The sequence below is a fragment of the Rhizobium sp. GW821-FHT14E12 genome (assembly GCF_058803745.1).
The window spans coordinates 1-55,019 of sequence record NZ_JBXAPH010000008.1; the positions used below are offsets into that span (position 1 = coordinate 1).

Annotated in this window: 57 protein-coding genes (1 of these 57 running past the window's edge); 30 read left to right on the forward strand and 27 right to left on the reverse strand. The window is 61.9% G+C overall.

Features of this window, described 5'->3' with window-relative positions; genetic code table 11:
* Window positions 1–170: 170 nt before the first annotated feature.
* Window positions 171–1,094, reverse strand: coding sequence for a DMT family transporter (locus tag AC1RO0_RS24040; protein ID WP_498595111.1), 924 nt, complete (start codon window positions 1,092–1,094; stop codon window positions 171–173).
* 154 nt (window positions 1,095–1,248) lie between these two features.
* Between AC1RO0_RS24040 and gcvA the strand changes: the two genes are divergently transcribed.
* Window positions 1,249–2,148, forward strand: coding sequence for a transcriptional regulator GcvA (gene gcvA, locus AC1RO0_RS24045; RefSeq protein ID WP_498595365.1), 900 nt, complete (start codon window positions 1,249–1,251; stop codon window positions 2,146–2,148).
* A 5-nt stretch (window positions 2,149–2,153) separates the two neighbouring features.
* Here the strand turns inward: gcvA and AC1RO0_RS24050 are convergent, their stop codons facing one another.
* From AC1RO0_RS24050 to mutM, 5 genes are all read right to left on the reverse strand, one after another.
* Window positions 2,154–3,236, reverse strand: a complete 1,083-nt coding sequence (locus AC1RO0_RS24050) for a saccharopine dehydrogenase family protein (RefSeq protein ID WP_498595112.1) — start codon at window positions 3,234–3,236, stop codon at window positions 2,154–2,156.
* A gap of 142 nt (window positions 3,237–3,378) precedes the next feature.
* On the reverse strand, window positions 3,379–4,932 hold the full coding sequence (gene dnaA / locus AC1RO0_RS24055) for a chromosomal replication initiator protein DnaA (protein WP_498595113.1): 1,554 nt from the start codon (window positions 4,930–4,932) through the stop codon (window positions 3,379–3,381).
* An 875-nt stretch (window positions 4,933–5,807) separates the two neighbouring features.
* Window positions 5,808–6,083, reverse strand: a complete 276-nt coding sequence (gene rpsT / locus AC1RO0_RS24060) for a 30S ribosomal protein S20 (RefSeq protein ID WP_007702696.1) — start codon at window positions 6,081–6,083, stop codon at window positions 5,808–5,810.
* A 192-nt stretch (window positions 6,084–6,275) separates the two neighbouring features.
* Window positions 6,276–7,049, reverse strand: coding sequence for an enoyl-CoA hydratase (locus AC1RO0_RS24065; RefSeq protein ID WP_498595114.1), 774 nt, complete (start codon window positions 7,047–7,049; stop codon window positions 6,276–6,278).
* Between the two features lie 33 nt (window positions 7,050–7,082).
* Window positions 7,083–7,973, reverse strand: coding sequence for a bifunctional DNA-formamidopyrimidine glycosylase/DNA-(apurinic or apyrimidinic site) lyase (gene mutM, locus AC1RO0_RS24070; RefSeq protein ID WP_498595115.1), 891 nt, complete (start codon window positions 7,971–7,973; stop codon window positions 7,083–7,085).
* Between the two features lie 247 nt (window positions 7,974–8,220).
* On the opposite strand from mutM, the gene ubiE reads away from it, so the two are divergent.
* From ubiE to AC1RO0_RS24085, 3 genes are all read left to right on the forward strand, one after another.
* Window positions 8,221–8,997: a bifunctional demethylmenaquinone methyltransferase/2-methoxy-6-polyprenyl-1,4-benzoquinol methylase UbiE gene (gene ubiE, locus AC1RO0_RS24075; protein ID WP_498595116.1), complete on the forward strand. Its 777-nt coding sequence runs from the start codon at window positions 8,221–8,223 to the stop codon at window positions 8,995–8,997.
* Window positions 8,998–9,059: 62 nt separating this feature from the next.
* Window positions 9,060–10,634: a 2-polyprenylphenol 6-hydroxylase gene (ubiB, locus tag AC1RO0_RS24080; protein WP_498595117.1), complete on the forward strand. Its 1,575-nt coding sequence runs from the start codon at window positions 9,060–9,062 to the stop codon at window positions 10,632–10,634.
* Window positions 10,635–10,768: 134 nt separating this feature from the next.
* Window positions 10,769–11,329 (forward strand): sugar O-acetyltransferase, encoded by a 561-nt coding sequence (locus AC1RO0_RS24085; protein ID WP_498595118.1) that lies wholly within the window; start codon window positions 10,769–10,771, stop codon window positions 11,327–11,329.
* Window positions 11,330–11,351: 22 nt separating this feature from the next.
* Here the strand turns inward: AC1RO0_RS24085 and AC1RO0_RS24090 are convergent, their stop codons facing one another.
* Window positions 11,352–11,684, reverse strand: coding sequence for a DHCW motif cupin fold protein (locus tag AC1RO0_RS24090; RefSeq protein WP_498595119.1), 333 nt, complete (start codon window positions 11,682–11,684; stop codon window positions 11,352–11,354).
* A gap of 223 nt (window positions 11,685–11,907) precedes the next feature.
* On the opposite strand from AC1RO0_RS24090, the gene AC1RO0_RS24095 reads away from it, so the two are divergent.
* From AC1RO0_RS24095 to AC1RO0_RS24125, 7 genes are all read left to right on the forward strand, one after another.
* Complete coding sequence (locus tag AC1RO0_RS24095; RefSeq protein ID WP_498595120.1) at window positions 11,908–13,491, forward strand: aromatic amino acid lyase; 1,584 nt, start codon at window positions 11,908–11,910, stop codon at window positions 13,489–13,491.
* A 15-nt stretch (window positions 13,492–13,506) separates the two neighbouring features.
* A complete protein-coding gene (gene ertD, locus AC1RO0_RS24100) occupies window positions 13,507–14,904 on the forward strand; it encodes a hydantoin-5-propionate amidohydrolase (RefSeq protein ID WP_498595121.1) in 1,398 nt (465 codons plus the stop codon).
* On the forward strand, window positions 14,904–16,178 hold the full coding sequence (locus AC1RO0_RS24105; RefSeq protein WP_498595122.1) for a Zn-dependent hydrolase: 1,275 nt from the start codon (window positions 14,904–14,906) through the stop codon (window positions 16,176–16,178). The genes ertD and AC1RO0_RS24105 overlap by 1 nt, the downstream gene beginning before the upstream one ends.
* 4 nt (window positions 16,179–16,182) lie before the next feature.
* Complete coding sequence (ertC, locus tag AC1RO0_RS24110; RefSeq protein ID WP_498595123.1) at window positions 16,183–17,283, forward strand: thiohydantoin desulfurase; 1,101 nt, start codon at window positions 16,183–16,185, stop codon at window positions 17,281–17,283.
* A 15-nt stretch (window positions 17,284–17,298) separates the two neighbouring features.
* A complete protein-coding gene (locus tag AC1RO0_RS24115) occupies window positions 17,299–17,628 on the forward strand; it encodes a TfoX/Sxy family protein (protein WP_498595124.1) in 330 nt (109 codons plus the stop codon).
* Window positions 17,629–17,834: 206 nt separating this feature from the next.
* Complete coding sequence (gene ertB / locus AC1RO0_RS24120; RefSeq protein ID WP_498595125.1) at window positions 17,835–19,496, forward strand: thiourocanate hydratase; 1,662 nt, start codon at window positions 17,835–17,837, stop codon at window positions 19,494–19,496.
* A gap of 70 nt (window positions 19,497–19,566) precedes the next feature.
* On the forward strand, window positions 19,567–20,244 hold the full coding sequence (locus AC1RO0_RS24125; RefSeq protein ID WP_498595126.1) for a spermidine synthase: 678 nt from the start codon (window positions 19,567–19,569) through the stop codon (window positions 20,242–20,244).
* On the opposite strand, the gene AC1RO0_RS24130 is transcribed toward AC1RO0_RS24125, so the two are convergent.
* Complete coding sequence (locus tag AC1RO0_RS24130) at window positions 20,213–20,638, reverse strand: VOC family protein (RefSeq protein ID WP_498595127.1); 426 nt, start codon at window positions 20,636–20,638, stop codon at window positions 20,213–20,215. The two genes, AC1RO0_RS24125 and AC1RO0_RS24130, sit on opposite strands and share 32 nt — an antisense overlap.
* A 22-nt stretch (window positions 20,639–20,660) precedes the next feature.
* Window positions 20,661–21,944 carry an MFS transporter gene (locus AC1RO0_RS24135; protein WP_498595128.1) on the reverse strand — a complete coding sequence of 428 codons (1,284 nt, stop codon included), beginning with the start codon at window positions 21,942–21,944 and terminating at the stop codon, window positions 20,661–20,663.
* 97 nt (window positions 21,945–22,041) lie between these two features.
* Between AC1RO0_RS24135 and AC1RO0_RS24140 the strand changes: the two genes are divergently transcribed.
* Window positions 22,042–22,917: a LysR family transcriptional regulator gene (locus AC1RO0_RS24140; protein ID WP_498595129.1), complete on the forward strand. Its 876-nt coding sequence runs from the start codon at window positions 22,042–22,044 to the stop codon at window positions 22,915–22,917.
* Here AC1RO0_RS24140 and AC1RO0_RS24145 read toward each other — a convergent pair whose 3' ends face one another.
* Window positions 22,918–23,823 (reverse strand): LysR family transcriptional regulator, encoded by a 906-nt coding sequence (locus tag AC1RO0_RS24145; protein ID WP_498595130.1) that lies wholly within the window; start codon window positions 23,821–23,823, stop codon window positions 22,918–22,920.
* A gap of 119 nt (window positions 23,824–23,942) precedes the next feature.
* On the opposite strand from AC1RO0_RS24145, the gene AC1RO0_RS24150 reads away from it, so the two are divergent.
* Complete coding sequence (locus AC1RO0_RS24150) at window positions 23,943–24,707, forward strand: SDR family oxidoreductase (RefSeq protein ID WP_498595131.1); 765 nt, start codon at window positions 23,943–23,945, stop codon at window positions 24,705–24,707.
* Window positions 24,708–24,771: 64 nt separating this feature from the next.
* Here the strand turns inward: AC1RO0_RS24150 and AC1RO0_RS24155 are convergent, their stop codons facing one another.
* Window positions 24,772–25,218, reverse strand: coding sequence for a nuclear transport factor 2 family protein (locus AC1RO0_RS24155; protein ID WP_498595366.1), 447 nt, complete (start codon window positions 25,216–25,218; stop codon window positions 24,772–24,774).
* 169 nt (window positions 25,219–25,387) lie between these two features.
* On the opposite strand from AC1RO0_RS24155, the gene coaBC reads away from it, so the two are divergent.
* Window positions 25,388–26,599: a bifunctional phosphopantothenoylcysteine decarboxylase/phosphopantothenate--cysteine ligase CoaBC gene (gene coaBC / locus AC1RO0_RS24160; RefSeq protein WP_498595132.1), complete on the forward strand. Its 1,212-nt coding sequence runs from the start codon at window positions 25,388–25,390 to the stop codon at window positions 26,597–26,599.
* On the opposite strand, the gene AC1RO0_RS24165 is transcribed toward coaBC, so the two are convergent.
* Entirely contained in the window at window positions 26,586–27,401 is an 816-nt protein-coding gene (locus AC1RO0_RS24165; RefSeq protein ID WP_498595133.1) for a class II glutamine amidotransferase, read from the reverse strand. The two genes, coaBC and AC1RO0_RS24165, sit on opposite strands and share 14 nt — an antisense overlap.
* A gap of 913 nt (window positions 27,402–28,314) precedes the next feature.
* On the opposite strand from AC1RO0_RS24165, the gene otsB reads away from it, so the two are divergent.
* Window positions 28,315–29,109, forward strand: a complete 795-nt coding sequence (gene otsB / locus AC1RO0_RS24170) for a trehalose-phosphatase (protein WP_498595134.1) — start codon at window positions 28,315–28,317, stop codon at window positions 29,107–29,109.
* A gap of 45 nt (window positions 29,110–29,154) precedes the next feature.
* Entirely contained in the window at window positions 29,155–30,570 is a 1,416-nt protein-coding gene (gene otsA / locus AC1RO0_RS24175) for an alpha,alpha-trehalose-phosphate synthase (UDP-forming) (protein ID WP_498595135.1), read from the forward strand.
* Here the strand turns inward: otsA and AC1RO0_RS24180 are convergent.
* Window positions 30,539–31,450: a choline sulfate utilization transcriptional regulator gene (locus AC1RO0_RS24180; protein WP_498595136.1), complete on the reverse strand. Its 912-nt coding sequence runs from the start codon at window positions 31,448–31,450 to the stop codon at window positions 30,539–30,541. The genes otsA and AC1RO0_RS24180 overlap by 32 nt on opposite strands.
* A 139-nt stretch (window positions 31,451–31,589) precedes the next feature.
* Here AC1RO0_RS24180 and betC point away from each other — a divergent pair, with 139 nt between their 5' ends.
* Both betC and AC1RO0_RS24190 read left to right on the forward strand, forming a co-directional pair.
* A complete protein-coding gene (betC, locus tag AC1RO0_RS24185) occupies window positions 31,590–33,104 on the forward strand; it encodes a choline-sulfatase (protein ID WP_498595137.1) in 1,515 nt (504 codons plus the stop codon).
* Window positions 33,105–33,168: 64 nt separating this feature from the next.
* Window positions 33,169–33,378 (forward strand): TOBE domain-containing protein, encoded by a 210-nt coding sequence (locus AC1RO0_RS24190; RefSeq protein ID WP_007702758.1) that lies wholly within the window; start codon window positions 33,169–33,171, stop codon window positions 33,376–33,378.
* Here the strand turns inward: AC1RO0_RS24190 and tsaA are convergent.
* Window positions 33,375–33,905, reverse strand: coding sequence for a tRNA (N6-threonylcarbamoyladenosine(37)-N6)-methyltransferase TrmO (tsaA, locus tag AC1RO0_RS24195; RefSeq protein WP_498595138.1), 531 nt, complete (start codon window positions 33,903–33,905; stop codon window positions 33,375–33,377). The two genes, AC1RO0_RS24190 and tsaA, sit on opposite strands and share 4 nt — an antisense overlap.
* Window positions 33,889–34,839, reverse strand: coding sequence for a LysR family transcriptional regulator (locus tag AC1RO0_RS24200; RefSeq protein WP_498595139.1), 951 nt, complete (start codon window positions 34,837–34,839; stop codon window positions 33,889–33,891). Before AC1RO0_RS24200 ends, tsaA begins: the two co-directional genes overlap by 17 nt.
* A 96-nt stretch (window positions 34,840–34,935) precedes the next feature.
* Between AC1RO0_RS24200 and AC1RO0_RS24205 the strand changes: the two genes are divergently transcribed.
* A complete protein-coding gene (locus AC1RO0_RS24205) occupies window positions 34,936–35,814 on the forward strand; it encodes an aldo/keto reductase family oxidoreductase (RefSeq protein WP_498595140.1) in 879 nt (292 codons plus the stop codon).
* 160 nt (window positions 35,815–35,974) lie between these two features.
* Here AC1RO0_RS24205 and AC1RO0_RS24210 read toward each other — a convergent pair whose 3' ends face one another.
* Window positions 35,975–36,433: an Rrf2 family transcriptional regulator gene (locus tag AC1RO0_RS24210; RefSeq protein WP_498595141.1), complete on the reverse strand. Its 459-nt coding sequence runs from the start codon at window positions 36,431–36,433 to the stop codon at window positions 35,975–35,977.
* A gap of 174 nt (window positions 36,434–36,607) precedes the next feature.
* Here AC1RO0_RS24210 and AC1RO0_RS24215 point away from each other — a divergent pair, with 174 nt between their 5' ends.
* Entirely contained in the window at window positions 36,608–37,501 is an 894-nt protein-coding gene (locus AC1RO0_RS24215; RefSeq protein ID WP_498595142.1) for an NAD(P)/FAD-dependent oxidoreductase, read from the forward strand.
* Between the two features lie 17 nt (window positions 37,502–37,518).
* Here AC1RO0_RS24215 and AC1RO0_RS24220 read toward each other — a convergent pair whose 3' ends face one another.
* Window positions 37,519–39,102: a peptide chain release factor 3 gene (locus AC1RO0_RS24220; RefSeq protein ID WP_498595143.1), complete on the reverse strand. Its 1,584-nt coding sequence runs from the start codon at window positions 39,100–39,102 to the stop codon at window positions 37,519–37,521.
* Window positions 39,103–39,193: 91 nt separating this feature from the next.
* Between AC1RO0_RS24220 and dut the strand changes: the two genes are divergently transcribed.
* Together dut and AC1RO0_RS24230 are read left to right on the forward strand one after the other, a co-directional pair.
* Window positions 39,194–39,664, forward strand: coding sequence for a dUTP diphosphatase (dut, locus tag AC1RO0_RS24225; protein ID WP_498595144.1), 471 nt, complete (start codon window positions 39,194–39,196; stop codon window positions 39,662–39,664).
* Complete coding sequence (locus tag AC1RO0_RS24230; protein WP_498595145.1) at window positions 39,664–40,557, forward strand: GNAT family N-acetyltransferase; 894 nt, start codon at window positions 39,664–39,666, stop codon at window positions 40,555–40,557. Before dut ends, AC1RO0_RS24230 begins: the two co-directional genes overlap by 1 nt.
* On the opposite strand, the gene AC1RO0_RS24235 is transcribed toward AC1RO0_RS24230, so the two are convergent.
* Window positions 40,554–41,018 carry an Lrp/AsnC family transcriptional regulator gene (locus tag AC1RO0_RS24235; protein WP_498595146.1) on the reverse strand — a complete coding sequence of 155 codons (465 nt, stop codon included), beginning with the start codon at window positions 41,016–41,018 and terminating at the stop codon, window positions 40,554–40,556. The genes AC1RO0_RS24230 and AC1RO0_RS24235 overlap by 4 nt on opposite strands.
* A gap of 108 nt (window positions 41,019–41,126) precedes the next feature.
* Here AC1RO0_RS24235 and AC1RO0_RS24240 point away from each other — a divergent pair, with 108 nt between their 5' ends.
* Together AC1RO0_RS24240 and AC1RO0_RS24245 are read left to right on the forward strand one after the other, a co-directional pair.
* Window positions 41,127–42,041 carry a DMT family transporter gene (locus AC1RO0_RS24240; RefSeq protein ID WP_498595147.1) on the forward strand — a complete coding sequence of 305 codons (915 nt, stop codon included), beginning with the start codon at window positions 41,127–41,129 and terminating at the stop codon, window positions 42,039–42,041.
* The gene (locus tag AC1RO0_RS24245; RefSeq protein ID WP_498595148.1) at window positions 42,038–42,340 is read left to right on the forward strand and encodes an NIPSNAP family protein; all 303 of its coding nucleotides are present in this window, start codon (window positions 42,038–42,040) and stop codon (window positions 42,338–42,340) included. Before AC1RO0_RS24240 ends, AC1RO0_RS24245 begins: the two co-directional genes overlap by 4 nt.
* Before the next feature lie 2 nt (window positions 42,341–42,342).
* On the opposite strand, the gene AC1RO0_RS24250 is transcribed toward AC1RO0_RS24245, so the two are convergent.
* From AC1RO0_RS24250 to AC1RO0_RS24260, 3 genes are read right to left on the reverse strand one after another with little or no spacing between them, the layout of a single operon-like run.
* Window positions 42,343–42,978, reverse strand: coding sequence for a hypothetical protein (locus AC1RO0_RS24250; protein ID WP_498595149.1), 636 nt, complete (start codon window positions 42,976–42,978; stop codon window positions 42,343–42,345).
* The gene (locus AC1RO0_RS24255; RefSeq protein ID WP_498595150.1) at window positions 42,978–43,610 is read right to left on the reverse strand and encodes a LysE family translocator; all 633 of its coding nucleotides are present in this window, start codon (window positions 43,608–43,610) and stop codon (window positions 42,978–42,980) included. Before AC1RO0_RS24255 ends, AC1RO0_RS24250 begins: the two co-directional genes overlap by 1 nt.
* 22 nt (window positions 43,611–43,632) lie before the next feature.
* On the reverse strand, window positions 43,633–44,190 hold the full coding sequence (locus AC1RO0_RS24260; RefSeq protein WP_498595151.1) for a cysteine hydrolase family protein: 558 nt from the start codon (window positions 44,188–44,190) through the stop codon (window positions 43,633–43,635).
* Between the two features lie 144 nt (window positions 44,191–44,334).
* Here AC1RO0_RS24260 and AC1RO0_RS24265 point away from each other — a divergent pair, with 144 nt between their 5' ends.
* Together AC1RO0_RS24265 and cysK are read left to right on the forward strand one after the other, a co-directional pair.
* The gene (locus AC1RO0_RS24265) at window positions 44,335–44,952 is read left to right on the forward strand and encodes a LysE family translocator (RefSeq protein WP_498595152.1); all 618 of its coding nucleotides are present in this window, start codon (window positions 44,335–44,337) and stop codon (window positions 44,950–44,952) included.
* Window positions 44,953–45,088: 136 nt separating this feature from the next.
* Window positions 45,089–46,057, forward strand: coding sequence for a cysteine synthase A (cysK, locus tag AC1RO0_RS24270; protein ID WP_498595153.1), 969 nt, complete (start codon window positions 45,089–45,091; stop codon window positions 46,055–46,057).
* A gap of 69 nt (window positions 46,058–46,126) precedes the next feature.
* Here cysK and AC1RO0_RS24275 read toward each other — a convergent pair whose 3' ends face one another.
* The 6 genes from AC1RO0_RS24275 to rsmI all read right to left on the reverse strand — a co-directional run bounded on the left by AC1RO0_RS24275 (window position 46,127) and on the right by rsmI (window position 51,901).
* Window positions 46,127–47,659 carry a YifB family Mg chelatase-like AAA ATPase gene (locus AC1RO0_RS24275; protein ID WP_371109725.1) on the reverse strand — a complete coding sequence of 511 codons (1,533 nt, stop codon included), beginning with the start codon at window positions 47,657–47,659 and terminating at the stop codon, window positions 46,127–46,129.
* Window positions 47,660–47,897: 238 nt separating this feature from the next.
* Complete coding sequence (gshB, locus tag AC1RO0_RS24280; RefSeq protein ID WP_498595154.1) at window positions 47,898–48,845, reverse strand: glutathione synthase; 948 nt, start codon at window positions 48,843–48,845, stop codon at window positions 47,898–47,900.
* A gap of 72 nt (window positions 48,846–48,917) precedes the next feature.
* Window positions 48,918–49,421 carry a cupin domain-containing protein gene (locus tag AC1RO0_RS24285; protein ID WP_498595155.1) on the reverse strand — a complete coding sequence of 168 codons (504 nt, stop codon included), beginning with the start codon at window positions 49,419–49,421 and terminating at the stop codon, window positions 48,918–48,920.
* A 94-nt stretch (window positions 49,422–49,515) separates the two neighbouring features.
* A complete protein-coding gene (locus AC1RO0_RS24290) occupies window positions 49,516–50,511 on the reverse strand; it encodes an endonuclease (protein ID WP_498595156.1) in 996 nt (331 codons plus the stop codon).
* Between the two features lie 103 nt (window positions 50,512–50,614).
* Window positions 50,615–50,986: a YraN family protein gene (locus AC1RO0_RS24295; protein WP_498595157.1), complete on the reverse strand. Its 372-nt coding sequence runs from the start codon at window positions 50,984–50,986 to the stop codon at window positions 50,615–50,617.
* 6 nt (window positions 50,987–50,992) lie between these two features.
* Window positions 50,993–51,901, reverse strand: a complete 909-nt coding sequence (gene rsmI, locus AC1RO0_RS24300) for a 16S rRNA (cytidine(1402)-2'-O)-methyltransferase (protein WP_498595158.1) — start codon at window positions 51,899–51,901, stop codon at window positions 50,993–50,995.
* Between the two features lie 262 nt (window positions 51,902–52,163).
* Here rsmI and dnaN point away from each other — a divergent pair, with 262 nt between their 5' ends.
* The 4 genes from dnaN to pyrF form a co-directional block, all read left to right on the forward strand.
* Window positions 52,164–53,282 carry a DNA polymerase III subunit beta gene (gene dnaN, locus AC1RO0_RS24305; RefSeq protein ID WP_153367160.1) on the forward strand — a complete coding sequence of 373 codons (1,119 nt, stop codon included), beginning with the start codon at window positions 52,164–52,166 and terminating at the stop codon, window positions 53,280–53,282.
* Between the two features lie 163 nt (window positions 53,283–53,445).
* A complete protein-coding gene (gene pmtA / locus AC1RO0_RS24310; RefSeq protein ID WP_174163949.1) occupies window positions 53,446–54,039 on the forward strand; it encodes a phospholipid N-methyltransferase PmtA in 594 nt (197 codons plus the stop codon).
* 91 nt (window positions 54,040–54,130) lie between these two features.
* The gene (locus AC1RO0_RS24315) at window positions 54,131–54,718 is read left to right on the forward strand and encodes a histidine phosphatase family protein (protein WP_498595159.1); all 588 of its coding nucleotides are present in this window, start codon (window positions 54,131–54,133) and stop codon (window positions 54,716–54,718) included.
* A 1-nt stretch (window position 54,719) separates the two neighbouring features.
* A protein-coding gene (gene pyrF, locus AC1RO0_RS24320) for an orotidine-5'-phosphate decarboxylase (RefSeq protein ID WP_498595160.1) crosses the window boundary here: on the forward strand, window positions 54,720–55,019 show its 5' end (the start). Its footprint extends 393 nt past the window's final position; only the first 300 of its 693 coding nucleotides appear in the window; its start codon is at window positions 54,720–54,722; its stop codon lies beyond the right edge, outside the window.

The window sequence follows — 55,019 nt, forward strand, 5'->3', positions numbered from 1 at the left end:
CGCAAAATCAAAAAGGCCGGATGGGATGACCAATTCCTAACCGAACTCCTCGCTCATATGCGATAGCCCTGCCCCTTGAGGGGGGAGGTCGCCGCAAAGCGGCGGGTGGGGGTGATCCCTGGGGACAAAATTGATGCCTCAGTGCTTGCCGCATTCACCCCACCCCGGCACTAAGTGCCGACCCTCCCCCTCAAGGCGAGGGTAAGTAACCGCCCGTCGATCGCCGCAAGGCCGACGGCGATCATCGCCATGCCGATGAAGTGCTTCAGCTGCAATTGCTCGCCGAGAAATAGCGCGCCGAGCAGGATGGCGCTGACGGGGATGAGGAAGGTGACCAGCATCAGGTTGGTGGCGCCCGCCGTTGCCAGGATGCGAAAGAATAGGACATAGGCGATGGCGGTCGAGAAGATCGCCAGGCCGGCCAGCGCTGCCCAAGTTTCGGCCGAGGGTATCGCCAGCGTCCACGGATGATCGACGAAGAGGGCGACCGGCAGCAGCAGGATGGTCGAGGCCGTCACCTGCCCGGCCGCGGGGATAATCGGGGCGAGACCCATGCGGCGGAAGCGGCGGCCGAAAATGCCGGCGAGCGAATAGGTGAAGGCGGCGCCCAGCACCGCAAGCTGCGCCAGCACGTTCGAGCCAAGACTGCTCAGCACCGATGGGCCGATCATCAGCGCCACGCCGGCAAAACCGACGAGAACGCCGATCAGACGATTGCCGGTCATTTTCTCATCCGCCGTCAGGAAATGTGCCACCACGACCCCAAAGAGGGGTGTCGTGGCGTTGAGGATCGAGGCGAGACCGCTGGCGATATGCGTCTGACCCCAGACGATCAGCAGGAAGGGAATGACATTGTTGAGGAACCCCATGCCGAAAAAGGCGGCCCAGGCCTGACGGTCGCGCGGCATGGCCTGCCCGGTCATCCGAACGATGACATGCAGGGCGACCGCCGCCAATGCGACGCGCGCAGTGACGATGGTAAAGGGTGGCAACTCATGCACCAAGATACCGTTGAACAGAAACGAGCCGCCCCAAAGAACCGACAATCCCAGCAGCATGCCCCACTCCGCCGCGCCCATCGATTTCTGCGCCATGGCGATATCCTCCAAGTTTTTTATTATCGAGTTATTCTCAATGGTAATCGAAATACGATTTCTTGCCAACCAACGATATTGATGGAATAATCTCGCGATTATGACGCTCTGGCAAGCGAGTCTTTCTCACTCTATAATTTAGCTAAACTCAATCATCATGGATCAACTGCCCTCCCTTTCGGCGTTGCGCGCCTTCGAAGCTTCGGCCCGGCATCTGAGTATGACGCTCGCCGCCAAGGAGCTGCATGTCACGCCCGGCGCCGTCAGCCTGCAGGTGCGCGATCTGGAAATCGCGCTCGGGGTCAAGCTTTTCGAACGCCGCGCGCGCAGCTTGGCATTGACGGCCGAGGGCGCGGATTATTTTGCAACGCTGCGCACCGCTTTCCGCCTGATACGTGAAGCAACGACGGCACTGACCATGCGGGCGCGCGATACGGTGCTGACCGTCACCTGTACCGCTGGCTTCGCCACCCATTGGCTGGTGCCACGGCTCCTGCGGTTCGAGCAGGCCCATCCCGACATCGATCTACGTATCAGCGCCTCGTATCGGATGATGGATTTCCAGCGCGACGGTATAGACATCGCCATTCGCCACGGCCCCGGCGGCTATGAGGGATTGGCGAGCGAACGGCTGCTCGACGACCAATATGTGCCTGTGTGCACCCCCGAGATCGCATCCGCCCTTGGCCCATCACCTGCGGCCGACGCCTTGGCTGGCCTGACCTTGATCCACGACGTCTATCGGCGCGACTGGCAGCTCTGGCTGGAGGCGGCGGGTGCGACGAAAGTCGATGCCACACGCGGTCCGATCTTCACCGACGGTATGGGCGCCTATCACGCCATGAAGGCCGGGCTTGGCATCGCGCTGATGCGCCGTTCCTTCATTGAACAGGAGCTGGTTGACGGCACGCTTGTCGCGCCCTTCCCCATTGGGCTCGCAAGCACGCTGGCCTACCATCTGGTCTATCCGCCGGCGGCATTGGAGCGGCCGGCCATCGCCGCGTTCCGCCTCTGGCTGTTTTCCGAGGTTTCGCGCACAACGCCGCCGGTATAGGCGCCTCATCCGTGATGGGTGGTACCGCCCTTGAACAGGCTGCCGGTGCGGGTCCCCAGGAAAGTGTCGAGCGGAATATGCTCCTGATGCAGGAAGCCGGTCGCGGGCAATCTGCCAGCGCGCACCAGTTCGATAACGGCGACGACGGAGGCCGAGGTGGTCCAGGAAATGGCGGTGCGGCTCTCGCCGGCAATCTCGATCGGATAATAGGCGCGCACGAACTCCTTGCGGCGCAGATTGCCATTGATCGTGCCTTCCGCCGAGACATGGACATAGACGACATCGTCCTCGACCGGCGGCTTCGCCTCCGTCAGGATCTCGCCGGCAAGCTTGCGGCGGTCGCGCATCAGCAATTCATGGAAGAAGAAATTCATCAGCTCCATATGGCCGGGGTAACGCATGGTCTTATAGTCGAGGTTTTCCACGCGGCCGAGCATGGTGGCGCACATGGTTCCAAGGCCCCCCGAGGTGGTGAAGGCTTCGAGCTTGGCGCCGTTGACGTAGAGCGTTTCATGCCATTCCATCGGCGAAACCAGCTTGCGCACCCCGCCTTCGATCACTTCGCAATCGTTCAGATATTCGTTGACCACGCCCTCTGGCGACCAGTTGAAGGCATAGCCCAACAATCCCGTCGGATTCTGCGGAAGCGCGCCGACGCGCATCCGGATCGAGCGGCAGCGATCGAAGCCATCGGCGAGGCTGGCGCCGACAATGCCGACGAAACCGGGCGCCAGGCCACATTGCGGCGCCATCAGGCCGCGAGCGCTCTTTGAAAGCGCGATGATGCCATTTGTGGTCGGCACGTCCTCTGTCAGGTCGAAATAATGGATGCCGGCGTCATGGGCCAGCTGCGCCAGCGCGGCATTCAGGTGAAAGGGCAGGCAGGAGAGCACGGCATCGACGCGGGAAAAGAGATTGCCGATCAGTGCCGGATCGGACACATCGCCCGTTTCGCACGCAAAGGGCAGAGTTTCCGCAGGCAGACGCGCATCGACGCCGATTACGGCGAAGCCACTTTCATGCAGCAATGTAGCGGCAAGCCAGCCGACCTTACCGAGACCGAGAACGGCAATTCTGTCAAAGCCCATCGATAGCCTCCCAGTTGGCGCCGCCGACCGCCGCAAGCCGGGCATCCGACTCAGCATTTCAGATATTTATAGAATAAAGGCCGTATAAATGAAAACGGCCGGCGATGAGGCCGGCCGTCTATCGATCGCTAGATATCGCGACCTATTCGTTGATCAGGCGCTTCAGCAGCTCGATCTCATGCGACAGCTTGCTGTCACCCGAAATCAGCTCCTCGATCTTGCGCACCGCATGCAGAACCGTCGTGTGGTCGCGACCACCGAAGCGACGGCCGATCTCCGGGAAGGAGCGCGGCGTCAGCGTCTTCGACAGATACATGGCGATCTGGCGCGGCTTGACGATGACGCGGGTACGGCGGTTGGAGACCAGCTCCTGACGCGAGACATTGTAGTGACGCGCCACGATGCGCTGGATGTCCTCGATGCGGACGCGACGCGGTTCGCCGGAGCCGACCAGATGGGCCAGCAACTCGTCGACGCGCTCGACCGTCAGGTTCGGCTCGAAAGAGCGGCGGAAGATCAGCTGGTTGAAAGCGCCTTCCAGCTCGCGGCCGCTTGCCGTCACGTTGCGGGCGACATGCGAGAGGAGTTCGGCCGGGATTTCCAGCGACGGATCCTCCAGACGGGCAGCCTCCAGACGGCGCTTGAGGATTTCAAGACGCATCTCGTAGTCCGGCGCCTCGACTTCGATGGCGACACCGCCCTGAAGGCGCGAGCGAACGCGCGGATCGAGCGATTCCAGCTCCCAGGGTGCACGGTCGGCGGCAACGACGACCTGCTTGGCGCTGTCGAGCAGCATGTTCAGCAGATGGCAGAACTCGTGCTGGATCATCTTGCCCTGCAGGAACTGCATGTCGTCGATGATCAGAAGATCGATATTGCGCAGCGAGTCCTTCAGCGTCAACGCGTCGTTGTCGCGAATGGCGGTGGCAAAGCGCCACATGAAATATTCCGCGGTCAGATAGACAACACGCAGGTTGCGCGGGTTCTGTACGGCCGCATTGGCAATTGCCTGCAACAGATGCGTCTTGCCGAGACCGACCGTCGAGTGAACGAAGAGCGGATTGAACCGCACCGCGCCGGAACCGGCTTCCGCGATGGTCTTGGCGGCGGCAAGGCTCACCCGGTTCGAGCTGCCTTCGACATAGGTGTCGAAGGTAAAGCGGGAATCGAGCGGCGAGCCGAACAGCGGCGAACCCATCGTCGCCGGCCGGGCAGCGGCAGCCGCGCTCACGGCATGCGCCACGATCTGACCGGCAGGCTGGGCCGTCGTGCGACGGATTGGCGCCACCGCGGTCGAGTCGGGAACGACGACCTGTTCATCCGCGCAAGGCTTTGCAGCGTGACGGGTCGCGGTGCGAACCAGAATTTCAACCTTCAGGACTTCCGCGTCTTCGGCCTGGAACAGGCTGGTGATGAGATCAAGATAACGATTGTTGATCCAGGACTTCAGAAATGTTGTCGGAACGGTCAGCCTAACGACGCTCTTCGATACCGAATGAAGCTTAAGCCTTGCAAACCAACTGGCGTAAACGTCCGGACCGACCTGAGCCTTCAAGCGCGCACTGACACGCTCGAACAATACGTTATGCTGCATCTCCCCTTTTTCCCCCGCCGCTTCAAGGCAAACCGCACTGAACGCCTGCGGTGCATTGTCCCTATTCTCCAACGCACCCGTCGTCCTCGTATTTATCTGCATGATGCCGCCTTCCACAGTTTCTTTTTATAGGGCGGAAATTCCGCCGCCGCCCTTGGGTCTATGCCATGGTATGACGGTCGCGCTCGTTGTTGTGAGCTTCGCCGCATACCGGTTCATCAGCCGGGTCCAGCCAAACGGACCTGACGCAAATGCTTTGGCGAAAACGACTGCTTGAGCAGCTTTCACCCTGGCATCTTTATCTGGAGCAGTCGTGCGGTCCTCGTATTCCGACCGGCTGCGCCAAAACGGCTGTCAATTTTTCTCCCCTCCCCTACAGTCACGCTTGGGACTTAGACTGCAAAGGACAGACAAGTTTCCTCGTTCCGCCGGCGTTACCGCTTGCGGTCTCAACTCATCAACTGTTTGAAAAAACGGAACTGAACTGCTCCGTCACAAGAGACAAAAACCACCCACGCCGCCTTTAGTGGCAGTGTTCGCCGAAGCCGTTGAAGGTGATGTCCGCGCCCCTTGTTGAAAGCCATTTAGGCAGGATCGAAGGCGGATATCAACGATGAATTTTACACAAAATTAAGAGGCGGCCATTGACTCAGGAGGCCGTTTTTGACTGTCACAAGCCCGTCAAAAAAGAATCGCTTTTGAATCAAGGAGATTCCCGTTCAGCGCGATTCCCTGGGGTTTAAAAACAAAAAAAATAAAAAATCCCTTGACTCACTCATGAGCCGGCAACGTATCACACAGATCACCCGGCATCGGGATAACCTGCTGTAACTCACTGTTTTAAAATGTATATTTCTGTCATGTCATTGACATGGTCAGCCGGCTACATTTTAGCGAAATGAAGCAATTTGGCAGAATCCAAAAAGCCCGGCACAGAGGCCGGGCTTAAGTCTAACGACTGAATCTTTAACGAAATATTACGCGGTCGGAGCCGAAAGCGCCTTCACACGCTTGGCAAGACGCGAAACCTTGCGGGAAGCGGTGTTGGCATGCAGGACGCCCTTGGTAGCGGCGCGAGCCAGTTCCGGCTGCGCTGCGAGGAAGGCTTCCTTCGCGAGGGTAGCGTCACCCGATGCGATGGCTTCTTCGACCTGGCGGACGAAAGTGCGAACGCGCGAGCGACGAGCCTTGTTGACTTCGGTGCGGCGGGCGATCTTGCGGGTCGCTTTTTTCGCCGAGCTGGTATTGGCCATGTATGCCTCTCTTAGAATTCGAACATAACTCCGTCAGTGCAGCGCGGGCCTTGCGGCCACTTCATCCAGCAATGCGGGAGCAATTGCGGAAAACCAGATCGGCTTTCCAAACTGTGGCGGGCATATAGCTGGAATGAGCGACGACGTCAACGCGGATTCTTGCGGAACCCGTGCAATTCCGGAATCTCGCCTTCACCTGTTCTTGAAGACGGGTTTGCGCTTCTCGATGAAAGCCGCCATGCCTTCCTTCTGATCCTCGGTGGCAAACAGGCTGTGGAACAGCCGGCGCTCGAAGCGCAGTCCCTCTTCGAGTGTCGTCTCCAGTGCCCGGTTGACGGCCTCCTTGGCCATCAGCACCGAGGGGCGCGACAGCGAAGCGATCTTGGCAGCAGCGGCCAGCGCCTCGTCGACCAGCTTGTCGGCCGGCACGATACGGGACACCAGGCCGGAGCGCTCCGCCTCGGCCGCATCCATCATCCGCCCGGTCAGAACCAGGTCCATCGCCTTGGCCTTGCCGACGGCGCGTGTGAGGCGCTGCGAGCCACCCATACCGGGGATGATGCCGAGCGTGATCTCCGGCTGCCCAAACTTCGCCGTATCGGCGGCAATGATGAAGTCGCACATCATGGCAAGTTCGCAGCCACCACCCAGCGCAAAGCCGCTGACGGCGGCGATAACGGGCTTGCGCGCGCCGGCGATCTCGTCCCAGCCGCTCATCAAATCGTCCTTGTAGACCTCGGCGAAGTCGAGCGGCTGCATCTCCTTGATATCGGCGCCGGCGGCAAAGGCCTTTTCCGAGCCGGTGAGCACGATCGCGCCAATGGCATCATCGGCGTGAAAGGCGGCGTAAGCCTCTTTCAACTCGGCCAATACGGTCGAATTCAGCGCATTCAGCGCCTGCGGCCGGTTCAGCCGGATGAGACCGACCGCTCCATGCGTTTCGACGATCAGGGTTTCGTAGGCCATGTGTCTCTCCTCCGTTCAATCAGGTCCGGTCAATCAGGTCTGGCAAGAGGCGCAATAGAAAGAAGAGCGCCCTGCCTGGACGATGCGGACGACCGTACCGCCGCAGCCGGGCGTGCCGCAAGGCTTGGCTTCGCGGTCGTAGACGGAAAAGGAATGCTGGAAATACCCAAGCGAGCCATCCGTCTGGATGTGGTCGCGCAAGGATGAGCCGCCGGCCGCGATCGCATCGGCGATGACCTCGCGGATCGCCTCGACCAACCGAAGCAACTCTTCGCTCGGCTTACCGGCCTGAGTAACCAAACTGCCAGCGGCGCGCACCGGCGACAGATGCGAGCGCCACAGCGCCTCGCACACATATATATTGCCGAGACCGGCGATGTTCTTCTGGTCGAGCAGTGCGCTCTTCAGCGGCTGCGCCTTACCCGAGAAGCGCTCGGCCAGATAGTCGGCGCTCAATGCATTGCCGGTCGGCTCCGGGCCGAGATCGCGGAAAGATGGATGGCTGGCGAGATCGGTGCGCCTGGCAATATCCATGAAGCCGAAGCGGCGGGGATCGTTGTAGATGACGCGCGCGGGTCCGTTGGCGCCCGTCAGATGGAAGATGACATGATCGTGCCTTTCGTCCTTGGAGCGGGGATGGTGGAACTCGCCCGGCGTCGCGGACGCCAGGCCTGCTTCGACGCGAAAGGAGCCGGACATGCCGAGATGCGCGATGATCGTCATGCCGTCATCGAGATCGATCAGCAGATATTTCGCGCGGCGCGACAGCGACGTGATGCCGCGGCCGGAGGCGAGGCGTGAAAACTCGGCCGGAAAGGGAAAGCGCAGGTCGTTGCGCCGCAGTTCCAGCGCAGCGAGCACCGCCCCTTCCATGGAAGGAGCAAGCCCGCGCCTGACGGTTTCGACCTCTGGTAATTCCGGCATCTCTATCCATCTTTATGTTTCAACCGCTTATGATCTGGGCTATAGCCCAAGGGCATTGCGGCCGGTGACCTGGCTGATGAGATAGCGTGGCAAACGCGATTTCGCTATGGTCCGCCGCTGAATACTGCATAATTCCTGAAATCGGGATCGATTTAAGGACAAAATTATGCAGCAGATTTAAAGTGCTACAGCGACCTTTGCGCGCCACATGTGACGCGCGGCGCCGTAGTGTAACGGAGTTGAGCTGATGGCAGAAAGCCGCACCTCCGCCGATGGCGGCATGGAAACATCCTATGGCTTCCGCGAGGTGGCCGATGGCGAGAAGCAGGGCCTCGTCAACGAGGTGTTCCACAAGGTTGCCAAGCGCTACGACATCATGAACGACGTCATGTCCATGGGCCTGCACCGGGCCTGGAAGGACGCGATGATCTCGGCGCTCAATCCGCGCAAGGATCCGAGCTACAAGGTCCTCGATGTCGCCGGCGGCACGGGCGACATCGCGTTCCGCATCGTCGAAGCCTCGAACCGGCTGGCGCATGCGACCGTGCTCGACATCAACGGCTCGATGCTTGGCGTCGGCGCCGAGCGCGCGGCGAAGAAGAAGTTGACCGACAACCTCACCTTCGTCGAGGCCAATGCCGAGGAGCTGCCCTTCGAGCCCAACTCCTTCGACGCCTATACGATCGCCTTCGGTATCCGCAACGTGCCGCGCATCGACGTGGCGCTGAAGGAAGCCTATCGCGTGCTGAAGCGCGGCGGCCGGCTGCTGGTGCTGGAATTTTCCGAGGTCGACCTGCCGCTGCTCGACCGCGTCTACGAGGCCTGGTCCTTCAATGCCATTCCGCAATTCGGCAAGGCGATCACCGGCGACGCGGAGCCCTATCAGTATCTGGTGGAATCGATCCGCAAGTTCCCGAACCAGCAGGATTTCGCGACAATGATCCGCGAGGCCAGTTTTTCGCGCGTGAACTTCACCAATTATACCGGCGGCATTGCCGCCCTGCACTCCGGCTGGAAACTCTGAGGCATGATACCGAAAGATATGAAGCGGTTTTCGGTTGGTATCCTGCGAGATCTTGAGACACGATGAGTGGTTTCAACGCATATTTCAGCCTTCTGCGGGTCGGCTGGGTGCTGGTGCGCGAAGGCGTGGTCATTTCGCTTCCCTCGGAGGGCCTGCCTCCCTCCGTCAGCCTTGCCAAATCCTTCGTCGGCATGTTTGCCCGCAAGCGCGCCAAGAGCCAGGCGCGCAGCGACCGGCTTGCCAAGGCCGTCGAGCGTCTCGGCCCTTCCTATGTGAAGATCGGCCAGTTCCTGGCCACGCGACCCGACGTCGTCGGCGTCGACATGGCCAACGACCTTTCGCAGCTGCAGGATCGCATGGCCTTCTTTCCGCATGCGGCGGCAAAGTCATCGATCGAGGGCTCTCTCGGCCGGACGATCGATGAGCTTTATGTCAGTTTCGGCGAACCAATTGCGGCTGCCTCCATCGCCCAGGTGCATCCGGCCGAAATCGAAACACCGGAGGGCCGCAAGCGCGTTGCCGTCAAGGTGATCCGTCCCGGCGTGCGCCAGCGCTTCGTCAACGATATCCAGGCGATGTATCTCGTTTCCCATCTGCAGGAGCGTTTCTTGCCGTCGAGCCGACGGCTCAGGCCCGTCGAGGTGACGCGGACGCTGGAGCAGACGACGAAGGTCGAGATGGATCTGCGGTTGGAGGCGGCCGCCCTTTCCGAGATCGCCGAGAACACCGAGAAGGATCCGGGCTTCCGCGTCCCCAAGGTCGATTGGGAACGCACCGGCCGCGACGTCATCACCATGGAGTGGATCGACGGCGTCAAGATGTCCGATGTCGAAGGCCTGAAGGCCGCAGGCCACGATCTCAATACGCTTGCCGACACGCTGATCCAGTCGTTCTTGCGCCATACGCTGCGCGACGGCTTCTTCCATGCCGATATGCATCCCGGCAATCTCTTCGTTGACGCGACCGGTATGATCGTCGCCGTCGATATGGGCATCGTCGGGCGGCTCGGGAAGAAGGAACGCCGGTTCCTCGCCGAAATCCTCTACGGTTTCATCACCCGGGATTATATCCGCGTCGCCGAAGTGCATTTCGAGGCCGGCTACGTGCCGGCGCATCACAATACCGAGAGTTTCGCGCAGGCGATTCGCGCCATCGGCGAGCCGATCCACGGCCAGCCGGCCGAGACGATCTCCATGGCCAAGCTCCTGACACTGCTTTTCGAGGTGACCCAACTTTTCGACATGGAGACGCGACCCGAGCTGGTCATGCTGCAAAAGACCATGGTCGTGGTCGAGGGCGTGTCGCGCATGCTGAACCCGCGCTTCAACATGTGGAAGGCGTCGGAACCGGTCGTGGGTGAATGGATCCGCAACAATCTCGGACCCAAGCGCATCGTAACCGACCTCAAGGACGGCTTGAAAGCGGCCGTGAAGCTCGCAGAGGCTATCCCCGAAATCGCCGCCAAGACGGAGAAATTCCATCATGAACTGCTGCATATGAGCGAGAACGGCCTGCGTTTCGACCCGCAGACGGCCGAGGCGATCGGCAAGGCGGAGGCCAAGCACAGCCGGTCCGGCCGCCTGGCGCTCTGGATCATCGCGCTTTCGCTGCTCTATCTGGCCTGGCATTTGAGCTGATACGCTTCAGCAGCCCTGAACTCGGGGGCTGCTGGTCGCAAGGGGTAGATTCCTGCCGTTCCGCTTTGCGGTTACACTCGGCGAATCTCAGCGCCGCCCTCCTGCGCTGAGCCATAGCCCGAGGAAAACAGCCAATGGCTGATGACGATCGCACCAAGATAATTCACGGTAGAACGCCGGAATCGGCGGCCATGCTGGCAAACGTCAAGCGAGCGATAGCAATCACCGCCAAGCTTAACCGTCTGACGTTCGACGATGCGGACGAAATCCGGGCTTTGTTCAGCGAACTCATCGGTAAAAAGGTAGACGAGAGCTTTTTGCTGATCCCGCCATTTTATACCGCCGGCGGGAATGAAATTCGCGTCGGGCATAACGTCTTCATAAATCAGAACTGCACTTTCTATGACCTTGGCGGCCTCGACATCGCGGACGATGTCATGATCGGGCCGAACGTGAGCATTATCACGGCGGGCCATCCCCTCGACCCTTCGCAGCGACGCTCCGTCACGATCGGGAGACCCATCGTGATCAAGAAAAATGTGTGGGTTGCAGCCGGCGCGATCATCATCGGTGGCGTAACAGTCGGCGAAAACTCGGTCGTCGCGGCGGGCTCGGTCGTCACCAAGGATGTTCCCCCGAATACTCTTGTCGGAGGAAATCCGGCGCGGGTCATTCGTTCAATTGGCGACGACTGAAGGAGGCTTCTGTGCGGAGGTCCTAGTCGACGATGAAGAGCTTGGCGCCTGTCTTTGTCGACGAACGATGCGCGGCATCGCCGAAATCGGACACCTGATAGCCCATGCCCTTCGTCAGGACCGAGACTCGCCCGTCCTTCAGCTCGGAGATCAGCTCACCTTCCAGCACATAAATGACATGGCCGCGATCGCACCAGTGGTCAGCAACATAGCCGGGTGTGTATTCGACAATCCGGACGCGGATGTCGCCGATATTCAATGTTCGCCAGAGCGCATGGCCGCTCTCGCCCTCGTGCCTGGTAGCGGGAACCTCATCCCAATTCGTTGTGGTGAAAGCGAGTTCCGGAATTTTCATCTTGATGATCTTCTGAGATTGGACGGATGCTTCGGTATGAAAACGGTCGCGCAACCTATTGGTCAATCCTGCACGCCCGCTTTCAGCTATAATGGGTCCTTGACGGTGCCGCAGCATGTTTTGCGTGTGCTTTTTCATGCGCGGCGCGACAGGTGTTCGCTATTTGGGATATCCCATTAGAGATGATGCTCGCATAGCCTTGTAAAAAAGGAGAACAGCGAAGATGGAGCGTCAGAAGGCCGGCATCGAACTCACCGGGCACCCCCTGGGGTTCAGCGATCTGGTGCGGATCGGCGCGGGCGTCGCGATGCCCACGGCATCGGAAAGCGGCATGGCGCGGGTGCAGACGGCACGCGAGGTTCTCGAAAGCACGATCCAGTCCGGCATGCCCGTCTATGGCTCGACCACCGGCGTCGGGGCGATGAAGGATGTGGAGTGGTCGCCCGAAGACCTCGACGCCTTCAATCTCGGCCTGGTGCGCGCCCATCATTTCGGCACCGGCGCCCCCTTCTCCATGTCCGTCGTACGCAATGCCATGGCGATCCGCGTCAACACGGCGCTGACCGGCCAGGTCGGCTGCTCGCCGGGGCTGATCGATGCCTATCTCCAGCTTCTCCATACCGATGTCATCCCCGTCGTTCGCCGCACCGGCTCGATCGGCTGCGCCGATATCGGCCTGATGGGCCAGATCGGCGCGGTGCTGACCGGAGTCGGTGAGGCCGTCTATCGCGGCCGGCGCATGCAAGCGGCCGATGCCTTTACCGCTGCCGGCATTGAGCCGGTCAAGATGCTGCCGCGCGACAGCCTTGCCTCGCTCAGCGTCAATGCCGTCAGCTTCGCCGCCGCTGCCGAAACCACCCGCAATGCCGCCTCCTCGATCCGGGTCCTGCTGGCAACCAGCATGATGGCGGCAGGCGCACTCGGCGCCTCGCGCGATCCCTGGTATGCGGTGCGCCATGTCGGCACCGCGCGGGAAGCCCTGATCGGCGCATGGCTTTGCAACGCCTCGGACGAATGGCCATGGCCGGTCGCGACGCATGTGCAGGACCCGCTGAGCCTGCGCATGATCGCCCAGGTCTACGGCGCGGTGATCGAGAATCTGCTCACCGCCGGCCACAAGATCCTGGCAGTGACCGGCCGCTCCGACGACAATCCCGTCATCGTCGACGGGCGCGTGATGACGTCCGGTGGCTCGCTGCCGCTCGACGTCACCATCCTGCTCGAAGCCGCCGTCATCTGCATGGCGCATGCGGCACGCAACGCCTTCAACCACTGCGTCCTGCTCGGCAACGGCCAGCGGCGCGGCCTGCCGGTCAATCTGGTGCCCGAGGGCAAGATCGCCACCGGTTTCGGCCCGATCATCAAGCTTGCCGGCGAGATCTTTTCGCGGGTGTTGTCCATGTCCAACCCGGTCTCGGCGCAGTCGCTGGTGGTGGCCGCCGGCATGGAGGACGAGGCCGCCTTCCTGCCATTGGTGATCGAGCGCTTCGACCGGCAGATGCGGGCGCTAAAACGCCTGGCGGCGCTGGAAGCCCTGCTCTCGGCGCAGGCGATCGACATTCTCGGCGACAAGCCGGAAGGCGTGGCCCGCATGCTCTACGACGTCGTGCGCAAACATGCCGACTTTTACGAGGTCGACCGGCCGCTTTCGGCCGAGGTCGAGGCCATCGAGGAGGAACTGGCCTCCGAGGCCTTCGTGTCCGAGATGATCGCCCATCAGCCGATCCTCGCCTATGATGATTTCTTCGCCCTCGGTTCGTTGGAACGGGTCGAAGAACGGCTTTATCGCGATACAGTGACAATCTGAACGGAGAGAATGGATATGGCTGACTTCGATCTCGTTCTGCAGGGCACGGTGGTTCTGCCGGACCGCATCGTGGAAGAGGGCTATGTCGCCGTGCGCGACGGCAAGATCGCGGAGATCGGCATTGGCATACCGCCACAGGCGCATGAGCGGCATCTGCTCGGCAAGGCGCTGATCCTGCCCGGCGCTATCGACGCGCAGGTGCATTCGCTCTCCCAGAAGGACCAGGAAGACTTTATCTGGTCGACACGCTCGGCGGCGGCCGGCGGCGTCACCACCATTGTCGACATGCCCTATGACGAGGGCAATCTCGTCTGCTCGGCGGAAGCAGTGAAGAAGAAGGTCGATCATGCCTCGCCGCAGGCGCGTGTCGACTTCGCGCTTTACGGCACGGTCGACCCGGAAGAAGGCCCGGCGCGTATTCGCGAGATGGTCGATGCCGGCGTTGCCGCCTTCAAATTCTCGACCTTCGGCACCGACCCGAAGCGTTTCCCCCGCATCCCGCCCGCCCTGCTCGACGCCTGCTTCGCGGCCATTGCCCTGACCGGACTGACGGCTGGCGTCCATAATGAGGACGACGAGGCGGTTCGGACCTATATGGAGCAGGTGAAGGCTAGCGGCGTCACCGACTATCGCGCCCACGGCCTCTCCCGGCCGCCGATCACCGAGCTGCTCGCCATGCACACGATCTTCGAGACCGGCGCCAACACCGGCTGCCCCGCACATGTCGTACATTGCTCGCTCGGCCGTGGCTACGACATCGCGCGGGCCTATCGCCGCGACGGCTTCGAGGCGACGGTGGAATGCTGTATCCATTACCTGACGCTGGACGAGGAAAACGACGTGAAGCGCCTTGGCGGCAAGGCCAAGATCAACCCGCCGATCCGCGCGCGCGCCGAAGTCGAGACGCTGTGGCGCAAGGTGGTGGAAGGCAATGTCTGGCTGGTCTCGACCGACCATGTCAGCTGGTCGGAAAACCGCAAGACCAATCCGGATATGCTGGCCAACGCCTCCGGCGTGCCGGGGCTGGAGGTCATGGTGCCGCTCTTCGTCAAGGGCGCTTTGGAACGCGGCATATCCCTCACGTGGGCGGCGAAGCTGATGGCGGAGAACCCCGCCAGGCATTTCCGTCTCGACCATATCAAGGGCGCGCTGACGCCGGGCAAGGATGCCGATATCGTCGTGCTGGAACCACGCGAAACCGTCTATGACGCCGCCTCGAGCGGCAACAACATCGTCGGCTGGAGCCCTTACAATGGCATCCGTCTGCCGTGGACGGTCTCCGCCACCTATCTCAGGGGCAAGCAGATTACGGACCAAAACAAAGTACTGGCCGAGCCGGGAAGCGGCAAATTCGTTCGCCCGCTTCCCCGTCAGATTATTGCCGGCCAGAATATCGCTGGAGAGACTGCCTGATGAACCAACCGAAGCGCAACCTGCCCGTCAACGCCGATCGTATCGCCGAGGATATCGACGCACTGGCCAAGATCACCGAACCGGATCACCCCTGGACGCGCCGCGCTTTCTCGCCGCTGTTTCTGGAAGGCCGCGCTTACATTGACGCACGGATGAAGGCGGCGGGACTGGAAACCCGCATCGATGCCGCCGGCAATCTGATCGGCCGGCGCGCTGGTGCAAAGCCCGGCCTCGGGACGATCCTTGTGGGCTCCCACTCCGACACCGTGCCTGACGGCGGCCGCTTCGACGGCATTGCCGGCACGATCGCGGCGCTGGAAGTTGCCCGCTCCCTGAAGGATCAGGACATCCAGCTGGATCATGATCTGGAGATCGTCGATTTCCTCGCCGAGGAGGTCAGCATCTTCGGCGTCTCCTGCATCGGCAGCCGTGGGATGACCGGGCAATTGCCGGAGGCATGGCTGACGCGTGTGAGCGGCGACCGCAATCTCGCGCAGGGCATTGCCGAGGTCGGTGGCGATCCCGCGACGCTGCTCGCGCAGAAGCGTCCTGACCTTGCCGGCTTTCTCGAGCTGCACATCGAGCAAGGACCTATCCTCGAAGCCGAAAACAAGGATATCGGCATCGTGACCGCCATTGCCGGCATCACCCGCATCGAGATCACCGTCGAGGGCCGTGCCGACCATGCCGGCACCACGCCGATGGGCCGGCGCGCCGATGCGCTAGTGGCAGCCTCACAACTGGTGCTCGATATCCGGAGCCAAGCGACAGAGCAGGCGAAGACGCCGGGTCATTTCGCCGCAACGGTCGGCGAGTTCCGCATCGAGCCGAACGCCGCCAATGTCGTTCCCTCCAAGGTCGTGCTGCTGATCGACGGCCGCGCCGAAATCCGTGGGGACATGGAACAGTTTCTGGCCTGGATCGATGGTGCCGTACAAAAGATAACCGACGCTTACGGCGTGACGATCAAGCCGCCTGTCCGCGTCTCTGACAATTTCCCGACGCCAGGTGATGCCGGCCTGCTCGAAACGCTGGAGCGCGCCTGCGAGACGGTCGGAGCCAAGCATCGCCGCATGGCGTCCGGCGCCGGTCACGACACGGCCTGGGTCGCCAAGGTGGCGCCGGCGGCGATGATCTTCGTGCCCTGCAAGGAAGGCCGCAGCCATTGCGCCGACGAATGGGCCGAAAATGACGATATCGCCATGGGTGCCGCCGTGCTGTTCGAAGCCGTGCGCGACATGGATAAGAGCTTACAGAAAACCAGCCAGGAGTAGCCGGATGGGACGCATACTCGTAGCCAAGGATGTCGAAGCAGCCGTCAAGGGCGGCTCGGTTTATGCAGCCGGTGGCGGTGGCTGGGCCGATCATGGCCGCATGCTCGGCTATGCCGCCGTCAATGTCGGCAAGCCGGAGCTGGTATCGATCGACGAGCTCAATGATACCGACTGGATTGCGACGGCAGCGGCCATCGGTGCGCCGGCCTCCACCACGCCCTGGGAAATGCAGGGCATCGACTATGTGAAGGCCGTGCAGCTGCTGCAGGACGAGCTTGGCGAAAAGCTTTCCGGCCTGATCATCGGCCAGAACGGGAAGTCCTCGACACTGAACGGCTGGCTGCCTTCCGCCATTCTCGGCACCAAGGTCGTGGACGCGGTCGGCGATATCCGCGCGCATCCGACCGGCGATATGGGCTCGATCGGCATGGCCGGCTCGCCCGAACAGATGATCCAGACCGCCGTCGGCGGCAACCGCGCCGAAAACCGTTACATCGAGCTGGTGGTGAAGGGCGCGACGGCAAAGATCTCGCCGATCCTGCGCGCCGCCTCCGATCAGTCCGGCGGCTTCATCGCCTCCTGCCGCAATCCGCTGCGCGCCTCCTATGTCCGTACACATGCGGCGCTTGGCGGCATCTCCATGGCGCTCTCGCTCGGCGAAGCGATCATCGAGGCGGAAAAGAAGGGCGGCAGCGCCGTCATCGACGCCATCTGCAAGACGACCGGCGGGCATATCCTTGCCGAGGGTATCATCGCCAAGAAGGATGTCGTCTACACCAAGGAAGCCTTCGATATCGGCACCATCACGGTCGGCACAGGCGAGAAAGCCGTCACCATGCATGTGATGAACGAATACATGGCCGTCGAAGACACCGATGGTAAGCGCCTGGCGACATTCCCCTCGGTCATCACCACGCTGTCGCCGGAGGGCGAACCCTTGAGCGTCGGCCAGCTGCACGAGGGCATTCATGTCTTCATCCTGCATGTGCCGATGGACATCATCCCGCTCTCGGCCAGTGTCCTCGATCCGACGGTCTACCCCTCGGTCGAAAAGGCCATGGGGATCGAGATCGCCAAATATGCGCTGGCCGGCAAGAAGGGCTGATACCGGGAGGCGCACATGGCCCGCGACGCTGGTCTTGAGGAACTGCTGAGAGAGGATCTCGGGCAAAGGCCTGGGCTCAGCGAAAAAGCGATGTTCGGCGGCTGGGCCTTTCTGCTGAATGGCCATCTGCTTTGCGGCGCGCGCGAAGATGGACTGCTGATACGCCTCGGCAAGGGCAACGACAGCTGGGCGCTGGAACTGTCTGATATCAAGCCCATGCTGTTAGGCCCGCGCGAAATGCAGGGCTGGGTGCGCGCTGGGCCGGAGGCCTACGGCAACGACATGCTGCGCAAGCGGCTGCTACTTGCCGCGCTGGACTTCGTTGAAGGCCTGCCGCCGAAATGAACGAGTATTAAAGAGCACTCCTCTTCTCCCCGGCGGGGAGAAGATGTCCGTCAGGACAGATGAAGGGGTGAGCGGCGAAGGAGCGAACGTCTGAGCGGCAAGCGAAGACGGCATATGCCGAGCCGCCCCCTCATCCGGCCCTATGGGCCACCTTCTCCCCGAGGGGAGAAGGGAGACCGCGACCAAACAAAAGGGAAGGGAATTCCATGCCGAAAGCCAATCCACGTCATCCGAAATTCCCCATTCCGAGCGGCCCGGTGCTGCGCGCCAAGGGCTGGCGGCAAGAAGCGCTGCTGCGGCTACTCGAAAACGTGCTCTCCGTCGGCGAGGACCCGGACAATCTCATCGTCTATGCCGCGCTCGGCAAGGCGGCGCGCAACTGGGCGGCACACAAGGGCATCGTCAAGGCGCTGACCGAGATGGAGGAGGATCAGACGCTGCTGATCCAATCCGGCAAGCCGATCGGCCTGGTGCGCACCCATGCGAAGGCGCCGCTGGTGATCATGGCCAACTGCAACATCGTCGGACAATGGGCGAAGGCCGAAGTCTTCTACGAATTGCAGCGCAAGGGGCTGATCTGCTGGGGCGGGCTGACGGCCGGCGCCTGGCAATATATCGGCAGCCAGGGCGTCATCCAGGGTACCTACGAGATCTTCATGCGGATCGCCGAACGCCGCTTCGGCGGCGACCTCCTCGGCCGTTTCGTGCTGACCGCCGGGCTCGGCGGCATGGGCGGCGCGCAGCCGCTGGCCGGCCGTATGGCGGGAGCCGCCATCCTCTGTGTCGATATCGATGCGGAGCGTGCCAAGAAGCGGCAGGAGATCGGTTATCTCCAGGAGATCGCGCCCGACCTCGATTCCGCACTGGCGATGATCGACGCGGCAGTGAAGGAGAAGCGCGCGCTTTCAGTCGGCCTCGTCGGCAATGCGGCGGAGGTCTATCCCGAGATCGCCCGGCGCGGCATCGTGCCCGATATCGTCACCGACCAGACCTCGGCGCATGATCTGGTCTACGGCTACGTGCCGAAGGGCATGAGCCTTACCCAAGTCAAGGATCTGCGCGATGACGGCCAGGGGCAGTTGATGGCCGCGAGCCGCGCCTCGATCGTCGAGCATGTCAAAGCCATGCTGGATTTCCAGAGACAAGGCGCCGAGGTCTTCGACAACGGCAACCTGATCCGCACCCAGGCGAAGGAAGGCGGCGTCGCCAATGCCTTCGATATCCCGATCTTCACGGAAGCCTATCTCAGGCCTCTCTTCGCCCGCGCCATCGGCCCCTTCCGCTGGATGGCGCTGTCGGGCGAGGAAAGCGATATCGCCCGCATCGACGATCTGCTGCTCGAAATGTTCCCCGACAACAAGATCATCACCAACTGGATCAGGCTTGCCCGAGAGCATGTGCCCTTCGAGGGTCTGCCGGCGCGGATTGCCTGGCTCGGGCACGGCGAACGCACGGATCTCGCGCGCCGGGTCAACGAGCTGGTGGCGAGCGGCGAACTCAAAGGCCCAGTCGCCTTCTCGCGCGACCATCTCGACGCCGGCGCCATGGCGCATCCGAACATCATGACCGAGCGGATGAAGGACGGCTCCGACGCGATAGCCGACTGGCCGCTGATCGACGCGATGATGCTCTGCTCCTCCATGGCCGACCTCGTCGTCGTCCACTCCGGCGGCGGCGGCTATGCCGGTTACATGACGAGCTGCGGCGTCACCGTCGTTGCAGACGGCACAGCCGAGGCCGACGAGCGGCTCGACCATGCGTTGACCAACGACACGGCGCTCGGCGTCATGCGCTATGCCGATGCCGGCTATGAAGAGGCGCTGGACGAAGTGGCGAAAAAGGATGTGCCCTATATCCGTCTCGGATAAGGGCGACTGTTTTTCCTGGCATCGACAGTCTATGGTCGCGGGCAAATCCTCCCCTCCATGAGAGTTGCCCGTGATCCCCTGGACCCTGCTTGATACCGCGAAAATCCCCAATGGTGGCGGTGAGTTACGCCTGAAGCAGCGCGGCCAGGAATTCTCCATCATGCTCGGCACCAATGAGCTGATGAACAGCCGCCTCAGCGGTTCGGAGCGGGCGCTTGCCACACTTTCCTGCGAGAAAATCCAAGGCCGGGCCGCTCCGCATATTCTGATCGGCGGGCTTGGCATGGGCTTTACCCTGCGTGCCGCCCTTGGTGAATTGGGCGGGGATGCCAAGGTCACCGTTGCGGAGCTGGTTCCAGCGGTCGTCGCCTGGGCGCGCGGGCCGATGGCCACGGTCTTCGATAATTGTCTCGACGATCCCCGTGTCGCCATCCATGAAGGCGATGTCCGTCCACTGATCCGCGCCAGCAAGGCGGCCTACGATGCCATCCTGCTCGACGTTGACAACGGTCCCGATGGCATTACCCACGAGGCCAATGACGGGCTCTACGACTTCAAGGGCCTGAGGGCCGCCCACGACGCGCTGCGCCCCGGCGGCATCCTCGCCGTCTGGTCATCCGGCCCCGACAGGGATTTCACCCGGCGGCTGCGTGACACCGGCTTTACCGCCGAAGAAATCAACACCCGCGCCAACGGCAAGAGCGGCGCGCGGCATGTCATCTGGCTGGCGGTGAAGGCGGGGCGTTAGAGTCGCTCGCGTCGAGATAATTGGAAACCTCGATCAGATTATCATCCGGATCGCGGAAATAGACCGAGAGGATCGGGCCGGTTGCGCCAGTGCGGCGGACCGGGCCTTCTTCGATTCGGACGCCCTCTGCTGTCAGATGGGCGATGACATCACTCAGCGGCGTCTCGCTAATAAAGCAGAGATCGGCAGAGCCCGGTGTCGGGCGCTTGGCCTTTGGCTCGATCTCGTGCCCCGCCCGATGCAGGTTGATCTTCTGGTTGCCGAAGGTCAGTGCCTTGCGGCCGTCGCCGAAGGTTTCCACGCCCATGCCGAGGATGCGAGCGTAGAAGGCGCAGCTTTCCTCGATGCTGGCGACCGTCAGTACCAGATGATCGAGATGGTCGATGCGGATCATTGCGAACCTCCAGTCTTGCCGTTCAACGACGGGCGAGCCTTGCCACGCCGAAGGCGCTGACGAGGCAGGCGGCCAGCATGGCAAGGATGAAGGCAACCACGGCCGACCAGCCATCGGCAAGCCAGAAATAGCCGCCGACCGAGCCGGCAATGCTGGAGCCGAGATAATAGGCCAGCAGATAGAGCGACGAGGCATGCCCCTTGGCACCGCTTGCAAGCCGGCCGACCAGCGCGCTCGCGACGGAATGGGTGACGAAGAAGCCGATGGTGACCAGGATGATGCCGAGAATGACCAGCGGCAGCGGTGTGGCGAGCGTGACGGCGGCGCCGAGCGCGGTGACCAGCACGCCGGCCGGCAGCACGACGAAATGGCCGATACGATCGCCGAGGATGCCCGCCGCCCAGGAAGCGACGATGCCGAAGAGATAGGCGGTGAAGATCATGCCGAGTTCGGTCTGGTTGAGATCATAGGGATCGGCGACCAGCCGGAACCCGGCATAGTTATAGACCGTGACGAAGGAACCCATGATCAGGAAGCCGATGGCAAAGAGCAACGGCAGCGCCGGATTGCGGAAATGACCGGCCCAGGCCCGGATATGGAAAGCGGCGTCGAAACCCCTACGCGGCGTGAAATTGCGCGACGGCGGCAGCAAGAACAAGAAGCCGGTGGCGGCAATCAGCCCGAGCACGCCGACGGCGGCAAGCGCCGGACGCCAGGTGAAGAGTTCGGCGATCGTGCCGGTGACCACGCGGCCAGCCATGCCGCCAAAGGCGTTGCCGGCGATATAGAGGCCCATGGCGCCGCCAAGGCCGCGCGGATCGATCTCTTCGGCAAGATAGGTCATGGCGACCGCCGGCACGCCGCCGAGAAGGAAACCCTCCAGCGCCCGGAACACCAGCAATGTCTGCCAGTTCGGCGCGACGGCGCAGGCAATGGTGCAAAGAGCGGCGCCCAGCAGCGAAATGAACATCAGGCTGCGCCGGCCGAGGCTTTCGGAAACGGCGGCGGCGCAAAAGATCGCAAAGGCGAGGAAGCCGGTCGAGAGAGACAGCGACAGCGAGCTTGCCGCCGGCGTCACCCCGAAATCCTCGGCGAAGATCGGCATCAGCGGCTGCACGCAATAGAGCAGCGAGAATGTCGCAAAACCGGAGAGGAACAGAGCGATGGTCGCACGCCTGAATGCGGGCGTGCCACGCGTCAGGAATTGCCGGGCCTCGGAATGCGGCTCGGTATCGACAAGTTTCAATTCGGGACGGGAGGGAACTTCGGAGATGACAAGATCTTCCGTCTGGACGGCGCGGGACATGAGGGCACACAACCTTTCTTGCCCATAAATCTAACCAAGCCGGCATCATTAGTCCAATATATGGAACAGACGATTTCAATAGCTTTTGGAGATAGCGATGGAGCTGCGACATATCCGCTATTTTCTGGCGCTGGCGAATGAGGGAAATTTCACCCGCGCCGCCGCCAAGCTCGGCATCGGCCAGCCGCCGCTAAGCCAGCAGATCCGCGACCTCGAAAACGAGGTCGGCGCGTCGCTGTTTCACCGCGTCCCGCATGGCGCGGAGTTGACGGCGGCGGGCGAGGCTTTTCAGGTCGAGGCCAAGCTGGCCGTGGATGCGGCGGAGAAGGCCAAGCTTGCCGCCCAGCGCGCCAATCGCGGCGAGATCGGCCGCTTGTCGCTTGGCTTCACCGCATCCTCCGCTTTCAACACCATCGTCACCTCGACCATCCGCGAGTTCCGCAACCGCTGGCCGCAAGTGCGCCTGTCGCTGACGGAGATGAACACCAATGCCCTAACGGAACGGCTGATGCGCGGCGAGATCGATGTGGCCTTCATCCGTCCCGGCCTGGAAGACCCGAGCAACGTTCGCCTCAAGCGCTTCGACGACGAGCCGATGCTGATCGCCCTGCCCGCCCATCATCCGCTTGCCGAGAAGGACCGCGTGCCGATCGCGGCGCTTGCGCACGAGCCCTTCATCCTCTTCCCGCGCATGGTCGGCCTCAGCCTCTATGACGATATCGCCGCCGCCTGCCGCGACGCGGGTTTCGAGCTCCTAGTGACACAGGAAGCGCCGCAGATCCCCTCGGTCGTCAATCTCGTCGCCGCCAATCTCGGCGTTTCCATCGTTCCCGCCTCGATCGCCCAGATCAAGCTCGACGGCGTGACCTACCGCCCGATCGACGGGCCGCCGCTGGTGGCACGGCTCGGGCTTGCGGTGCTGAAAGCGCAACGTTCGCCGGTCGCGGCCAATCTGATGAGCCTGATTGCCTGACTACCCCACGGTATCCCAATAGGGCGGATCGCCGAATGCCTTTTTCAGGTGATCGGCGATGGCGCGCAGCTTCGCAGAGGGATTGCGACCCTCCGGATGCGCCATGAAGATGAATTCGGGCTCCGGCCGGCAACCGACATCGATTTCGACAAGCAGGCCCTCGTTGACGGACGGACCGGCGATAAAGGCCGGCAGCAGCGCGATGCCCAGCCCCGCGATCGCCGCATCGCGGGAGACATCGCCATTGTTGATGCCCAGCGCCAGCTGCCCCCTGACGATGACAGCACCCTCCAGCCCCTGGAAACGCCAGTCCGCAACGCCACGATTGGTGTAGAAAATTCCCCGGTGGTTCTCGAGATCGGACGGCGAGGCAGGCATGCCGTGTTGCCTCAAATAACCAGGCGAGGCAACGAGAAGCCGGCGGCTGCGGGCAAGCGGCCAAGCGACAAGACGGGAATCGGCAATCAACCCGTGCCGGATGATCGCGTCATAACCATCGGAAGCGGCATCGACGCGGCGGTCATCGAGATCGAGCGTCAGTTCGATCTCGGGATGATCGGCCAGGAAGGGATAGAGCGCCGGGCCGAGATGCATGCGGCCGAAGGTGACGGGGGCGGCGATCCGCAGCGGTCCGGCAAGCGTGCCGCGCCGCTCGGCAAGGTCGGCTGCGGCCTCATGCACCTCGCGCACGATCCGCGTCGCCCGCTCCAGGAAGACGGTGCCGTCTTCCGTCAGCGTCAACTTGCGCGTTGTGCGATGCAGCAGCGTGGCACCCAGCGTCTTCTCCATCTCCGCCAGTCGCTCGCTGACAACGGATTTCGATAAGCGCAGCCGGCGCGCGGCCTCGCTGATCGATCCGGCCTCGGCAACCGCTACAAAAGCAGTGAGTCCTTCAATCTTGAGCATCGTTCGGTAATTCCGAATTCGAGTTCCACGATTTGAAGACTAATCCGAACGATCGAAAAAGGCCATCTTCCATGCATCGGACGAAACAACGGACACGTCCTCACACAGGAGATGGAACAATGAACCGCTTGAATGGAAAAGTCGCGATCGTCACCGGCGCCAGCTCCGGCATCGGCCGCGCCACCGCAAAGCTCTTCGCCGCTGAAGGCGCGAAAGTGATCGTCGGTGCTCGTCGTGGAGTGGAACTGGAAAGCCTCGTCGCTGACATCAAGGCCGCAGGCGGTGACGCAGCGGCTCTTGCCGGTGATGTGCGCTCGGAAGATTATAACAAGGCACTCGTCGCCCTTGCGGTCGAGCGATACGGCAAGCTCGATATCGCCTTCAACAATGCCGGCACGCTCGGCGAAGCCGGCCCCAGCACCGAGGTTTCGGAGGCAGGCTTTGCCGAAGCGCTGGCAATCAACCTCACCGCCTCATTCCTCGCCGCCAAGCATCAGATCGGCGAAATGATCAAGCATGGCGGTGGCTCGGTCGTCTTCACCTCGACCTTTGTCGGCTATACCGTCGGCTTCCCGGGCGTAGCCGCCTATGCCGCCAGCAAGTCCGGCCTGATCGGCCTGACGCAGACGCTCGCCGCCGAGTTCGGCCCACAGAATGTGCGCGTCAATACCATACTGCCAGGCGCTGTCGATACCGATATGTATCGCGAGATGAACGACACCCCCGACAAGCAGGCTTTCGTGACCAATCTGCATGCGCTGAAGCGGGTCTCCCGCCCCGAAGAGATTGCGCGCTCGGTCCTCTACCTCGCCTCCGATGATGCGAGCTTTGTCACTGGCACGGCCTCACTGGTCGATGGCGGCGTGTCGATCACGCGGACCTAACCGCTTTCGCGGCGGCATGAAGACAATGAAGACAGGCCGCGGATTCCTCTCGCGGCCTTTCCGTTCAGAACATCGTATTCGTGTTCATCGACTTCTCCGGGATCGGCTGGACCGAGTCCCAATGCTCCTCGATCTTGTTGTTCTCGACACGGAAAATATCGACAATGGCGCTACCCCTGTCGCCGGGTTCGCGAACGGCGTGAACCCTCAGGATCACATAATCGCCATCGACCATTACCCGGGTAATTTCGCTCTTAGAATGCGGATAGTTTTTCTTCAGGAACTCGATGAAACCGCGCAGACCCTCGGGGCCATCGGCGGCGAGCGGGTTGTGCTGAATATATTTTCCGAGATATTTGGAGGCGGCATCGAAATCCTTGTCGTTCAACGCCTTCTGATAGAAATCCAGAACGATTTCCTTGTTCTTCTGCTCTTCCGGCGAATAGGCCCGCTCGGCCAGGGCAGGCATGGCAGCGGCCAGAATCGGTAGAGCGATCATCACGACCTTCATAAGCTTCAAGGCTTTACTCCTTTGGCGAACATTCTCTCAATGCTCGCCGACCCGGCGAAGCGTCGCAAGTGACAAAGCCGTGATTTCCCGCTGACCACGACTGGCGATTGCCTATTGTCTGCCAAAGGCTTAGGCTCGCAGCCATAAAAACAAGCGACGGGTTCGAGCCATGGTTCTCGCGGGAAAACGCATTCTTCTGATCATTTCCGGTGGTATCGCGGCCTATAAGAGCCTCGACCTCATCCGACGGCTGCGCGAGCGTGGCGCGAGCGTCCGCCCGGTCATGACGTCGGGCGCCCAGCAATTCGTCACGCCGCTTGCCGTTGGCGCGCTGGCCGCCGACCATGTCTTCACCGACCTATTCTCACGACAGGACGAACAGGATGTTGGCCATATTAGGCTGGCGCGGGACTGCGACCTGGTGCTGGTGGCCCCGGCCACCGCCGATCTGCTGGCGAAGATGGCGAATGGGCTGGCGGATGATCTTGCCTCGACGATCCTGCTCGCCACCGACCGGCCCGTGCTCGTGGCGCCCGCCATGAACCCGAAAATGTGGGCGCATGCGGCAACGAAGCGCAATGTCGAGATACTGCGGGGCGACGGCATCCGCTTTATCGGCCCGATGGTCGGCGAGATGGCTGAGAGCAAGGAAAGTGGCGCCGGCCGCATGGCCGAGCCGCTGGAGATCGTCGCCGCCGTCGAGATGCGGCTGGATAGTGGAGCAAGGCCGCTTGCTGGCCGGAAAGCCGTGGTCACGTCGGGTCCGACGCATGAGCCGATCGACCCGGTGCGCTATATCGCCAACCGCTCGTCGGGCCGGCAGGGCCACGCTATTGCTTCGGCGCTTGCGGCCCTTGGCGCTGATGTCACCCTCGTCTCCGGCCCCGTCACCATCCCCGATCCAACCGGCATGCGCGTCGTCCATGTCGAACGGGCGGACGAAATGCGCGATGCCGTGCTCTCAGCCCTCCCCGCCGATATCGCCGTTATGGTTGCCGCCGTTGCCGACTGGAAGGTGGCCTCTGCCGCCGACCAGAAGATCAAGAAACATCCCGGCGAATCCATTCCCACGCTGGCGCTCACTGAAAATCCCGACATCCTGAAGACCGTGGGGCATCACACGCAGCGGCCGAAGCTCGTCATCGGCTTTGCCGCCGAAACACAGGATGTGGAGAGCAACGCTAAGGCGAAGCTGGAGCGTAAGGGCGCTGACATCATCGTCGCCAACGACGTCTCGCCCTCAACCGGCATCATGGGCGGCACGCGCAACCGTGTGAAACTCGTCCGTCATGATGGCGTGGAGCAATGGCCCGATCTCGACAAGGACGAGGTGGCGGCACGGCTGGCGGCGCTGATCGCCGAACAATTCAGGCAGGGATAGCGGCAGCCGTGTTGGGCGCGGCAGAGGTACGCTTTTCCGGCTGGAAGGGCGTGATGTGCACGCCCATGTCATCGATCAGCACGGCGCTTCCATCCGGAATTTCCGTCCAGGCATCGACATCGTCGTTCAGTGGCTCGGACACCAGGCAATAGCCTGACCCGACAGGCGAGGCATAAAGCGTCGGCGCCTTGCGGTCGGTGGCGTAGCGCACCGCATGCAGCGACTTTCCATCGGAAAAGGCTGCGGTGAAGCGCACCAGCGCCGAACCGGTCAGATGGACGGAGAGGCCCTCGACGAAGCTGATGGTCTCGGAGATTGCCGCCACCGGGTTGGTCGTGAGGCCGAACTGTAGCGCCAGCAGGAACATCAGCTCGGAATCGGTCGTGCCGCTACGCGCCTGAAACAGGTGATCGTCGAGCATGGCCTCCATCGGCCGGCGCAAGCGGTCGAAATTGGAAATCTGGCCGTTGTGCTGGAAGGCCCAGTTCTCATGCACGAAGGGGTGGCAATTGTCGCGCCGGGTGCCGCCGCCGGTCGCGGCGCGGACATGGGCGAGAAAAAGCGGCGAGCGGATCTGCCGTGCCAGGCTCTTCAAATTGCAGTCGGACCAGGCCGGCAGGATATCGCGGTAGCGGCCCGGTTCCGGCCGGTCGCCATACCAGGCGATCCCGAAACCATCGCCATTGGTCGCCGTCTTGGCGCGCGTGGCGCAATGGGATTGCTCGATCAGGGAGTGCGCAGGCGAAGACACCAGCTCCTCCAGATAGAGGGGGTCTCCACGATAGGCTGCCCAGCGACACATATGTCTTTTGCTCCAATTCCCGCTGGCTTCCTGTCTCGCGGGAGAATGTCAAATCTAAGGACGATTGTTCAGCCGAATGGGTAATAAATTGTTAATTTCCGGCTGCTTCGACTATCAAGATGACAGATATTTGACGCATCGTCCGATCACGTTTTTGCATCGCAACATTTTTCTTTTGTGAACGAGGCCATTCGCAACAGGACGTTTTAGGCCGCCTTGCCACGTAGCTTGATGAAAATATTGGTATGGCCTATATTGCAGGAGTGAGGGGCGGGTTGCAGCCCACCCCTCGTTTGTTTAGCTCAAGAAATTGACCCGGACCTCAAGCTGCCAGCTGGTCCGGGTTTTTCTTACGCGAAACGTGATGCTAAGTGGAAACCACATAGCTCACCTCCTCATTGAACGGCGAGGCCGATCGCCACGGTCGAGGTTGCCCATCTCCCCCGATCCTGCCCGCCGGCACGAACAGGCGCTGCTTCCACCGTCAACTACCGCGATCAATATCACGCATAAGTTGAACTATCCATTGCGTTTCAATGCGAAAAGAAGCGCGAAACGCTTCTTCCACCCACCCTCTTGCATCCGATGAAATTTGAGCTACGTTAAGTCTATTATCAACGTAACGAAAGGAAGGTGATCCAATGTCTAGTGAGATTTCGGTCCTCGTATCAGGCATGGAAATGGTTGTGAGCGTAGCGGGGCAGCCCTCGCTCTGATCAGAGCCTTCCGGAAGCGGTCTACGCTTCAGGCCAGTTACGGGCCAAAACTCATGGAAGGGTCGCTTCGTGCGGCCCTTTTTTGCGTCTATTGACTGCCGCTATCACGGCATCCAAGACTGGTGTTCTCCAAGATAAACCGTATCGCGGTCGCTTTTTTACTTGTCGAATGCGAAGAGCGCCTTAGCTAACCCTGTATGACTTACAAGGAACAGCCCGAACAGGGCGAAGCCGAACCGGCGCCGTCGAACGAACCGGCGCTCACCGCACTCTCATTGTATCCTGACCAATGGGCACTGTTTCTCGACATCGACGGAACGTTGCTCGATCTCGCCGAAACGCCCGAGGCGATTGTCGTTCCTCCGTCCCTGCCCTACGCCCTGCAGGCCCTTTCCCGCAAGCTCGGCGGCGCTCTGGCGGTGGTGACCGGACGCTCGGTTGCCTTTGTCGATCCCCTCTTCGCCCCCTTCCACTTTCCGGTCGCGGGCCTCCACGGCGCTGAACGACGCGATGCGGATGGACGATTGCGGCGGGCGCTGATCCCACCGGCCTTTCAGGAAATGAAGAGTGCGATTACGCGGGAGGCGGAAGCCTGGCCCGGCGCGATTGTCGAAGACAAGGGCGCCGCCATCGCTGTTCACTACCGGCAGGCGCCGGAACGCGCAGCCGACATCGACGAGGCGATGCAACGCTATCTCGAGGAAGCCGGCACCGACTGGGCCTTGCAACGTGGCAAGTCGGTCGTCGAGATCTGCCCGGCGCGTGCCGGCAAGGGCCATGCCATCGAAGCCTTTCTCGACGAGGCGCCCTTCATCGGGCGAAAACCGCTTACGATCGGTGACGACGTCACCGACGAAGCCATGTTTGCCGCCGCCAACCGCCTCGGCGGCCAATCCGTGCGCGTCGGCCCGCCAAACGGCAAAACGCTGGCGCGTGCATCCATTTCCTCGCCTGCGCGTTTAAGAGAGATACTCGCGTCCCTCGCGGCATAGGCAGTTTCGCTGCCACTTGCCGCATCAGACTTGAAAGGACCGCCCGTGAGCCGTCTCATCGTGATTTCCAACCGTGTCTCCGTTCCCGACAAAAAAGGCACCGCCGCCGGGGGCTTGGCCGTGGCCCTACGCGCAGCCCTTGAAGAGCATGGTGGCATCTGGATGGGCTGGTCCGGCAATTCCAGTGGTGACAAGGAGCCGGAGCCGCTGGTGATGACGGACCACGGCAACATCACCTATGCCCTGACCGATCTCACCCAGACCGACGTCGAGGAATATTACCAGGGTTTCGCCAACCGCGTGCTCTGGCCGATTTGTCATTACCGGCTGGACCTTGCCGAATACGGCCGCAAGGAGATGGATGGCTATTTCCGTGTCAACCGCTTCTTTGCCCATCGCCTCGCGCCGCTGATCCAGCCGGACGACGTCATCTGGGTGCATGATTATCATCTCATTCCGCTGGCCGCCGAGCTCAGGCAAATGGGCCTGAAGAACCGTATCGGCTTCTTCCTGCACATCCCATGGCCGCCGGCCGACGTGCTTGCCATCATGCCTGTACATCAGGAGATCATGCGCAGCCTCTCCGCCTACGATCTTCTCGGCTTTCAGACGGACCATGACCTCGAAAACTTCGCCAGTTGCCTCAAGCGCGAGGAAATCGGCGACGAGATCGGTCCCGGCCTTTTCAGCGCCCATGGCCGGACATTCCGCGGCGGGGCCTATTCGATCGGCATCGAGACCGCCGCCTTCGCAGACTTCGCTCGCAAGGCGGCGAGCCATAGCATGGTGCGCAAGGCCCGGCAGAGCATCGAGGGGCGCGACCTGATCATCGGCGTCGACCGGCTCGACTATTCCAAGGGAATCACCCAGCGCATCGAGGCTTTCGAGCGTTTCCTTGGCGATAATCCCGCCTATCAGAACCGCGTGACCTACCTGCAGGTTACGCCGAAATCGCGCTCCGAGGTGCCGGAATACGAGGCGATGCAGCAAGCGGTCGCGGAACAGGCCGGTCGGGTGAACGGCGCGATTGGCACGGTCGACTGGGTGCCGATCCGCTATATCAACCGCTCGATCAGCCGTCCGGTGCTGGCCGGCCTCTACCGACTGGGCAGGATCGGCCTGGTGACGCCGCTGCGCGACGGCATGAACCTCGTCGCCAAGGAATATGTGGCCGCGCAGGACCCGGACGATCCCGGCGTGCTGGTGCTCTCGCGTTTCGCAGGCGCGGCGCGCGAGCTGAAGGGCGCGCTGCTGGTCAATCCCTATGACATCGAGGCAACCGCCAACGCCATGGCGCGCGGGCTCACCATGCCGCTGGAAGAACGGCAGCAGCGCTGGCGGGGCATGATGGATCATCTTCTGGAATATGATGTCGCACGCTGGTGCAATGATTTTCTGAAGGACCTGACGGAAGAGGCGAAGCCGCCGGTCAATCAGGTGACGTTGCGGCTGGTTCCGTGAGCAGCCATTCCGTCAAGCGCCCGGCATGCATGCCCGGCGACTTCGGCGGCAGAAGCCAGTAACCGCGATCCGGTGCCTCCAGCATCGGGCCGGCGGTTACCAGCATGCGCCCGGCCAGAAGCTGATCCACCAACCCCATCCAGCCGAGCGCCAGCCCCTGTTCGCCAATCGCCGCCTGCACCACCAGCGAATAGGTGTTGAACCGCAGGTCACCTTGGCCGGCATGGGTGTCGCGGCTGATGCCAAGTTCGGTGAAATAACTCTTCCAGTCAAACCAGGGCGATGGCGCTTCCGTGTCCAGATGTATGAGCCTTGCCCGCGCCAGATGGACTGGATCGCTGAAAGGGCCGTATTTGTCGATGAAGCCCTGCGCGCAGACCGGCGCCACCTTCTCGGGCAACAGCAGCACCGCTTCGGGGCCAAACTCCTGACGGATGCCGAAGACGACGGCGACATCGCCGCTGTCCGATTGGCCGCGTTCCTGCCGCTGCGTGGCGACGATCTGGATATCCAACTCCGGATAGGCCAAGCGAAACCGATGCATGCGCGGGATCAGCCAGAGTGCAGAGAAGGCATAGTCAGTCCGCAGCCGCACCATCGGGCGCTGCGCCTCGGCGTGAAAGCTCTGCACCAGAGAATCGACGCCGACGACCACCTTTTCGGCGATCTCCAACAGTCGACGGCCTTCCGCCGACAGTTCGACACCCCGATGCCGGCGATGGAACAGGGTGATACCCATCTGCTCCTCGATCCGCCGGATCTGATAGCTAACCGCCGGCTGGGTCAGACTGAGGCTGGCCGCCGCAGATGACAGGCTGCCTGAACGCGCCACCTCGACAAAAATTCGCAGCCATCCGAGATCCACTGGCCGCTCAGCCATAAAATTTCCTTTTGGTATTCATCGAAAAAAGCAAGCTTTACAGGCCCGATGCTACTGATGTTCAATAAAATCAGCAAATAATAAGAGAGGATCGTAAAGACCTCTTCCGGCCTCCCATCCCGCCCAAGGAATTCCCACAATGGCGCGTCCGAATATTCTTATCCTGATGGTCGATCAGTTCAACGGAACCCTCTTTCCCGACGGGCCGGCCGATTTTCTGCATGCGCCCGCGCTGAAGGCGCTGGCGGAACGCTCCGTGCGCTTTGCCAACAGCTACACGGCAAGCCCGCTCTGCGCCCCGGCCCGCGCCTCCTTCATGTCCGGGCAATTGCCGAGCCGCACCCGCGTCTATGACAATGCCGCCGAATTCGCCTCCGATATCCCGACCTTCGCCCATCACCTGCGCGCCGGCGGCTACCAGACGGCGCTTTCGGGCAAGATGCATTTCGTCGGGCCGGACCAGATGCATGGCTTCGAGGAGCGGCTGACCACGGACATTTATCCCGCCGACTTCGGCTGGACCCCGGACTATACCAAGCCCGGCGAGCGCATCGACTGGTGGTATCACAATCTCGGCTCCGTGACCGGCGCCGGCGTCGCCGAGATCACCAACCAGATGGAATATGACGACGAGGTCGCCTATCACGCCACTCGCAAGCTGCTCGACCTGTCGCGTGGCCACGATGAGCGGCCCTGGTGCCTGACCGTCAGCTTCACCCACCCGCACGACCCCTATGTCGCCCGCCGCCGCTTCTGGGATCTCTACGAGGATTGCCCGGCACTCGATCCCGAGGTCGGCGAAATCCCCTTCGACCAGCAGGATCAGCATTCGCAACGGTTGATGAAGGCCAGCGATCACGAAGCCTTCGACATCACGCCGGAACAGGTCCGCCGGGCGCGGCGCGGTTATTTCGCCAATATCTCCTATGTCGACGAGAAGATCGGCGAAATCCTCGATACGCTGGAGCGCGGCCGCATGGCCGACAACACCATCGTGCTCTTCGTCTCCGACCATGGCGATATGCTCGGAGAGCACGGGCTGTGGTTCAAGATGAACTTTTTCGAAGGCTCGGCTCGCGTGCCGCTGATGATCGCCGCTCCCGGCTGGAAAGCAGGACGCATCGACCAGCCGGTCTCAACCCTCGACGTGACGCCGACACTGGCCGGTCTTGCCGGCATCGATATCGCATCGCTCCGCCAATGGACCGATGGCGAGGACCTGGCTCCCCTCGCCCTTGGTACGGGAAGCCGTGGACCGGTGCCGATGGAATACGCCGCAGAAGGCTCCGAAGCGCCGCTCGTCGGCCTGCGCGACGGCCGTTACAAGCTGGTGCTCTGCGACAAGGACCCCGCCATGCTCTTCAATCTCGAGGCTGATCCCAAGGAGCTCACCAATCTCGCCGGCGATCCCGCCCATGCGGAAAGCCTGGCGCGGCTGACCGCGCAGGCGATGCAACGCTGGAATCTCCCCACCTTCGACGCCGCCGTGCGCGAGAGCCAGGCACGGCGATGGGTGGTCTATGCGGCGCTGCGCAACGGTGCCTATTATCCCTGGGATTACCAGCCGCTGCAGAAGGCTTCCGAGCGCTACATGCGCAACCATATGGACCTGAACGTGCTGGAGGAGAACCAGCGTTTTCCGCGCGGGGAATAAGCTTTCTTGTGGCCGGGCTTTGCCGGAGACGATATGGTCCGGCCAACATCAGGGAGAAAAGATCATGAAAATCAGCGCACGCAACCGCCTCAAGGGCAAGGTCGTCGAAGTCACCAAGGGTGCGACGACCGCGCATGTCCGCATCGATATCGGCAACGGCTCGATCGTCACCTCATCGATCACCAACGAGGCCGTCGACGAACTGGGCCTGACGGTCGGCGCTGATGCCTATGCCGTCATCAAGGCATCCGACGTCATGGTCGCCGTCGACTAAGTTTCCCGCTTTTGGCAATAATGCGCCGTTCCCTCGTCGCCAGTCTGGAAATCGCCAGGCTGCGGTGGCGCGATCGGCTTGAACAAAGTCCGGTCCGGCTTCAAATCCAGAAGCGGCGTGCCGTCGAGGCAATCGAGGCCGCGCACGAGAAGCACCGCGCCCTCAACCGCTTCCAGCTTGACGATGGAGGTGCCGATCGGGTTCGGCCGCACCGGCGAGCGCAGCGAGAACGTGCCGTGCACCTTGCCGCTGTTGGCTGGGCTTTGCAGCACGAGATCGCGGCGTGAGCGGTCCAGCCAATAGAGAATTTCCAGCCGCTCGAAAGCCTCCACGCCCTTCAGCGCCGGCACCCATGGCTCGAAAATCTCGATACGGCAAATCGGCCCGTCATGCCGCCCCTGGCGCGGCGTCTCCATGCGCGACGTCCAGGGCGTCGAGATACGGCCGATGAAGACGAGACCGGCATCGGTCGCGGCCGGCGGTTCGACCACCACCTCGTTTTCGCGGATTTCATTCTCGCGGACCATGGTTTCCCCCTTCCGGAGCAAGAGTATTCGGCGGCTTGGCCGATGTGGTTATGAAATCGATGAATGCCCTGAGCGGAGCGGGCACAAGGCGCCGCCCGGGATAATAGAGAAACGGCCCGGAGAAGGACTGCCACCACGATTCGAGCACGGGTTCGAGCGCGCCGCTGTCGAGATGCGGACGCAGCCATTCCTCGAAAAGATAGACGATGCCGGTGCCGGCGATCGCAGCGTCCACGACGAGATCGGTCGCGCCGCCGATGCTGACGATGAGCGGGCCTGTGGGAGTGATCCGCACGATTTCGCCGTCACGCTCGAACTCGCAGGGCGGCATCAGGCCGCTGGAGAAACGACCACGAAGACAGGCGTGATTGATCAGCTCGCTCGGATGCTCCGGCCTGCCATGAAGGTCAAGGTACGAGGGTGAAGCGGCAGTGGCGAACCGCTGGGTGCGAGGCCCGATCGGTATGGCGATCATGTCCTGCTCCAGCCGCTCGTCATAGCGGATGCCGGCATCGCAGCCGGCTGCGAGGACATCGACGAAACCGTCTTCGGCGATGATCTCCAGCTGGATGTCGGGATAGGCGGCGAGAAAGCGCGGGACGATGGCAGGCAGCACAAGCCGCGCCGCGCTGATCGGCACGTTCAGCCGCAGGGTTCCAGCCGGCTTGTCGCGGAAACCATTGACCACGTCGAAGGCCGCCTCCATCTCCGACAGCGCGGGACCGAGCCTTTCCAGCAATCGCTCTCCCGCCTCGGTCGGCACGACGCTGCGTGTCGTTCGATTGAGCAGGCGCACGCCAAGCTCGGCCTCAAGGCGGCGGACCGCCTCGCTCAAACCAGAGGGACTTTTGCCGCTCAGGCGCGCGCCCTCGCGAAAGCCCTTGGCACGCGCCACGGCGACAAACGCGCTCATGTCCAGCAGATCGATCTTCACTGTTCGCTACTCCGCACAGCCTGTGCGGATTGTACCGGATTATCATACAGGCCAACAATGCCTATTTCTGGATGGACGGCAAAAAGGAGATACCCCATGTCCAGCATCGACCACTCCGGAACATTCACCCTTGGCGATCGCACCGTAAAGCGGCTCGGTTATGGAGCCATGCAGCTCGCCGGGCCTGGCGTGTTTGGGCCGCCTCGGGATCGCGACGCGGCGGTGGCCGTCCTCAGGGAAGCCGTTGCGAGCGGCGTGAACCATATCGACACCAGTGACTTCTACGGCCCGCACGTCACCAATGAAATCATCCGCGAGGCGCTCCACCCCTATCCCGACAATCTTGTCATCGTCACCAAGATCAGCGCTCGTCGCGGAGCGGACGGTTCGTGGATCCCGGCGATGTCGCGCGAGGAACTGACGCAGGCCGTGCATGACAACCTGCGCAATCTCGGCCTCGATGTGCTTGAGGTCGTCAATCTTCGTAGCATGCTCGATGTGCATGGCCCGGTCGAGGGATCGCTCGAAGCACCCCTGACGGTGCTCGCCGAACTCCAGCAAAAGGGCCTGGTGCGCCACATAGGGCTCAGCAACGTCACGCCAACGCAGATCGCCGATGGGCGCAAGATCTGCGAGATCGTTTGCGTGCAGAACTTCTACAATCTGGCACACCGCAATGACGACGCCCTGATCGACGCGCTTGCTCGCGAGGGCACCGCCTATGTGCCGTTCTTCCCGCTTGGCGGGTTCAGCCCGCTGCAATCGTCGACCCTCTCCGACGTTGCCGAACGCCTTGGGGCTACCCCCATGCAGGTCGCGCTCGCCTGGCTGCTTCGCCGCGCGCCCAATATCCTGCTTATCCCCGGCACCTCCTCCGTCGCCCATCTGCGGGAAAATCTGAAAGCGCCCGACATCAACCTGCCGGACGACGCACTGGCACAACTCGACGGCGTCGCGAAGGCCAGCGCGGCCTGAGAGCCGGAAGCTCCCGTTCCACGATCCCCTAAATCACGCCGCCTTGACGGCGTGATTTTCTTTGATGCCGAGGCAGCGCTTCGGCGGCGGCCGGCAGAATGCCGACAAACGCAAACGCTAGAACATCACGAAACTATGTTTTCCGGCATTGTTGAAAACCCTAAAAATCCTCCATCACCGAAGCGCAATTCGAAGCCAGCGCCCAACGCTCCGACGACTGTTCAGCCAGTGCCGCCAACGTGACCCTTGCGAATTTCGCCAACAGGATCGCTTCTCCCTCGCTCATCGCCTCGGCAAGGGAAGCGTTGACCGCCTGCTCGATGACGCAGTTCGGATTGTCGCCTGCGAGGCCGATCGAGAACAGCTGTGGTGCCCCCAATGCATTATGGATATCGAGCAGCGTGATCTCCTCCAGCGGACGCGCCAACACCCAGCCGCCGCCATGCCCCTTTTCGGAGCGGACATAACCCTCGTCCCGAAGTCCGGCCATGGTTCGGCGCACCACGACGGCATTGGTGCCGAGCATCGCCGCAATGGCTTCGGAGGTCGCAGCGCCTTCATGGCGATCCATGTGGATCAGCACATGCAGCATGCGGGATAGGCGAGTGTCGTGTCTCATTGGCGCGGTTCCGATCGTGTCCGGGTAGCGCCCAGATCTACCAATAATACGATCATGCAACAATAGGAGTTGCATAACTATTGACGCCGCCAATCATGTAACATAAAAAGTATCATGATATTGTGCCGGCCCTTGCCGGCGATAGAGCAGAACGAGCACGAAAGGCTGATTTCCATGTACTTCGATGTCATCATCATCGGCGGCAGCTATGCCGGCATGTCCGCGGGCCTGCAGCTTGCCCGCGCCAGGCGGGATATTCTGGTGGTCGATGCGGGCGAAAGACGCAATCGCTTCGCTGCAAGCTCGCACGGCTTCCTTGGGCAAGACGGCCGCGATCCCGGCCTGATCGCCGCCGATGCACGCGAGCAACTGCAGCGCTACCCGACCGTCCATTGGTTGAACGCCAAGGCGCAATCCGCCAAGCGGATCGAAGGCGGATTTTCCGTCTCGATCGGCGCGGGAGAGCTATTGAAGGGCAAGCGCCTGATCCTTGCGACGGGTGTCGTCGATCGTTTGCCGGCCATTCCCGGCCTGCAGGAGCGCTGGGGGAAATCGGTCTTCCATTGCCCCTACTGCCATGGCTACGAACTCGATCAAGGGCGCATCGGTGTGATCGCATCCTCGGAGCTCTCCATGCATCATGCCTTGATGCTTCCCGACTGGGGCACGACAACGCTTTTTACGAACGGCGTCTTCACCCCCGATGCCGATCAGTCGTCGCAATTGCGCGCACGCGGGGTGACAATCGAGACCGCACTGGTTCGCGAGATCCGCGGCGATCGCGCCGATGTGGTGCTGGAAGACGGCAGGATCATTGCGATGGACGGCTTGTTCACCTTGACCCAAACCTCTGTGCCAACACCATGGGCGAAACAGCTCGGCTGTGCCTTCGAGGACGGGCCGGTTGGTCGCTTCATCAGCACCGACGCCGTCAAGCAGACGACCGCCAACGGCGTGTTCGCCTGCGGCGACGCGGCAAGAGCCGTTGGTTCCGTGGCGCTCTCCGTGGGCGACGGGGCGCTTGCCGGCACGGCAGCCCACCGATCTCTCATGTTCGACAATGATTGAGTCAGTAGCCCCAAATATCACGCCGCCTTGAAGGCGTGATATTCCTTGATGGCGACCATTTTGATAGCCGGGTAACGTTCTGCTTCATAGCGTAGCGAGAAGCCGTCCTGGGCGAGGAAGACCGGGTCGCCGTCAAGGTCGCGGGCGATGTCGCCGCGGCGCGCGGTGAGGAATTTGTCGAGGTCGGCGGCCTGGTCGGACGAGATCCAGCGGCAGACGGAAAAGCGTGACATTTCGAAGGAGACCGGCAGGCCGTATTCGGCCATCAGCCGCTCCTTCAACACGTCGAGCTGCAGCGCGCCGACGACGCCGACGATGGCGGGCGAGCCGTCTTCCGGCGAGAAAAGCTGCACAACGCCCTCTTCCGCCATCTGCTGTAGCGCTTCCTTCAGCTTCTTTGCCTTCATCGCGTCTTCGAGACGCACGCGGCGCAGGATTTCCGGCGAGAAGTTCGGCACGCCTTGGAACACCAGGGATTCGCCTTCCGTCAGCGTATCGCCGATACGGAGCGTCCCATGGTTGGGAATGCCGACCACGTCGCCGGCATAGGCGGTGTCCGCAAGCTGACGCTGCGAGGCGAAGAAGAATTGCGGCGCTGTGAGGCCGAGCTGCTTGCCGGTGCGCGACAGTCGCGCCTTCATGCCACGCTCGAGCTTACCAGAGCAGATGCGCGCGAAGGCGATGCGGTCGCGATGGTTCGGATCCATGTTGGCCTGGATCTTGAAGACGAAGGCCGTCATCTTGTCGTCGGTGGCGTGAACCGTCCTGATATCGGCGACCTGGTCGCGCGGCGGCGGCGCGAATTCGCCAAGCGCGTTGATGAGGTCGCGAACGCCGTAGTTGCGCAGGGCCGAGCCGAAGAAAACCGGAGTCATATGGCCTTCCAGGAAGGATTCTCGATCGAAGGGACGGCAGGCTTCGATCGCCAATTCCGTCTCGTCGATGAAGCCCTGACGCTCGTTTTCCGGCAGCCTGCCGGCCACGGCCTGCGGGCCATTGACGGGGGTTGGCGCCACCTCGGTATCCGAACCGCGAACGGTATTGTCGGCCAGATGATAGGAGCCGCAGAAGCTCTTCGCCCGGCCGATCGGCCAGGTGATCGGCGCGGTGTCCAGTGCCAACTTCTCTTCCACTTCATCGAGAATCTCGAAGGGATCGCGGCTTTCACGGTCCATTTTGTTGATGAAGGTGATGATCGGAATGTCGCGCATGCGGCAGACTTCGAACAACTTCAGCGTCCGCGGCTCGATGCCCTTGGCGGCGTCGATGACCATGACGGCGGCGTCGACGGCCGTCAGCGTGCGATAGGTATCGTCAGCGAAGTCTTCGTGGCCGGGCGTATCGAGAATGTTGAAGACATTGCCTTCATATTCGAAGGTCATGACCGAGGTGACGACCGAGATGCCACGTTCGCGCTCGATCTTCATCCAGTCGGAGCGCGTCTGGATGCGATCCTTCTTCGCCTTGACTTCGCCGGCAAGCTGAATGGCGCCGCCGAACAGCAGCAGCTTTTCGGTGAGCGTCGTCTTGCCCGCGTCCGGGTGGGCGATAATAGCGAATGTGCGGCGGCGGGAGACCGCCTCGGCGAGACTTTCGGCCATGCGTGTGAATCCTGTGAATTGCGGCCGTATCTAGCGACTCAAGGCCCGGATTGCAATTGACCTTGGGCGCTCACGCGCAAACTAATGCCGCATGACCATTCACACCGATACGCGCCCGACGCTGAACCTCATCCGCCTTGCCCATGGCCAGGGCCTCGACCTGCCCGCCTATGAGACCAAGGGCGCGGCCGGCATGGACCTGCGCGCGGCAATCGAAGACGGCAAAACGCTGACCATCGCGCCCGGCAAGCGGGCGCTGGTGCCATCAGGCTTTATCTTCGAAATCCCAGAGGGTTTCGAGGCACAGATCCGCCCACGTTCGGGCCTCGCCTTCAAGCACGGCATCACCTGCCTGAATTCGCCCGGCACGATCGACAGCGACTATCGCGGTGAGGTGCATGCATTGCTGATCAATCACGGCGAGGAGCCGTTCGAGATCACGCGCGGCATGCGTATTGCCCAGGTGGTGATCGCGCCGGTGACGCAGCTGCGTGTCGCGGAGATCAGCGAAGTCAGCGAAACGGCGCGCGGTGCCGGCGGTTTCGGCTCGACCGGCGTGTGATGGCGGATCTAGGGCAGCAGTTCGGACTGACCTTCCGGCAGGACTACTTTGCCGATCCGGTCGCCTGGGCTGGCCTCGTCGATCTGCTGCGCGACACCTTCTCCATCGATATCAGCCTACAGGATCAATTCGGCGGCCCGGATCCGTCCAGCATGCCGTTCGGCTATTTCGACGCCGATGGCCGCTGCGTCGCCAATTTCAGTGCCTTTTCCATGCCGCTGATCATCAATGGCCGCACGGTCAAGGCAGCGGGTTATCAATCCGGCGCGGTCCGCCCCGAATGGCGCGGGCGCGGGCTTTACCGCGACCTGATGCAGCGGGCCTTTGCCCGAACCAGGGCCGAGGGCTTCGAACTCGATATCCTGCTGACGGACAAGCCGGTCCTTTACGAGACCTATGGTTTCAAGACTGTTCCGCAACGCATCTTCGCTGGTCCGCCGCCGAAAATGATCGGGCGGTTCCCACGCGCAAGACCGCTCTCCCTGGAGGATGCGGGCGACCGTGATCTCCTGAAGACGCTGCTGCAAAGCCGCGTCCCCGTTTCCCAACGCTTCGCCGTTACCGGCCAGATGGAGATGTTTTACCTGAATGCCTGCTTCGATCCGGATATCCGGCTGACATTGGTTGAGTATACAACTGTTGTCGCCTGGAAATTCGATGGTCGCACTACCCGGATACTCGATGTCGTCGGCAAGAGCATTCCGTTTCTGGAGGCGATACAATCCGCCCTTGGCGTTCCCTCCATGCGGATCGAGGTTTGTTTCCCGCCGGACCAGCTGGACTGGCAGGGCATGGCCGAGCCCCACCAGGGTCACACCTTCCTGATGATGCGTGGCGATGTCGCCGATGACATCGGCGGACCCATCATGCTCGCGCCCATGGCGGAGTTTTAGCGCGAAAGCGGCGGCAGCCGGCGTTTGACCGGAGTTGCCTTGATCATCGACGTATTGGTTTCAGCGCGTTCGGTGATCTTGTCGAGGATACCGTCGAGGTCGCCCATTGAGCGGACCACAAGCCGGCCGATGAAACAGTCTTCGCCAGTGACCTTGTCGCATTCGATGAACTCCGGCGTCTCCTGAATGATGCGCTCGACCACATGCAACTGACCAGGCAAAGGCCGGATGCGGACGATTGCCTGCAAGGGATAGCCGATCGCTTCCGGCGTGATATCCAAGGTGAACGCCGCAATAACGCCGCGCTCCTCCAGCCGGCGCAGGCGCTCGGCGGCACTTGGCGAAGACAAGCCCGCCACTTCCGCTAGCTCCTTCAGCGAAATCCGGGCATTGCGCGCGAGCGCTTCCAGCATCCGCTGATCGATCGCATCAAGCCCCATAGCGGCATTAGGTATACCCATATTCCTGCCTCATATAATTAGGTCAACAGCCCATTAGTCTTTATTCATCCTATATCATCCAGTCACCCGCGGCAATATTATCAGGCTCGGCAAACGGGAGTCCGGACAATGAACGAGATAAGACGCGGCACAGTGGAAATGACGGCGGCAATGCTGATTTCGGGGACGATCGGCTGGTTCGTGCTGATGTCCGGGCAACCTGTCACGGGCGTCGTTTTCTGGCGCTGCCTGATCGGCGCACTGACGCTTCTTGTCATCTGCGCAGCCATGGGCCTCTTGCGTCCCGGCATCCTCAGCCTGCGGACCTTCGCGATTGCGGTTGGCGGCGGCATCGCCATCGTCCTCAACTGGCTGCTACTATTCGCCGCCTATTCGCATGCTTCCATCTCGATCGCCACCACCGTCTACAACACCCAGCCTTTCATGCTGCTCGGCCTCGGCGCGCTGTTTCTCGGCGAGAAGATCACGCTCACCAAGCTCTTCTGGCTAGGCCTCGCCTTTGCCGGCATGATTGTCATCGTCGAGGGCAAATCCACACAGACCGGAGCTACGGGCAGCTATCTCATCGGCATCCTGCTCTCGCTCAGTGCCGCCTTCTTCTATGCGCTGGCAGCCATCGCCGCCAAATGGCTGAAGGGCACGCCGCCACATCTGATTGCGCTGATCCAGGTATCGACCGGCATCCTGATGCTCGCGCCCTTCACGGATTTCTCCACCTTGCCGCAAGGTGCGGGCGGATGGTCCATTGTGGCGACGATGGGCATCGTCCATACCGGCCTGATGTATGTGCTGCTCTATGGCGCCATCCAGAAACTGCCGACCCATCTGACCGGCGCCCTATCCTTCATCTATCCGATCGCCGCCATCGTCGTCGACCGCTTCGCCTTCGGCCATGTGCTCGGCGTGGCGCAGATCATCGGCGCGGTGATCATCCTGGCGGCGGCGGCAGGCATGAACCTTGGCTGGACGATCCCGCTGCCACGCCATAAAAGCGGTCATCTCCCAAAGGAAGCCGCTGAATGATCACCTGCTATCTCCGCTATACGATCGATCCCTACAAGCTTGCGGAATTCGAACATTACGCCAAGCTCTGGATCCCGCTCGTCAACCGGCTCGGCGGCACGCATCATGGCTATTTCCTGCCGCATGAGGGTGCCAACAATATCGCACTGGCGCTCTTCAGCTTTCCGAGCCTCGCCGACTACGAGACCTATCGGCATAAAATGGCCGAGGATGCCGAATGCCGCGCGGCCTTTGCCTATGCGGAGGAGACGCGCTGCATCCTCAGCTATGAGCGCAGCTTCATGCGGCCGGTTTTCTGATCCTACTTTGTCGGGACGGGGCAGCTTTCCGATTGACCGTCGAGGCCTTCGGTCAGCCGCTCGAAGGCGGCGCTTTGCGATGAACCGTTGCGCGTGATGCGCAAGACGTAGAGCCCATCGAAATCCTTGCCATGCCATTTCGGCACCGCCTTCGCATCACCGCCATTGTCGGCCATCAGCTGGCGGGCGAGATCGACGATCTGCTTGTGTTCCCAGGCGACGAAAACGAGCTTTCCGCGATAATCCGGCTTTTCCAGCGCCGCCTTGAGGCCGTCAACATCGTCATAACCGAAGCTGGTATCAACGGGCAGGCTCAAGGCGATGGCGGTCGGCTCGATGGTCGCGAGCGGCCGGACATAATCATAGGACGTGCCGGAATCTTCCTTTCGCTTCGACGGATCGGGCGCGAAGATCGCCACCGGCTTGCCGAAGAGGCGGGTGAGCACCGGTGGCAGCGCCAATGCTCGATTGAGCCCCTGGCAGCTGAGCTGGCCGAGACCGGCTTCCGGTTTTTCACCGTGGCGCAGGAAGACGATTGTCTGTGTCGTCCCATCTGCCGCCATAGCCATCGACGCGGAACCGCAGAAGGAAGCGAGGCAGAACAACCCGACAACAAGTCGCTGCGGAACCATCCGCACTACCGCTGCGCCTCGACTGCCATGCGGACGGCGAGGCCGGCCAGCACCGTGCCCATCAGCCAGCGCTGCACCAGCATGAAGGCCGGGCGCTGGGCGAAGAACATTGCGATGGAGCCGGCGGTCAGCGCGAAGATGGCGTTGAACGTCAGGCTGATAACGATCTGCGTGAAACCAAGGGCGAGAGACTGGGTAAAGACGCTGCCGGCCGCCGGGTCGATGAATTGCGGCAGCAGCGAGAGGTAGAGGATCGCCACCTTCGGATTCAACAGGCTGGTCACCAGCCCCATGGTGAAGAGCCGCCGCTTGCTGTCCTTGGGCAATTCGCGCACCTGAAAGGCGGATCGGCCACCAGGCTTCAGCGCATTCCAGGCAAGCCAGACGAGATAGGCAGCACCTGCAAGACGAAGCGCATCATAGGCGAAGGGCACGGCAAAGACGAAGGCAGTGATGCCCAGCGCTGCGGACAGCATGTAGAAAACGAAGCCGCAGGCAACGCCGCCGAGAGAGATCAGCCCGGCCGCCGGCCCTTGCGAGATCGATCGCGATACCAGATAGATCATGTTCGGCCCCGGCGTCAGCACCATGCCGAGAGCGATCAGAGAGAAGGCAATCATGCTGGTCAGATGCGGCATCGGAGTCTCCGGCTGAGGGGTGTCAGAAGGCGATTTGGGCTGTTGGAACAAGCTTGATTTCATGCGACCCGGCGTCGAAGCCGTCAAGCAGCATATTGTGATGAGAGACAATTGCCTCGAATGACAGCTTGCCCATATCGGCGGTCGTATGGCCGTCGCTGATCAGTGTCACATCGAAGCCGAGCGAGACCGCGCGCCGCGCCGTGGTGTCGACGCAGAATTGCGTCATGCAGCCGCCGATGATGAGGCGGGTGATGCCACGAGCACGCAGGCGCTGCTCAAGATCGGTCTCGAAGAAGGAATCGGAGCTTGTCTTGTGAACCACGACATCGCCCGCCTCCGGCGCGATTTCCCGGCGCAGCTGCCAGCCCTCACCCCGCTTCGCCAGGCGATGGGCTCCGTGGCCGTCATGCTGGACGATGAAGGAGGGAACGCCGGCGGCACGGGCCTCGCGCTTCAGCGCCGCGAGTTTCGCCACGACCGTCTCAAGGGCGGCATCGATCGCCGATTGGCGCGCTGGCGTGCTAAGGCCGGTCAGGACGGCGTTCTGGAGATCGATCAGGAGCAATGCGGAGGACATAGGAGCCTTATGCAGCGTGGTTTCGACAACGTGGTTCGGCAGGCCGTTAATCCTTTGGTAGTGTATTCGCGCAAGCAGCACAACCGCTTGAAAAGGCAGGAATGCTGAGATAGAGCAAACCTCTGTCTCTGGAGGAAGATCACCATGACGCTGGCAGCCTTGCTCACCTATAGCGGCGCGCTTTTCATCGCCGCAGCCATTCCCGGCCCGGGCGTCATAGCGGTCGTCGCGCGCGCCCTCGGCTCCGGCTTTCGCGAGACCTTCTTCATGGGCCTCGGGCTGGTTCTCGGCGATATGATCTATCTGACCGCGATTATTCTCGGCCTCGCCTTCCTGGCGCAGACCTTTACCGAAGTCTTTGTCGTCATCAAGGTCGCCGGCGCGCTTTATCTTGCCTACATCGCCTGGAAGCTCTGGACCACCGGGCTGATCTCCACCGATGTCGCGGCGAAGAAATCGACCAGCGCCGGCATGTCCTTTCTTTCCGGCCTGCTGGTGACCCTCGGCAATCCGAAGACCATGCTGTTTTATGTTGCGCTGGTGCCGACGCTGATCGACATCGATAGCATCGGGCTTCACGACTATGCAGCACTGCTGGCTATGACCTTCATCGTGCTCCTGGCCGTATTTGTCCCCTATATGCTGCTGGCTTCGCGGGCTCGCGGCTTCCTGAAGAATCCAAAAGCATTGCAGGTTTTGAACCGGGCTGCAGCAGGCGTCCTTGCCGGCACGGCGGCCTTCATCGCCACCCGCGCGGCTTAAAAAAACCTTCCCTAACGACGCCACTTGGGAGATTCTTTTCCCAAGTGGCGCTGGAGCCCAGAGTGGGATCACTCTGGTTTCCGTTACCGTTTGATCCTATTGTGCCTTTACAATTCCAATAAAGGGAGAGCTACCCATGTCCGACACCCGTAAACCAGGCCGCGGCCGCGTCTATGCCTCGATCACCGAGACCATTGGCGACACGCCGCTCGTGCGTCTCGACAAACTGGCCAAGGAGAAGGGCGTCAAGGCCAACCTCTTGGCAAAGCTCGAATTCTTCAACCCCATCGCCTCCGTCAAGGACCGTATCGGCGTCGCCATGATCGAGAGCCTGGAAGCCCAGGGCAAGATCACCCCCGGCCGCAGCGTGCTGATCGAGCCGACCTCGGGCAATACCGGCATCGCGCTTGCCTTTGCCGCCGCCGCCAAGGGCTACAAGCTGATCCTCACCATGCCGGAAACCATGTCGATCGAGCGCCGCAAGATGCTGGCGCTGCTCGGCGCCGAGCTGGTGCTGACCGAAGGGGCGAAGGGCATGAAGGGCGCCATCGCCAAGGCCGAGGAGCTGGCCTCGACGCTGCCCGACGCCGTTATCCCGCAGCAATTCGAAAACCCGGCCAACCCGGAAATCCATCGCAAGACGACGGCCGAGGAAATCTGGAACGACACAGAAGGCAAGGTCGATATCTTCGTCTCCGGCATCGGCACCGGCGGCACGATCACCGGCGTCGGCCAGGTGCTGAAGGCCCGTAATCCCGACATCAAGGTCATCGCCGTCGAACCGGCCGATTCACCGGTTCTGTCCGGCGGCAATCCCGGCCCGCATAAGATCCAGGGCATCGGCGCAGGCTTCGCCCCGAAGATCCTCGACACGCATGTCTATGACGAGGTGATCACCGTCACCAATGACGAAGCCTTCCAGCAGGCCCGCCTGGTCGCCAGGCTCGAAGGCGTGCCGGTCGGCATCTCCTCCGGTGCGGCGCTAACGGCTGCCATCAAGGTCGGCCAGCGGCCGGAAAACGAAGGCAAGACCATCGTCGTCATCATCCCCTCCTTCGCCGAGCGTTATCTGTCGACGGTCCTGTTCGAGGGACTGGGCGGCTGATACGGCCTGCTCGATCGTCAAATACCCAAAGGGCGCTGCGGCGCCCTTTGTCGTTTCAGCCTCTCGTGTTCACGCCGCCGCCGTCAGCCGTTCGCCGGCGATGCGGTAGGAAATAGCCTCGGCGAGATGGATGCGCCCGACCGTTTGCTTATCGTCGAGATCGGCAAGCGTCCGCGCCACTTTCAGCACGCGATGATAGCCTCGGGCGGAAAACTTCATCTTCTCGGCGGCGTCGCGCAGCAATTGCAGGCCGGCGGCGTCCGGCTCGGCGATAGTTTCGATCATCGATGTCGAGCAGCGGGCATTGGTGGAGATGCCTTTCAGTCCGGCCGCCTCGAAACGCTCACGCTGCCGCTCGCGGGCGCGGGCGACACGAAGGGCGACATCGGCGCTCTTTTCCGCCGTCGCCGGCCGGATGAGATCGGCGGCCGAGACCGCGGGTACGTCGATACGGATATCGATGCGGTCGAGCAACGGCCCGGATATCCGTCCCTGATAATCAGAGACGCAACGCGGCCCTCGGGCGCAGGTGTGGCCCGGTTCGCCGGCCATGCCGCAGCGGCAGGGGTTCATCGCCGCGATAAGCTGGATGCTGGCGGGATAGGAAACGCGGTGATTGGCGCGGGCGATGATGCATTCGCCCGTTTCCAGCGGCTGGCGCAGTGCATCCAGCGCCTGCGGCGAAAACTCCGGCAGCTCGTCGAGGAAGAGAACGCCGTGATGGGCAAGGGAAGCTTCGCCGGGTCGGGCGCGCAGACCGCCGCCGACCAGGGCGGCCATGGTGGCGGAATGATGCGGCGTGCGATAGGGCCGGCGATCGGAGAGCTTGCCGCCGGAAAGCTGACCGGCGACCGAATGGATCATAGACACTTCCAGCAACTCCGCCGTCGATAGCGGCGGCAGGATGGACGGCAGGCGCGAGGCCAGCATCGACTTGCCGGAACCGGGCGGCCCGACAAAAAGCAGATTATGCCCACCGGCCGCTGCCACCTCCAGCGCGCGCTTGGCGCTCTCCTGCCCCTTGATATCGGCAAGGTCGGGGAAATTGGCGGCGGTCGCGCGGATGGCAGGCTCGGGGCGGGACAGGACCTGGGTTCCACGGAAATGATTGGCGAGCGCGATCAGGCTGCGCGGCGCGAGGATATCGATCTCGGCGCCGGCCCAGGCGGCTTCCGGACCGCTTTCGGCCGGGCAGATCAGGCCCTTGCCCATGGCATTGGCGGCAATTGCGGCCGGCAGCGCACCGGCGACGGGTGCGATCGTGCCATCGAGATTGAGTTCGCCAAGGACGGCATAGGCGGACAGCGCATCAGCCGGAATAGCCCCCAGTGCTGCCATCAGCCCGAGCGCGATCGGGAGATCGAAATGACTACCCTCTTTCGGCAAATCCGCGGGCGCAAGATTGACTGTCACCTTCTTCGGAGGCAGTGCCAGACCGGAAGCGTGGAGTGCGGCCTGCACGCGCTCGCGGCTTTCGGCCACCGCCTTGTCAGGCAGGCCGACGATATGCATCAGCACCTTGCCGGGCGCGATCATCACCTGCACTTCGACGGGAACGCCTTCAATGCCCTGAAACGCAACCGTGCTGACGCGCGCCACCATGCTCTATCCCCTGTGCCGCAAGCTTTTTACGCTAGCAATCCGCGATTTTCGGCTGAGTATGATCTTGTCCGAAAACCGCTTTACACTTTTCGGGATCATTCTCTCGCGGGTTGTAGGTTACAACCTTGCACGGAAAAAGGAATAAAACAAGAACAATAAACGAACAAATCTACTGTCGCACGAGATGTTACGACAGCAAGTTGTAATATAAGAACAAAATAAGACGAGAGCGTCGAAATCAGGCGCGCTTGGATTCGATCGCATCCCAGAGCAGGCTGGCGATATCGGCGCCGCCGAAGCGCTTGACTTCGCGGATACCGGTCGGCGACGTCACATTGATCTCGGTCATGTAATCGCCGATGACGTCGATGCCGACGAGAAGGAAGCCGCGGGCCTTCAGCGATGGGCCGATGCGGGCGCAGATTTCCTGTTCGCGCGCCGTCAGCTCCGTCGCCTCGGCGCGGCCGCCGACATGCATGTTGGAGCGGCTGTCATGTTCGGCCGGAACGCGATTGATGGCGCCGACCGGCTCGCCGTCGACGAGGATGATGCGCTTGTCGCCCTTGCGCACGTCAGGCAGATATTGCTGGGCAATGAAGGGCTCGCGGAAGAGCTGGCCGAACATTTCCAGCAGCGAGGACAGGTTGCGATCGTCGCGGGTCGAATGGAAGACACCGGCGCCGCCATTGCCGTAAAGCGGCTTCAGGATGATATCGCCCATCTCCTCGCGGAAGCGGCGGATTTCGCCAGCATCGCGGGTGATCAGCGTCTTCGGCATCAGGTCGGCGAATTCGGTGACGAAGATCTTTTCCGGCGAATTGCGCACCCAGGCCGGATCGTTGACGACGAGCGTCTTCGGGTGAATGCGCTCGAGCAGATGCGTCGAGGTGATATAGGCCATGTCGAAGGGCGGATCCTGGCGCAACAGCACGACGTCCATGGTCGAAAGATCGACGCGCTCGGGTTCGCCGAGTTCGAAATGATCGCCCTTGACGTCGCGCAGGATCATCGGCTCGACCGAGGCATAGACCGTGCCGTCGCGCATGCTGAGGCGCTCGGGCGTGTAGTGGAAGAGCTTGTAGCCGCGGTTCTGGGCCTCCAGGCTCATGGCGAACGTCGAGTCGCCCGCGATGTTGATGCCCTGCACATGATCCATCTGGACCGCAACATTCTTGATCTTCGCCATGATTTGCCCTCGCTCGAATTCGCCGACAGATTTAGGTCGCCCGGCTCTCAAACGCAACGGCTATTGACGGTATCAGGCGGCGATACCCTGCGCGCCGCCCTGCCGCACGAAGTTGCGCAGGCGATAGGCCATGGTCAGCGACTTCGGGAAAGGCTTGCGGCAGAAGGCGACCTTGCGCACATAGCGGTCGATGCGCCATGTCGCCCACGTACCCCCGGCAAAATAGGCAACGTCGCCGGCGCCGAGGAGGCGTTCGACGCCATCTTCGGTGGTGATATGCACCTCGCCCTCGAGGATCATCACGGTTTCGTCCCAGCCGAAATGCCAGTGAAACTCGCCCGCAGTACAATCCCACAATGCCGTCAGCGCGGCATCGTCCTGCCCACGAGAATGCTCGGCAAGGCGGGCGACCGGTGCGCCGGCCACGACCCAGGACGGTTCGATTGGCGATGGCTTCATGTCCATCTCGCCGGCAGCACCCGCCACGAAGTTTTTCGACTGCGGCAAGGCCGCGACAACCGGAACGGCACGGGCGGCAAAGGCCGCCATGCTCGCCAACATCAATTTCAAAACCATGCAATCCCCCAATTCCATGCGCGTCCGAGCCTTCATGGCATAGAAGGGTAACGGCACGGTTCAGGAAAAGCCCTGCATTTTAACGGTTGCGGACTTAGGCCGCAAAACCCTCGATGGTGCAGACGATCATGTCATGATCGGAAAGCGGCTTGCCGTCCTCATTCAGCGAAGAGACCAGATGGCTTTCGCCGATCCTCAGGCCGCGGCTCAGGAACCAGTCGAGCTTCATGGTGCGGTCGGGAAAACGGGTGATGAGGCTCGGGCGCGTGCTCGTCAGATCGAGCGACCCGCCATGGCATTCGAAGCCACGAGCTTCTGCCATGGCGAAAAGCGTATCCGTCCTGAAATCGCCGCCGGTGTGATTGCCGGTGTTGAGATCGCCGCCGATCAGGATCGGCAGGCCGGGAGCATAGGCCTCGACGGCATCGATCAGTGCCGCCATCTGGCGCTCGCGATAGGCGACGGTGGCGACACTTTCGAGATGCACGGAGACAGCGACGAAGGGACCGGCTTCGGTCTCGACGACAGCGCCAATGGCGCAGCGCTCACCGACGCGCGGCTGCTCGTTGCTGTCCTTGAACCAGACGGCCTCGCCCGGCAGGCGAAACAGGAAGACATCCTTCAGCGCCGTCGAGGCCATCAGCGCATTGCCATGGAAACCCTTCTCGTTGACATCGTCCTTGCAGAAGGACCGCTCGATCTCGGAGCTGAGGCTCAGTTCGAGGAATTCGATGCCATAGGCATAATTCATGCCCAGCTCGCTGGCGAGGATGGCGGTCGGGTCGCGTTGCTCCGTGCGCGCCATGCCTTCATCCATTTCCGAAAGCAGCACCAGCGGCGCACCTGTCGCTTTCAGCTTGGCGGCGGATTCGAGAGGGAAAAGGCAACGCTCCAGATTCCAGGCGGCCACCGTAAAGGGGAAAGCAAGCGACCGCCCCTGGCCAGCCACGCCACCAACACGCACCGTGTTCATGCAGGCAAGCGACGCCAGCGTCACGGCGTGGATGGCGGGGGTCTTTTCCAGGGAAATAAAGCTTTTGCGCTCCTCCTGCGAGGGAACGGCGAATTCGGAAACGGTGCTGTGGATCATGACGAGGCCTGTTGAGATGGGATAGAGCACCTATGCCTTGAAGCGGCATGGCGCGGATCGTCCGGCAATAGGCGCGTTTTATGACGGCTCCGTGATACCGGCTTCAAAACGCATCCTGAAAATGCCGGGGCCAACGGCCGGGCAGGATAGCGACGATGTCGTAGCGCTGCGATAGCAGGGCGTAGTCCGGCTGGCGGGCAAGCCAGAGGTCGCTTGCGGCATGGATGCGTTTCTGCGCGGAAAAGGAGACGGCATCGATCGCTTCCTGTTCGCCACGCCTGGCCTTGACCTCCACGAAGACGGCGAGATCGCCTTTGCGGGCGATGATGTCGATTTCGCCGAGCTTGGTGCGATGCCGGATGGCGAGGATGCGGTAGCCTTTGAGCAGAAGGAAAGCAGCGGCGAGATATTCGGAGACATGGCCGCGCCGCCAGGCTTTCTGGCGTTTCAACTTTCCGCCCGTCTCACCGCTCATAGTGTTTCACTCGGGCTGCGCCTTCATGTCGAGCAGGCGCTGATAGAGATCCTTGCGCGGCAGGCCAGTCAGGCGCGCGGCTTCTGCCGCCGCCTTGGCGGTCGGCATGGTCTTGGAGAGATCGCGGAGCATGGCCTCTATATCGGCCTCCGGCGTGACGACTTCCATCGGCGGGCCGGCCAGCCAGACGATTTCGCCCTTGACGTTATCGACCGTGTCGTAAAATGCCGCGAGTTCGGCGAGCGTGCCGCGACGGAACTCCTCGAAGGTCTTGGTCAGCTCGCGGCCGACGGCGCCACGGCGCTCTGCGCCGAGCACATCGGCGGCGGAGGCCAATGTCGCGGCGATGCGGTGCGGCGATTCGAAGAAGATCAGCGTGGCGGGAACGCTAGCGAGCTCCGTCAGCCGGTCGCGCTTGCCCTTGTCCTTGGTCGGCAGGAAACCCGCGAAGAGAAAGGCGTCATTGGGGAGGCCGGAGCCGACGAGTGCTGCCAGCGGCGCCGAAGCGCCGGGAATGGGCACGACGCGATATCCGGCCTCGATTGCCTGCTGCGCCAGCCGGTAACCGGGATCGGAGACCAGCGGCGTGCCGGCATCGGAGACCAGCGCCACCGAGCGACCGGCCTCCAGCGCCTGCAGCAGGCGCGGCCCGACCTCGTCGGCATTGTACTCATGATAGGCATAGGGCCTGTTCTGGATGCCGTAACGATCGAGCAGGACGCGGGTGACGCGGGTATCCTCGCAGGCAAGGACATCGGCGCCCGCCAGGGTTTCCAGTGCCCTGAGCGTGATATCGCCGAGATTGCCGATCGGGGTCGCGACAAGATAGAGCGCCGGCTCGAGCGGACGGGCGGGAACCGTATGGTTGTGCAAGCGGAAGCTGCGCGTTCCGCCGCTGGAATGTTCTTCGTTCATGCCTGTCCTGAATTCGTCTCGGATTCATCGCCTTTATGGGCGAGGCGTCGTCTGACGGCAAGTGCACAGCAAATCCTGTGAGCTTTCCCCATCATTTACTGAAATGACGTGCAGCATATCCCGATGCCTCTTGCATTCGCATGCTGAGTTCTGTCATTTTGCCCGTCCAATCTTCGGGGCGCTCCCTTCGGGGCCGCTCGGAACCATATCCTTCGGGCGCGTCGGACCGCCCGGGCAGTCACGGTCGAAAGCGATAGCATCCATGCGTATTACAATTGAGCGGTCGAACCTCCTGAAGTCGCTGAACCACGTCCATCGCGTGGTCGAGCGTCGCAATACGATCCCGATCCTGTCCAACGTATTGCTGAAGGCCGAGGGTGCGAACCTCGACATGAAGGCGACCGACCTTGATCTGGAAATCACCGAGGCAACCCCCGCCAATGTCGAGCAGGCCGGCGCCACCACCGTCCCGGCGCATCTTCTCTATGACATCGTGCGCAAGCTGCCGGACGGTTCGGAAGTGCTTCTGGCCACCAATCCCGACGGCGGCTCGATGACCGTTGCCTCCGGGCGCTCGAAATTCTCGCTGCAATGCCTGCCGGAATCCGACTTTCCGGATCTCACCGCCGGCAGCTTCAGCCATTCCTTCAAGCTGAAGGCATCGGATCTGAAGATGCTGATCGACCGGACGCAATTTGCGATCTCCACCGAAGAGACCCGCTATTATCTGAACGGCATCTTCTTCCACACGATCGAAAGCGAAGGCGACCTGAAGCTCAGGGCCGTTGCCACCGACGGCCACCGCCTCGCCCGCGCCGATGTCAGCGCGCCTTCGGGCTCGGAAGGCATGCCGGGTATCATCATCCCGCGCAAGACGGTCGGTGAGTTGCAGAAGCTGGTCGACAGCCCCGATGTCATCGTCACCGTCGAAGTGTCGGACGCCAAGATCCGCACCACGATCGGCTCGATCGTCATGACCTCGAAGCTGATCGACGGCACCTTCCCCGATTATCAGCGCGTCATCCCGACCAATAACGACAAGGAAATGCGGGTCGATTGCCAGTCCTTTGCCCAGGCCGTCGACCGCGTCTCCACCATCTCCTCCGAGCGCGGCCGCGCCGTGAAGCTGGCACTGTCGGACGGTCAGCTGCTCTTGACGGTCAACAATCCGGATTCCGGAAGTGCGACGGAAGAAGTCGCCGTCGGCTATGACACGGATGCAATGGAAATCGGCTTCAACGCCAAATACCTGCTCGACATCACCGCACAGCTGTCCGGTGACGCCGCGATCTTCCTGCTTGCCGATGCCGGCTCGCCGACGCTGATCCGCGACACGGCCGGCGATGACGCCCTTTATGTTTTGATGCCGATGCGCGTCTAGCGAAACCAAAGCGCCCTTCCCGCGTTCTCTTGGACACGGGAAGGGCGCTTTTATTTTAACGCGCGTTGATTGCGACATTTTCTTTTGTTATTGCGTCACAGTATTGCAAGATTAGACATCAGCGATATGTGAGTCGTAACTGTAAAAACTGGTGGGGGAGAGCATGGCGCTGCGTCTCAAGGAACGGCTTGGCAAGAAATTCGATGAGGAGATCCGTTTCTTCAAAGGCATGATGCAGGGGCCGAAAACCGTCGGTTCGATCGTTCCGACCTCCTCGATCACCGCCCGCAAGATGGCGAGCGTCATCAACCTGCAATCCGGCCTGCCGGTGTTGGAACTCGGCCCCGGAACCGGCGCGATCACCAAGGCGATCCTGGCGCGCGGCGTCGAGCCGCAGAACCTTGTCGCCATCGAATATTCCACCGACTTCTACAACCACCTCGTCCGCCGTTACGCCGGCGTCAACTTCATCAATGGCGACGCCTTCGATCTCGACACGACGCTCGGCGTGCTGCGCGGCCAGACCTTCGATTCCGTCATTTCCGGCATCCCGCTGCTGAACTTCCCGATGAAGGCGCGCGTCGCCCTGCTCGAAAGCCTGCTGGATCGCATGCCGCCCGGCCGCCCGGTCGTGCAGATTTCCTACGGTCCGGTTTCGCCGATCATCGCCCGGCCGGATCGCTACCACATCCAGCATTTCGACTTCATCGTCCGCAACATCCCGCCGGCGCAGCTCTGGATCTATCGGCGCGGCTGAGCCTGGCTCCGAAGAGTCATCTTGCCGTCATCATTCGATAGGACATATTTCGGCTCCGAAGCTTCTTCCGCAGAATAGGATCCCGTTGCCGATGTTCGCTCTCTACATCACCCACCCGCAGGTGCGTATCGACCCCACGGTTCCGGTGCCGGAATGGAGCCTGTCCGAGATCGGCGCGGCGCGGGCACAGCTAGCCGCGACCCGGGACTGGGCCGGCAAGCTCGGCCTGATCGTTTCCAGCGCCGAGCGCAAGGCGATCGAGACGGCCGAGGCCCTGGCGGCGGCGAGCGGCGCGGCGGTAGAAATCATCGAAGCCACCCATGAGAACGACCGCAGCGCCACAGGCTTCTTGGCCCCGCCGGAATTCGAGAAGGCGGCGGACTGGTTCTTTGCCCATCCGCATGAAAGCTTCAAAGGCTGGGAGCGCGCCATCGATGCACAGACGCGGATCGTTTCCCAGGTGAACACCGTTCTTGCGCGGCATGATCCGCTAATACCCATCGCCTTTGTCGGTCATGGCGGCGTCGGCACGCTGCTGAAATGCCATCTCGAGGGCAAGCCGATCGCGCGCCAGGGTGATCAACCACCGGGCGGCGGCAATCTTTTCGCATTCGATCTTGCGAAGCGCGCCGTCTCATGCGACTGGACGCCTATGGAAAATTGGCAGGGATGGGCTTGAGATGACCGCGCGCGACCGCTTGATCGTTGGACTGGATGTTCCAAACCTTCAGGAGGCCGAAAAGGTCGTCAGCGCCCTCGGCGATGATATTCTCTATTATAAGATCGGCTATCAGCTCGCCTTTGCCGGCGGGCTGGAATTTGCCCGCGATCTTGCCAAGGACGGCAAAAAGATCTTCCTCGACATGAAGCTGCTCGATATCGACAACACCGTCGCCTCCGGCGTCGAGAATATCGTCAAGATGGGCATGTCGATGCTGACGCTGCATGCCTATCCGAAGGCGATGAAGGCAGCTGTGGCT

Excerpts from the sequence above, each read along its gene's own strand:
- tsaA (WP_498595138.1), bottom strand. The coding sequence starts at position 33,905 with ATGGTCCGCGAGAATGAAATCCGCGAAAACGAGGTGGTGGTCGAACCG.
- AC1RO0_RS24065 (WP_498595114.1), bottom strand. The coding sequence starts at position 7,049 with ATGGCCTACGAAACCCTGATCGTCGAAACGCATGGAGCGGTCGGTCTC.
- AC1RO0_RS24040 (WP_498595111.1), bottom strand. The coding sequence starts at position 1,094 with ATGGCGCAGAAATCGATGGGCGCGGCGGAGTGGGGCATGCTGCTGGGA.
- coaBC (WP_498595132.1), top strand. The coding sequence starts at position 25,388 with ATGGTTCTCGCGGGAAAACGCATTCTTCTGATCATTTCCGGTGGTATC.
- ubiB (WP_498595117.1), top strand. The coding sequence starts at position 9,060 with ATGAGTGGTTTCAACGCATATTTCAGCCTTCTGCGGGTCGGCTGGGTG.
- AC1RO0_RS24115 (WP_498595124.1), top strand. The coding sequence starts at position 17,299 with ATGGCCCGCGACGCTGGTCTTGAGGAACTGCTGAGAGAGGATCTCGGG.
- ubiE (WP_498595116.1), top strand. The coding sequence starts at position 8,221 with ATGGCAGAAAGCCGCACCTCCGCCGATGGCGGCATGGAAACATCCTAT.
- dut (WP_498595144.1), top strand. The coding sequence starts at position 39,194 with ATGACCATTCACACCGATACGCGCCCGACGCTGAACCTCATCCGCCTT.
- dnaA (WP_498595113.1), bottom strand. The coding sequence starts at position 4,932 with ATGCAGATAAATACGAGGACGACGGGTGCGTTGGAGAATAGGGACAAT.
- AC1RO0_RS24155 (WP_498595366.1), bottom strand. The coding sequence starts at position 25,218 with ATGAAGGTCGTGATGATCGCTCTACCGATTCTGGCCGCTGCCATGCCT.
- AC1RO0_RS24315 (WP_498595159.1), top strand. The coding sequence starts at position 54,131 with ATGTTCGCTCTCTACATCACCCACCCGCAGGTGCGTATCGACCCCACG.
- AC1RO0_RS24145 (WP_498595130.1), bottom strand. The coding sequence starts at position 23,823 with ATGCTCAAGATTGAAGGACTCACTGCTTTTGTAGCGGTTGCCGAGGCC.
- betC (WP_498595137.1), top strand. The coding sequence starts at position 31,590 with ATGGCGCGTCCGAATATTCTTATCCTGATGGTCGATCAGTTCAACGGA.
- AC1RO0_RS24295 (WP_498595157.1), bottom strand. The coding sequence starts at position 50,986 with ATGAGCGGTGAGACGGGCGGAAAGTTGAAACGCCAGAAAGCCTGGCGG.
- AC1RO0_RS24245 (WP_498595148.1), top strand. The coding sequence starts at position 42,038 with ATGATCACCTGCTATCTCCGCTATACGATCGATCCCTACAAGCTTGCG.
- mutM (WP_498595115.1), bottom strand. The coding sequence starts at position 7,973 with ATGCCGGAATTACCAGAGGTCGAAACCGTCAGGCGCGGGCTTGCTCCT.
- AC1RO0_RS24260 (WP_498595151.1), bottom strand. The coding sequence starts at position 44,190 with ATGTCCTCCGCATTGCTCCTGATCGATCTCCAGAACGCCGTCCTGACC.
- ertB (WP_498595125.1), top strand. The coding sequence starts at position 17,835 with ATGCCGAAAGCCAATCCACGTCATCCGAAATTCCCCATTCCGAGCGGC.
- otsB (WP_498595134.1), top strand. The coding sequence starts at position 28,315 with ATGACTTACAAGGAACAGCCCGAACAGGGCGAAGCCGAACCGGCGCCG.
- rsmI (WP_498595158.1), bottom strand. The coding sequence starts at position 51,901 with ATGAACGAAGAACATTCCAGCGGCGGAACGCGCAGCTTCCGCTTGCAC.
- AC1RO0_RS24235 (WP_498595146.1), bottom strand. The coding sequence starts at position 41,018 with ATGGGTATACCTAATGCCGCTATGGGGCTTGATGCGATCGATCAGCGG.
- ertD (WP_498595121.1), top strand. The coding sequence starts at position 13,507 with ATGGCTGACTTCGATCTCGTTCTGCAGGGCACGGTGGTTCTGCCGGAC.
- AC1RO0_RS24090 (WP_498595119.1), bottom strand. The coding sequence starts at position 11,684 with ATGAAAATTCCGGAACTCGCTTTCACCACAACGAATTGGGATGAGGTT.
- AC1RO0_RS24105 (WP_498595122.1), top strand. The coding sequence starts at position 14,904 with ATGAACCAACCGAAGCGCAACCTGCCCGTCAACGCCGATCGTATCGCC.
- AC1RO0_RS24210 (WP_498595141.1), bottom strand. The coding sequence starts at position 36,433 with ATGAGACACGACACTCGCCTATCCCGCATGCTGCATGTGCTGATCCAC.
- pmtA (WP_174163949.1), top strand. The coding sequence starts at position 53,446 with ATGGCGCTGCGTCTCAAGGAACGGCTTGGCAAGAAATTCGATGAGGAG.
- AC1RO0_RS24205 (WP_498595140.1), top strand. The coding sequence starts at position 34,936 with ATGTCCAGCATCGACCACTCCGGAACATTCACCCTTGGCGATCGCACC.
- AC1RO0_RS24085 (WP_498595118.1), top strand. The coding sequence starts at position 10,769 with ATGGCTGATGACGATCGCACCAAGATAATTCACGGTAGAACGCCGGAA.
- AC1RO0_RS24140 (WP_498595129.1), top strand. The coding sequence starts at position 22,042 with ATGGAGCTGCGACATATCCGCTATTTTCTGGCGCTGGCGAATGAGGGA.
- cysK (WP_498595153.1), top strand. The coding sequence starts at position 45,089 with ATGTCCGACACCCGTAAACCAGGCCGCGGCCGCGTCTATGCCTCGATC.
- dnaN (WP_153367160.1), top strand. The coding sequence starts at position 52,164 with ATGCGTATTACAATTGAGCGGTCGAACCTCCTGAAGTCGCTGAACCAC.
- ertC (WP_498595123.1), top strand. The coding sequence starts at position 16,183 with ATGGGACGCATACTCGTAGCCAAGGATGTCGAAGCAGCCGTCAAGGGC.
- rpsT (WP_007702696.1), bottom strand. The coding sequence starts at position 6,083 with ATGGCCAATACCAGCTCGGCGAAAAAAGCGACCCGCAAGATCGCCCGC.
- AC1RO0_RS24150 (WP_498595131.1), top strand. The coding sequence starts at position 23,943 with ATGAACCGCTTGAATGGAAAAGTCGCGATCGTCACCGGCGCCAGCTCC.
- AC1RO0_RS24180 (WP_498595136.1), bottom strand. The coding sequence starts at position 31,450 with ATGGCTGAGCGGCCAGTGGATCTCGGATGGCTGCGAATTTTTGTCGAG.
- AC1RO0_RS24165 (WP_498595133.1), bottom strand. The coding sequence starts at position 27,401 with ATGTGTCGCTGGGCAGCCTATCGTGGAGACCCCCTCTATCTGGAGGAG.
- AC1RO0_RS24230 (WP_498595145.1), top strand. The coding sequence starts at position 39,664 with ATGGCGGATCTAGGGCAGCAGTTCGGACTGACCTTCCGGCAGGACTAC.
- AC1RO0_RS24240 (WP_498595147.1), top strand. The coding sequence starts at position 41,127 with ATGAACGAGATAAGACGCGGCACAGTGGAAATGACGGCGGCAATGCTG.
- AC1RO0_RS24135 (WP_498595128.1), bottom strand. The coding sequence starts at position 21,944 with ATGTCCCGCGCCGTCCAGACGGAAGATCTTGTCATCTCCGAAGTTCCC.
- gshB (WP_498595154.1), bottom strand. The coding sequence starts at position 48,845 with ATGGCGAAGATCAAGAATGTTGCGGTCCAGATGGATCATGTGCAGGGC.
- AC1RO0_RS24215 (WP_498595142.1), top strand. The coding sequence starts at position 36,608 with ATGTACTTCGATGTCATCATCATCGGCGGCAGCTATGCCGGCATGTCC.
- AC1RO0_RS24285 (WP_498595155.1), bottom strand. The coding sequence starts at position 49,421 with ATGGTTTTGAAATTGATGTTGGCGAGCATGGCGGCCTTTGCCGCCCGT.
- AC1RO0_RS24220 (WP_498595143.1), bottom strand. The coding sequence starts at position 39,102 with ATGGCCGAAAGTCTCGCCGAGGCGGTCTCCCGCCGCCGCACATTCGCT.
- AC1RO0_RS24275 (WP_371109725.1), bottom strand. The coding sequence starts at position 47,659 with ATGGTGGCGCGCGTCAGCACGGTTGCGTTTCAGGGCATTGAAGGCGTT.
- AC1RO0_RS24190 (WP_007702758.1), top strand. The coding sequence starts at position 33,169 with ATGAAAATCAGCGCACGCAACCGCCTCAAGGGCAAGGTCGTCGAAGTC.
- AC1RO0_RS24265 (WP_498595152.1), top strand. The coding sequence starts at position 44,335 with ATGACGCTGGCAGCCTTGCTCACCTATAGCGGCGCGCTTTTCATCGCC.
- AC1RO0_RS24290 (WP_498595156.1), bottom strand. The coding sequence starts at position 50,511 with ATGATCCACAGCACCGTTTCCGAATTCGCCGTTCCCTCGCAGGAGGAG.
- AC1RO0_RS24255 (WP_498595150.1), bottom strand. The coding sequence starts at position 43,610 with ATGCCGCATCTGACCAGCATGATTGCCTTCTCTCTGATCGCTCTCGGC.
- AC1RO0_RS24095 (WP_498595120.1), top strand. The coding sequence starts at position 11,908 with ATGGAGCGTCAGAAGGCCGGCATCGAACTCACCGGGCACCCCCTGGGG.
- AC1RO0_RS24130 (WP_498595127.1), bottom strand. The coding sequence starts at position 20,638 with ATGATCCGCATCGACCATCTCGATCATCTGGTACTGACGGTCGCCAGC.
- AC1RO0_RS24050 (WP_498595112.1), bottom strand. The coding sequence starts at position 3,236 with ATGGGCTTTGACAGAATTGCCGTTCTCGGTCTCGGTAAGGTCGGCTGG.